The following is a 54,040-nucleotide window of genomic DNA, read 5'->3' as shown; positions in this document are numbered from 1 at the left end:
CACCCGCACGAAGCCATGGGCGGCCAGCACGGCGTCCACCGCGGCGTGGTTCACGATGGCCTTGTGGCGTTCGGGGCGGCGGGCCAGGTACAGACGCTCGATACCGGTCGGGCGATCCAGCGCCTGCCGGGCCCGCGGGCCGATGGTCTGGATCAGCGTGGCCATGCGCAGCGGGGCGGTCAACAGGCGCGCAGCCGCGTCATCGCTGGCCAGCAAAGGGCAGAAGCCGGGGTAGCTGACATTGGGGGCGCACCACAGCCGCCGGACATGCAGGCGCTCCAGCGCAGACATGAGCCGCAGCGGCGTGTCCGCGGGCAGCAGGGCGGTCAGGGCGGTGCGCACCGTGGCCGGGGCGCTGGCGTCCACCAGCACCGGCATGCCACCCGACCAGCCGGCCCGCAGGGCGGTGGCCAGCTTGGGCAGGTACTCGGTCAGCCAATGACCGAAGTCGTGGGCGTGGTGCCCCCCCAGCCAGAAGGCCTCCTCGATCACCGGCGCGGGCTCGGCGCTGTCCATCACCCACCAGTGGTCGGCTTCGGCATGCAGCACCTGGGGGTCGAAGATGAACTGGTCCCGCACCCGCTGGGCTTCGTCGCCTTCGACGTCATGCAGCACCTGGTCGCGCCAGAGCAGCAGCTCGGAGCGCCCGCGCACGTCCACCTCGTCCAGGCAGGTGAGATAGCCGGCGCGGTCGATGACCTCCAGGGGCTGGTCGTCGTGCGGGCCCACCACCTGCAGGCGGGGCAGGGCGTGGACCTGCCCCCCCGGCCAGAGCGGGTGCCAGTGGCGCCCATGGGCCTGGGCCACCTCGCGCAGGGGCCGCACAGGCAGGCGGCGCAGCCGCTCCATGCCGGGCAGCTGGAGCGGCGCTTGCACCGCCGGGTGGGCCGTGGCCACCCCGAGGCGCTCCACCAGGGCTTGCTTGAAGCCGATGGCGGCGGTGAGGTGGCCGTACAGCGGGATGTCCCGCTGCAGCTGGTCGAGCAGATCGTCGATCGGGGTCATGTGCAGAGCCTGGACTCTACACGCGACCCCGGGGTCGGCTGTCAGTCGATCAGACCGAGCTGGCGGATGCGGGCGATCACCTTGTCCGCTGCTTCTTCCGGCGTGCAGTTGCTCGTGTTCACGCGGATCTCGGGCAGCTCCGGCGCCTCGTAGGGCGAGCTGATGCCGGTGAAGTTGGCGATCTCGCCGCGGCGGGCCTTCTTGTACAGACCCTTCACGTCGCGGTCCTCGGCCACGTTCAGCGGGGTGTCCACATAGACCTCGATGAACTCGCCTTCGCCCATCAGGCTGCGGGCCATCGCGCGCTCGGAGCGGAAGGGCGAGATGAAGGCGGTCATCACGATCAGGCCGGCATCCACCATCAGCTTGGACACCTCGGCCACGCGGCGGATGTTCTCCACCCGGTCGGCCTCGGTGAAGCCCAGGTCCTTGTTCAGACCGTGGCGGATGTTGTCGCCGTCCAGCAGGTAGGTGTGGCGGCCCATCGCGAAGAGCTTCTTCTCGACGATGTTGGCGATGGTCGACTTGCCGGCACCGGACAGACCGGTGAACCACAGCACCGCCGGACGCTGGCCCTTGGCGCTGGCGCGCGCGGCCTTGTCCACGTCCACCGGCTGCATGTGGATGTTGTGCGAGCGGCGCAGCGCGAAGTGCATCATCCCGGCGCCGACCGTGTTGTTGGTCATGCGGTTGATCAGGATGAAGCCGCCGGTGTCGCGGTTGTCGGTGTAGGGGTCGAAGGCGATCGGACGGTCCAGCGCCAGGTTGACCACGCCGATCTCGTTCATTTCGAGCTGCTTGGCCGCCAGGTGCTCCATCGTGTTGACGTTCACCTTGTACTTGGGCTCGGTGATCGTCGCGGTGACCAGCTGGGTGCCGATCTTCAGCAGGTAGGGACGGCCCGGCAGCAGGGCTTCTTCGGTCATCCAGACGACGGTGGCCTCGAACTGGTCGGCCACCTCGGCGGGCGACTCGGCGATCGAGATCACGTCGCCGCGGGAGATGTCGATCTCGTCTTCCAGCGTCAGCGTGATGCTCTGACCGGCCACGGCCTGGGGCAGGTCACCGTCCAGCGAGACGATGCGGGCCACCTTGCTTTCGCGGCCCGAAGGCTGGGCGCGCACCCGGTCGCCGGGCTTGACGACGCCGCTGGCGACGAAGCCGCAGAAGCCGCGGAAGTCCAGGTTGGGGCGGTTGACCCACTGCACCGGCATGCGGAAGGGCTGCTTCTGCAGGCGGGCCTCGTCGATCTCGCAGGTCTCGAGGAAGCCCATCAGCGTCGGCCCGCGATACCAGGTCGTGTGCAGGCTGCGCTCGGTCATGTTGTCGCCCTTCAGACCGGACAGCGGGATGCTGGTGATGTCGTTCAGGCCGATCTGCTTGGCGAACTCACGGTATTCCTCGTCGATCTTGCGGAAGATGTCTTCCGAGAAGTCCACCAGGTCCATCTTGTTGATGGCCAGCACCACCTTGCGGATGCCGATCAGGCTCACCAGGTAGCTGTGGCGGCGGGTCTGGGTCAGCACGCCCTTGCGCGCGTCGATCAGGATCACCGCCACATCGGCGGTCGAGGCGCCGGTGATCATGTTGCGGGTGTACTGCTCGTGGCCCGGAGTGTCGGCGACGATGAACTTGCGGCGGTCGGTCGAGAAGAAGCGGTAGGCCACGTCGATCGTGATGCCCTGCTCGCGCTCGGCAGCCAGGCCGTCGACCAGCAGCGCGAAGTCGATGTCACCGCCCTGGGTGCCCCACTTCTTGGAGTCGCTCTCCATCGCGGCCAACTGGTCCTCGAAGAGCATCTTCGATTCGTAGAGCAGGCGTCCGATGACGGTCGACTTGCCGTCGTCGACGGAGCCGCAGGTGATGAAGCGCAGCAGGCTCTTGTTCTCGTGCTGCTTGAGGTACTTCTCGATGTCGGTGGAGATCAGGTCCGAAACGTGGGCCATGGTCAATTCCTTCGAAACTGGTGTGGGGTGTGTAACCCAGTGGCGTGCGCGGATCCGGCTCTGCCGGTCCGCCGCGCGAGCCCCCTCGGGGGCAGCGACCGGCAGGGAGCGTGGGGGCTTAGAAATAGCCCTCTTGCTTCTTCTTCTCCATCGACGCCGAGGTGTCGTGGTCGATCATGCGGCCCTGGCGCTCGGAGGTGCGGGCCAGCAGCATCTCCTGGATGATGTCCGGCAGGGTGGCCGCGGTGGACTCGACCGCGCCGGTCAGCGGGTAGCAGCCCAGGGTGCGGAAGCGCACGCTCTTCATCATCGGCACCTCGTCCGGACGCAGCGGGAAGCGTTCGTCGTCCACCATGATCAGGGTGCCGTCGCGTTCCACCACCGGCCGCTCGGCCGCGTAGTACAGCGGCACGATGGGGATGTTCTCTAGGTAGATGTACTGCCAGATGTCCAGCTCGGTCCAGTTGGAGATCGGGAAGCAGCGGATCGACTCGCCCTTCTGCTTGCGGCCGTTGTAGAGGTGCCAGAGCTCCGGGCGCTGGCTCTTCGGGTCCCAACGGTGCTGCGCGCTGCGGAACGAGAAGATGCGCTCCTTGGCGCGGCTCTTCTCCTCGTCGCGGCGGGCGCCGCCGAAGGCGACGTCGAAGCCGTACTTGTCCAGCGCCTGCTTCAGGCCCTGGGTCTTCCACATGTCGGTGTGGATCTGCGAGCCGTGCTCGAAGGGGTTGATGCCCAGCGACACCGCTTCGGGGTTCTGGTAGACCAACAGGGTCATGCCCAGTTCCTTGGCCATGCGCTCGCGCATCTCGTACATGGCCCGGAACTTCCAGGTCGTGTCCACGTGCAGCAGGGGGAAGGGGGGCGGCGCAGGATAGAAGGCCTTCTTGGCCAGGTGCAGCATGACCGCCGAATCCTTGCCGATCGAATAGAGCATCACGGGGTTGTCGGCTTCGGCGACAACCTCGCGCATGATGTGGATGCTTTCAGCTTCCAGTCGCTGCAGGTGGGTCAGGCTCATGGTGGGTTCCGTGGTGGGCTGTGCAGTGAAGGTGGAGACAGGGGAACGGGGACGGGCCGGGGCGGCGGGTGCCGTGGCCGGAACGGGAGGCGAGGCCCGGGGGGTGATCGCCCCCGCGGCAGGAACCGGGGCCGGCCCCGGCAGGGATTCGGGCTGGGTGCGCGGCAGCGGCGCCACCGGGCAGGTTTGCAGGGACAGCCGGGGTTGGGTGTCGAGCCAGGCACGCATGGCCGGGGCCCGATCCAGGGCCGGGCCGTGCAGCCAGACCCGCCAGGCACCGCTGCGGCAGCGCAGCAGCCGTGCCAGAAAATCGACATAGGTGTCGGCGCTGGCCAGGCGCTCGACCGGCAGCCAGCGCAGGCTGCCCCGGGGCGAGACGGCCAGCACCAGCCCGCCCGGGGCCGGGCGGTCGGGGTGGGTCAGCGTGCCGGCCCAGACCTGCTGGCCCGTGCTCATGCGCACGCCCGGGTCCCATTGGCTGTCCAGCCATTGGGCGCCCTCGGGGTGCTCGGTCGCCAGCTCGCGCAGCGGCTGCAGGGCCAGGCCCCAGCGCTCCAGCAGGCGGGACAGGCCGCGCGGCTGCAGGGCCAGGCCAAAGCGGGTTTGGGCCAGCTTCTGCAGGGCTTGGGCGTCCCACAGCGGCACGCTCAGCCCGGCCTGCTCGGGAGCCAGCGTCAGGGCGGCGTGGCGCAGCTCGGTTTCCTGGGCGAGACTCAGCACCCGGCCCGTGCCGCGTGGCCGGCCGCGCTCGCCCACATCAATGGCGGCCCAGCCGCCCCGCTCGAAGGCCTGGCAGGCCTTGATGATGGTGGGCACACTCAGGCCGGTCTCGTCGCGGATGCGGGCGAGACTCAGACCGTCCACCCGCAACTGGACCGCGCGCCGGCGGCGCGTGTTCAGCTCGTCGAGTTCGGGGGCGGTCTTGGGCACGAAGTGCAGTCATTAAATGTTTTAGGGAGTTTCATTCTGCCACCCGGTCTGCACAATGCCATATCCCTCATATGAAAGTGACGACCATGCAAGAGACCTCCGCCGCTGTCGCCCTGCTGGAGCGCCTGGTGCCCCTGATCCGGGACGCCGGCCGCGTCATCATGGACATTTATGCGACCGACTTTGATGTGACCCAGAAAGGCGATGCCTCGCCCGTCACCCAGGCCGACCAGAAGGCCGAGGAGGTCATCCTGGCCGGTCTGGCCGAGATTGCCCCCGACGTCCCGGTGGTGGCCGAGGAGTCGGTGGCTGCTGGCCGCATTCCGGACGTGAAAGATCGCTTCTTCCTGGTCGACCCGCTGGACGGCACCAAGGAATTCATCAGCCGCAACGGCGAGTTCACCGTCAACATCGCGCTGATCGAGAACGGCAGCCCGGTGCTGGGCCTGGTCTATGCACCGGCCATTGGCCGCCTGTTCGGTGGTGCCCAGGGCGCGGGCGCCTGGCTCGAGGACGAGCATGGCCGCCGCTCCATCGCCTGCCGCCCGGTGCCGGCCGAGGGCCTGACCGTGGTGGCCAGTCGCTCGCACGGTGACGAAACCGCGCTGGACGCCTTCCTGGCCGGCCGCAAGGTGGCTTCGCGCACCAACGCGGGCTCTTCGCTGAAGCTCTGCCTGGTGGCCGCCGGCGAGGCGGACCTGTACCCGCGCCTGGGCCGGACCATGGAATGGGACATCGCTGCGGGCGACGCCGTGCTGCGGGCCGCCGGTGGCAAGGTCACCGTCGTGGCCGATGGCCAGCTGCTGCGCTACGGCAAGCCCGGCTTCGACAACCCCCATTTCGCGGCCGCGGGGCTCTGAACCTTCGCACCCCCATGCCCACGGCGCCAGCGCCCGAAGACCGGCTGAGCCGGCTGTCCTGCGTGGCCTGGCATGGCCGCGGCGTGGGGCGCATCGCCACCCTGCCGGCCCTGCTGGATGGCTGGCGCCTGGTGCCGGCCGCACGCGCCCGGGCCGAAGGCGCCCAGGCGGTGCTGGCCTGGGGGCGCAAGCCCAGCGCCCGGCGCGCCGAGGCCTGGGCGGCCCGCCTGGGCCTGCCGGTGCTGTGGCTCGAGGATGGCTTTCTGCGCTCGGTGGGCCTGGGGGCGGACGAGCCACCACTCTCGGTTGTGCTGGACGATCAGGGCATCTATTACGACGCCCACGGGCCCTCGCGCCTGGAGGCGCTGGTGCGCCTGCCGCTGACCGAGGCGCGGCGCTCGCGCGCGGACGACCTGTGCCGCGCCTGGCGTGGGGCCCACGCTTCCAAGTACAACCAGTCCCGCGAATGGACCGGGACCATGGCCGCTGGCGACGTGCTGGTGGTGGACCAGACCGCCGGCGACGCGTCGATTGCCGGGGCGATGGCTGACACCCGCAGCTTCCAGCGCATGCTGGAGGCCGCACTCGACGAGCACCCGTCCGCCCGCATCTGGCTCAAGGTTCACCCGGACGTGGTGGCGGGCCGCAAGCGTGGGCACTTCGATCGCCTGACCCCCGGGCAGCAGGCCCGGGTGACGGTGCTGGGCGAGCCGGTTCATCCGGCCGGGCTGCTGGCGCAGGCGACGGCGGTCTATGTGGTCAGTTCCCAGATGGGCTTCGAGGCCCTGCTGTGGGGGCGCCCCGTGCGCTGCTTTGGCATGCCCTTCTACGCGGGCTGGGGACTCACCCGGGATGAACTGGTGGCGCCGGCACGGCGCTTGGCGGCGGAGCTGCCGGCCCTGGTGCATGCCGCGCTGGCCGACTATCCCCGCTACGCCGACCCGGAAACGGGCGAGCCCACATCGCCGGAGCGGCTGCTGGACTGGATCGGCCTGCAGCGCCGCCAGCGCGAGCGTTTTCCGGCCGAACTGATGGCCGTTGGGTTTTCGGGCTGGAAGCGTGCCAGCCTGCAGCGCTTCATGGCGGGCAGCCGGATCCGGTCCGGTGCCCCGGCCGAAGCCCGGCGTTTTGCCAGGCCGGTGGTGCTGTGGGGCCGGCAGGCCTGGCCCGAGGCCGCCTCCGGACGGGTGCTGCGGGTGGAGGATGGTTTCCTGCGCTCGGTGGGCCTCGGGGCCGACCTGGTGCAGCCGCTTTCATGGGCGATCGATGGCCGCGGGCTGCATTACGACGCCCGCCGCCCCTCGGATCTGGAGCATCTGCTGGCCGAGGGCCACCTCGACGAAGGGCTGCTCCAGCGGGCGCGCGCCCTGCGGGAGCGGCTCGTGGCTTCGGACCTGACCAAGTACAACGTGGGCCAAGGCGATTGGCGGCGACCCGCCACGGACCGGCCCGTGGTGCTGGTGGTGGGGCAGGTGGAGTCGGATGCCTCGCTGGCCCTGGGGGCGCCCGGTCTGCACACCAACCTCGGCCTGTTGCAGGCCGTGCGGCGCGAACGGCCCGAGGCCTGGATCGTGTATCGCCCGCACCCGGATGTGTCGGCGCGCCTGCGCGCGCCCGGGCAGGACGAGGACACGGCGTCCCGCTGGTGCGACGAGGTGGTCGCGGCGCCGCCCATCACGGCCTTGCTGGCGCAGGTCGATGAGGTGCACGTGCTCACGTCCCTTGCCGGCTTTGAGGCGCTGTTGCGCGGCGTCCGGGTGGTGTGCTGGGGTGTGCCCTTCTATGCCGGCTGGGGGTTGACCGTGGACCGTGTGCCCACGCCGCGGCGGGGACGGCTGCGGTCGCTCGATGAGCTCGTGGCTGCCGCGCTGTTCTGCTACCCCACCTACGTCAGCCGGCGCACGGGGCACTTCACCAGCCCCGAAGGCGCGCTGGCCGAATTGCTGGGCTGGCGCGAGCAGGCCGCGATGGCGCCCGCGCCCGGCCCATGGGCGCGGGGCTGGCAGACGCTGCGCCGTGCGGTGTTGCGTGAATGGGTGGCCTGGCGCCGTCGTCGCGTCGCCAATGAGTGCGAAATTTCACGTTTCGAGTCGAAACCTGGCAGCGACGGCTTACAAGCAGGGGATGGCAAGCCACCGGTCGATCCCTGACACTCCCCCACGTTCTTCGATCCGAACCCTGGTCATGGGCACGGTGATTGCATTTGACGGTGTTCCGTCGCCCGGCCCCGCTCGCCATGGTTCCTTCCTCCCTCCAACAGCTGCTGTCCTGTCATCGCACCCTGCTTCTGCAGGGGCCGATGGGGCCGTTCTTCGCGCGGTTGGCAAGTCTGTTGCGCGAACAGGGCCAGCAGGTCTGGAAGGTGAATTTCAATGGCGGGGATGAACACTTCTTCCCGCCCGGCGATGGGGTGATCCGTTTCGATCGGGCACTGTCGGAGTGGCCAACCCGCCTGCGCGGCCTGCTGAGCGACCTGGCGATCGATGCGATCGTGCTGTTCGGCCAGTCGCGCCGGATGCACGAGATGGCACTGCAGCTTGGCAGGGAGCTGGGGCTGCGGGTGTTCGTCTTCGAGGAAGGCTATATGCGGCCGGACTACGTCACCCTCGAAGTCGGCGGCGTGAACGCCGAGTCTGGGCTGCCCCGTCACACCGGGTTCTATACCGCGCTGGTGCCCGAGCCTCAGCCCACTCCCCGCCCCACGGGTCAGAGCTTCCGTGGCGTGGCCGACCTCGCGATGCGCTACGGCTGGGAAATGTGGCGTGCGCGCCAGCGCTTCCCCCACTACGAACATCACCGCTGCCTGCACCCGGTGCGCGAAGGCAGCCGCTGGCTGCGGGGGGGCTGGCGCAAGTGGCGCAACCGCTGGGCCGAGCGCCACATGCAGGATTTCCTGGCCGCCCGCGAGCAGCACAAGCGCTACTTCCTGGTGCCGCTGCAGGTCCACAACGATGCCCAGGTGACCTGCCATTCCCGCTTCGGCTCGGTGGCCGAGTTCATTGCCGAGGTGATGGCGTCTTTTGCGCAGCATGCGCCGCAGGACAAGCTGCTGGTGTTCAAGCACCATCCGCTGGACCGGCCCTACAACGATTACCGCGGCCTCATCGCCGAGCAGGCACGGCAGCTGGGTCTGACCTCACGGGTGCATTACATCCACGACCAGCACCTGCCCACGCTGTTGCAGCATGCCCGCGGCGTGGTCACGATCAACAGCACGACCGGCCTGCAGTCGCTCTACCACGGCACCCCGGTGGTGACGCTGGGCGACTGCTTCTACGCGGTGAAGGGCATGGTCCACGCCGGGCCGCTGGCCGCCTTCTGGCGGCAGCCGGGGCGGGTGGATCGGGCGCTGTTTCGCAAGTTCCGCGAGCACGTGATCCGCGAAACCCAGCTCAACGCGAGTTTCTACGCCGAGGCCCCCGGCTTGCCGGCCGCGGTTGAGGCATTCAACACCGGCGACAGGCGCCGCCGTGCCTTGGCTTCGTCCACACCCAGCGCGGCGGACCAGGCGGCCAGCTGGTCCTCGCCCACCGCACCCACGTTGAAGTAGGTCGCCTGCGGGTGGGCCAGGTAGAAGCCACTGACACTGGCCGCCGGCGTCATCGCCATGCTCTCGGTCAGGCCCATGTCGATGGCCTCGGCCTGCAGCACCCGGAACATGTCGGCCTTCACGCCATGGTCCGGACAGGCCGGGTAGCCCGGCGCCGGGCGGATGCCCTGGTATTCCTCGGCGATCAGATCGGGGTTGCTCAGCGCCTCCTGCGGCGCGTAGCCCCACAGCTCGGTGCGCACCCGCTGGTGCAGGCGCTCGGCAAAGGCCTCGGCCAGGCGGTCGGCCAGGGCCTTGAGCAGGATGGCGTTGTAGTCGTCATGGGCGGCCTCGAACTCGGCGGCCTTCTTGTCGGCGCCCAGGCCGGCCGTCACCGCGAACAGGCCGATGTGGTCGGCGCCCTGGCCCTTGGGGGCGATGAAGTCGGCCAGTGAACGGTTGGGACGCGGCACGCCGTCGATCACCGGGCGTTCCTGCTGCTGGCGCAGCGGCGCCCAGCGCATCAGCACCTCCTGGCGGGTCTCGTCGCGGTAGATCTCGATCACGTCGTCGTCCACCGTGTTGGCCGGGTAGAAGGCCAGCACGCCGTTGGCCTGCAGCCAGCGGCCATCGATCAGGCGCTTGAGCATGGCCTGGCCATCGGCGAAGACCTTGCGGGCGGTGTCGCCCACCACCGCATCGTCCAGGATGGCGGGGTAGGGGCCGGCCAGGTCCCAGGTCTGGAAGAAGGGTCCCCAGTCGATGCAGTGGGCCAACTCGGCCAGGTCGTAGTGGCGGAATTCGCGCCGACCCAGGAACTTGGGCGCGGACGGCAACAGCGTCCAGTCCACCGGCGTCTTGTTGGCGCGGGCCTGGGCCAGCGTCACCAGCGGGGTCTGCTTCTTGTTGGCGTGTTGCCGGCGCACCCGCTCGTAGTCGGCCTCCAGCTCGGCGATGTAGGCCGCGGCGCGCTCGTCGCTCAGCAGGTCCGAGCAGACACCCACCGCGCGCGAGGCGTCCGGCACATAGACCACCGGGCCTGCGTAGTTCGGCGCGATCTTGACCGCGGTGTGCACCCGGCTGGTGGTGGCGCCGCCGATCAGCAGCGGCATCTGCCGCTCCGCGAACCAGGGGTCGCGCGCCATCTCGGCGGCCACATGCTGCATCTCCTCCAGGCTGGGCGTGATCAGACCGGACAGGCCGATGATGTCGGCCCCTTCGGCCTTGGCCCTGGCCAGGATGTCCTGGCAGGGGACCATCACCCCCATGTTCACGACCTCGAAGTTGTTGCACTGCAGAACCACCGTGACGATGTTCTTGCCGATGTCGTGCACGTCGCCCTTGACGGTGGCGATGACGATCTTGCCCTTGGGCTTCACGTCGCCGCCGGCGTCGGCCAGGGCCTGCTTCTCGGCCTCGATGTAGGGCAGCAGATGGGCCACAGCCTGCTTCATCACGCGGGCGCTCTTGACCACCTGGGGCAGGAACATCTTGCCGGCGCCGAACAGGTCGCCCACCACGTTCATGCCGGCCATCAGCGGACCTTCGATCACGTGCAGCGGGCGCCCGCCGCTGGCATGGATGGCCTGCCAGGCTTCCTCGGTGTCGGTCTCAATGAAGTCGGTGATGCCGTGCACCAGGGCGTGCGAGAGGCGCTCGTTGACCGGCGCGGCGCGCCAGGCCAGCTTGGCGCTGTCGTCCTTGGCGGCACCCTTGACCTGCTCGGCGATCTCCAGCAGGCGCTCGGTGGGGGTCTTGGCCGCCTCGCCCGGCTGCAAGACCGGCGTGCGGTTCAGCACCACGTCCTCGACGCGCTCGCGCAGCACCGGGTCCAGGTCGTCGTAGACGCCGATCATCCCGGCGTTGACGATGCCCATGTCCATGCCCGCCTGGATGGCGTGGTAGAGGAACACGGTGTGGATGGCCTCGCGCACCGGCTCGTTGCCGCGGAAGCTGAAGCTCACATTGGACACGCCGCCCGAGACCTTGGCGCCAGGCAGGTGGGCCTTGATCCAGCGGGTGGCCTCGATGAAGTCCACCGCGTAGTTGTCATGCTCCTCGATGCCGGTGGCGATCGCGAAGATGTTGGGGTCGAAGATGATGTCCTCGGGCGGGAAGCCCACCTGCTCGACCAGGATGCGGTAGGCCCGCTCGCAGATCGAGGTCTTGCGCTGGTAGGTGTCGGCCTGGCCCTGTTCGTCGAAGGCCATCACCACGGTGGCGGCGCCGTAGCGGCGGATCAGCCGGGCCTGGCGGATGAACTCGGCCTCGCCTTCCTTCAGGCTGATCGAGTTGACGATGCCCTTGCCCTGGATGCACTTGAGGCCTGCCTCGATCACGCTCCACTTGGAGCTGTCGATCATGATGGGCACGCGGGCGATCTCGGGCTCGCTGGCGATCAGGTTCAGGAAGCGCACCATCGCCGCCTGGCTGTCCAGCATCGCCTCGTCCATGTTGATGTCGATGATCTGGGCGCCGTTCTCCACCTGCTGGCGGGCCACGGCCAGAGCCTTCTCGTATTCGCCGGCCAGGATCATGCGGGCGAACACCTTGGAGCCGGTGACATTGGTGCGCTCGCCGATGTTGACGAACAGGCTCTGTGCGTCGATCAAGACCGGCTCGAGACCGGACAGGCGCATGGGCGGGGGGGCAAGGAGGTCGGCAGGCATGGCGGCAGCGGCAGAAGAAAGGCGCGGACAACACCCTGGCGGGGGCGGCAGCAGACGCAACTCACCCACGGCACAGGGGTGAGCGTCGTTGAATTCTTCACCAAGCCTGACGCGAAGGCGTGGATCTCACGCTCGCGCTGCAACGCTCCTTGGCAGATGAGGCGAGATTCTACCGGCAGCGCCCCGGGGTGCCCGGGCGCAGGCGGCGGGCTGCCCCGGCGCGGCGGGGGATCCTCAAACATGGGGATGGGGCCACAGCCATTCACCATTTCACACGGAATGCGTGGCGCAAGGGAGGAGGATCCTTCTCCCAGAGAAGTGATGGCGCTAGGCTTCAACTTCCCTTACGCTGCATCCGATTGTTTGTCGTCGTTCCATGGCCTTCCAATTCCTGTCCGCCGATGAGCCCTGGATGATCCAGGCCGCCGAGTTGCTGTGCCGGCCATCGGTGCTGTCCGATCTGCGCAAGTCCGATGCCCGCTGCATCGTGTCTTACATGCGGCCCTGCCGTTTCGAAGACGGGGACGTGCTGCTGCAGGAGGGCGAGCAGGGCGAAAACGCCCACATGCTGCTGGTGCTGCATGGCGATGTGAGCGTGGAGACCTCGGTGATGAGCCGGGAGCAGCCGGTGGTCGTGACCGTGCTGGGCGAGGGGGGACTGATCGGCGAGATGGCGCTGCTCGATGGCTCGCCCCGGGTGGCGACCTGCGTGGCGCAGTCCACCGTCATCTGTGCCAGCCTGACCCGGCGCGACCTGCGGCGGATGATGGACGACGAGCCGGTGGTGGCGGCCCGCCTGCTGGCCAGCATCGGCGAGCGCCTGGCCGAGCGGCTGCGCGAGGCCAACCGCCAGCAGCGTCTGTACCACCAGCTGATGCGGGCCATGCAGGACGAGATCGACGAACTGGGGCGCCAGCTCCAGTGCGTGATCGGAGGCTCGGTGCAGCGGGGCCAGGCCGAAGCCGCCGCCGAGCGAGGCGCTCAGCCGGCCAGCAGCTGGCCGAACAGCGGATCCTGAGGGTGGCGTGGCCGGTAGGGCCGCACCTTCTTTGCAATGGCGGCAATGTGTTCCGGCGTCGTGCCGCAGCAGCCCCCCACGATGTTCAGGAAGCCGGCCTTCGCGAAATCGGCCATCAGGCCGCCGGTGATCTCCGGGGTCTCGTCGAAGCCGGTTTCGCTCATCGGGTTGGGCAGGCCGGCGTTGGGGTAGCAGCTGATGCAGGTGTCCGGGGCGATGCGGCCCAGTTCCTCGATGTAGGGGCGCATCAGCGCGGCGCCCAGCGCGCAGTTCAGGCCCACGGCGATCGGCTTGGCGTGCCGCACCGAATGCCAGAACGCCGCCACCGTCTGACCGGACAGGATGCGGCCTGAGGCATCGGTCACCGTGCCGGAGATGATCACCGGCAGGCGCTCGCCGCTGCGCTCCATCACCTCGTCCAGCGCGAAGATGGCCGCCTTGGCGTTCAGGGTATCGAAGATGGTCTCCACCAGAAACAGGTCCACCCCGCCGTCCAGCAGGGCCTGGGCCTGTTCGGCGTAGGCCGTGCGCAGTTCGTCGAAGCTGATGTTGCGCGCCCCCGGGTCGTTCACGTCCGGGCTGATGCTGGCGGTGCGCGGCGTCGGACCCAGGGCGCCGGCCACGAAGCGCGGCTGCTCGGGCGTGCTGAACTTGTCAGCCGCCTGGCGGGCGACGCGGGCGGCGGCCAGATTCATCTCGCGGGCCAGCGGCGCCAGGTCGTAGTCCGCCTGGGCCACCGAGGTGGCGCCGAAGGTGTTGGTCTCGATGATGTCCGCGCCGGCGGCCAGGTACTGCTCGTGGATCTCGCGGATCACGTCCGGGCGGGTCAACACCAGCAGGTCGTTGTTGCCCTTGAGGTCCTTGGGGTGGTTCTGCAGGGCGGCGTTGCGGAAATCGGCCTCCTGCAGCTTGTAGCGCTGGATCATGGTGCCCATCGCTCCGTCGATGATGACGATGCGCTGGCGCAGCAGGGCCGGCAGGGCGGCGCCACGCGTGTAAGGATGCGGTGCGGGGGAGGTCATGCCGCCATTTTAGGGAGTACGCTCTGCCCCGGCCCGCAGGGGCCTGGATGGCGTCGGGTGGACTGGCTCAAGTTTTCCCGCCGGGTGGCCGAAACAGATCCTGAAGAGGTCGCCATCGGCGTGCGACTTCCTGGGAGGCACAGAATGTCAGCAACGGCGATGGTGGCGGTCGAGGATTTGCGGGTGGGCATGTTCGTCCACCTGGATGTGGGCTGGATGTCCCATCCCTTCCCGCTGTCGAGCTTCAAGATCAGTTCGATGGAGCAGATCGAGGTGATCCGCGGACTGGGCATGAAGCAGCTGCGCTGGAGCCCGGAGCGCAGCGACCCCGAGCCGGTCGCGGGCGACCCCTCCGAGGCGGTGGCGCCCATGGCCGACACGCCCGCCGAGCGCCCCATCGATCCGGCCGAAGCCGCCCGCCGTGCCGAGGCCGCCTGGGTCGAGCACCAGCAGTCCTCCCTGCGCGTCTGCGAGCGCCAGTACATGGAAGCCTGTCGCGACCTGCGCAAGATCACCGACCGCCTGGGCGCCGAGCCGCAGCAGGCCCGGGAGGCCGCCGAGCAGCTCTCGCGCGCCATGCTGGACAAAATGCTGGTGGAGGGTGACCTGTGCGTGCGCCTGCTGGGCGAGCCGCTGAGCGACCGCGCCACCGCCCATGCGATGAACGTCACCGTGGTCTCGCTGCTGCTGGCGCGCTCGCTGCAGATGGCCGAGGCCGACCTGCTGGACCTGGGCACCGGCGCCCTGCTGCACGACATCGGCAAGCTGGCCCTGCCCGAGCGGGTGCGCCTGCCGCGGGATGACTTCAGCACCGCCGAGCATGCGCTGTACCGAGACCACGTGGCCCAGGGCGTCGTCCAGGGGCAGCGCATGGGGCTCAAGCCCGCAGCCCTGCTGGTGCTCGCCCAGCACCATGAATTCGCCGACGGCACCGGTTTCCCGCGCGCCTCCAAGCTGGAGAGCCAGTCGGTGCTGGCGCGGGTGGTGTCCATGGTCAACCTCTACGACAACCTCTGCAACGCGGCCATGCCCTCGCAGTCGCTGACGCCGCACGAGGCCCTCTCGCGCATGTTCGCCCAGTCGCGCAACAAGTTCGACGTGACCATCCTGAGCGGCTTCATTCGCCTGATGGGCATCTACCCGCCGGGCTCGGTGGTGCAGCTCAGCGACGACCGCTATGCCACGGTCATGTCCATCAATGCTGCGCGGCCCCTGAAGCCGCGGGTGCAGGTCTACGACCCCAGCCGCTCCAGCAGCCGCGCGCTGCACCTGGACCTGGAACAGACGCCGGACCTGGGCATTCGCCGCAGCCTGCGGGCCGACCAGTTGCCGGCCGCTGCGGCCGACTGCCTGGCCCCGCGTCTGCGGGTGGCCTATTTCTTCGACGTGGAACCGGTGGCCGCTCCTGCGGATGCGCCGGCCCTGGTGTGATTCCGCACGAACCCGGCCTGCTGGCGGCCCCCGGGTTGCTGCTGGGCGCCGACCAATGGCTGGAGGGCCTGGAGGGTCCGGCCTGGCTGGTCGATGCCAGCGACTGGACGGTCCGCCTGGTGAACCGGCCGGCCCTGGCCTGGCTGGGGTTGGGGCTGGCGCAGTGCCTGGGCCAGCCGGCCGAAGCCCTGCTGCCGGGCCTGGAGGACCAGGTCTTCTGGTCCGAGCTGCGTGCCGGGCACCCGGGCCAGCTGGCGTCGGACACCGAGGTGCTGCGCCCGCAGGGCCTGGCCCAGGTGCACCGCCGCATCGTGCCGCTGGGCGTGCCGGCCCGTGCCTATCTGGTGACCGTGCAGGATCGCAGCCAGGAGGCCCGCGCCGCCAGCGAGCGCGAAACCTTGCTGGCTGAACTGCGCGCCACGCTGGAATCCACCGCCGACGGCATCCTGGTGCTGGACACCGCCGGCCGCATCCGGGCCTTCAACCGGCGCTTCGCCCAGCTCTGGGACCTGCCGGAGGAGGCCCTGGCCGAGCCGGCCGATGCCGCCGTGCTGGACTGGATGCGGCGCTCGGTGCTGCAGCCCGAGGCCTACCAGCAGCGGGTCGACGAGATCAACGCCCAGTTGCTGGTCAGTGGCACCGATGCGGTGGCCCTGCTCAACGGCCGCCTGCTGGAGCGCTACACCCAACCGCAGTGGAGCCAGGGCCGGCCGATCGGCCGGGTCTACTCCTTCCGCGAGCTGGCTCGCAGCCGCGCCACGGCGCCGGTGTCTGCCGGCGCCAGCGGGCTGGATGGCAGCACCGGCTGGCCCAACCGCCACCGCTTCCTGGAGGAGCTGGACGAGGCGGTGCTCCAGGCCCGCGACGACGGCCAGCCGCTGGCCGTGCTGGTGGTGGAGTTCGACCGCCATGCCCTGTTCGCTGCCGACGGCTCGGCCCGGGCCCGTGGCATGGACGAACTGGTGGAGGCCCTGCGCGCCACGGTGCGTGAGCCGGCCCAGGTGGGCCGCCTGGGCGCCGCGCGCTTTGCCGTGCTGCTGCGCCCGGCCGGTGAATCGGCCGCCGAGGCCCTGGCGCGCCGCCTGGTGCAGCTGGCCACCCGTCCGGGGCCGGCCCTGCTGGCCACCGCCGGGCTCAAGGTGCATGTGGGCGGTGCCGTCTATCCGCAGGCCGGCTGGTGCGGCGAGGAGCTGCTGCAGCACGCCGAGAAGGCCTTGCAGCGGGCCCGCGGCGCCGGCGTGGCCGGCTGGGAGCTGCACCGCGGCAGCACCGAGCAGGTGCACGAGGGGCGGCGCCAGCAGCGGCTGGAGCAGGCCGTGCGCGAGGGCCTGTCCAGCACCGCCTTCCGCCTGCAGTTCCAGGCCCGTTTTGCCAGCGCCAGCGGCGAGATCCAGGCCATGGAGGCCCTGCTGCGCTGGCAGGATCCGCAGGAAGGCCTGATGCTGCCGCCGCGCTTCATGCCGCTGGCCGAGCGGGCCGGGCTGATGCGGGCCCTGGACGACTGGGCGCTGGAGCAGGCGGTGCAACAGGCCGTGGCCTGGGCGCACAAGGGCTGGCACCAGGCGCTCACAGTCAACGTCAGTGGCGAGACCCTGGCCGAGCCGGCCTATGCCCGCCGGGTGGCGGCCGTGCTGGCCCATGCCGGCTGGCCGGCGCGCCAGCTCGAATTGGACGTCACCGAGACCGCCCTGCGGCGTGACCCGGAGGCCGCTCTGAGCAACCTCGACGCCCTGCACCGCCTGGGCGTGCGACTGGTGCTGGACGATTGGGGCCTGGACGATTGCGCCCTGAACTGGCTGCGGCGGGTGCCCTTCACCGCGGTCAAGATCGACCGCCGGCTGCTGCGTGCGGTGCCCGACCATGGGGCCGAGGCCGATCTGGTGCGGGGCCTGACCCAGGTGGCCCGCGCGATGGGCCTGCAGGTGTTGGCCGAAGGGGTCGAGCACGAGGCCCAGCGGGCCTTCGTCACCGACACCCTGGGCTGCCAGGGTTGGCAGGGCCTGCTGGGTTCGGCCGCGCTGGATCCCCGCGCCTGCGAGCGGGTGCTGGCCCGCCAGGTCCGGCCCACCGTGGCCCTGGCGCTGCGCTGATCTGTCCGGCGGGCCCCGGGTGGGCACAATGGCGGCTATGCCGCCCGGCTTCGCGGGCGCGCGCCAGCCAGGATCGTCCGCCATGTACAAATTCCGCAGCCAGGCCGCCGCCGACCTGATCATGCTCACCCCCGCCGGCGACCGCGTGCTGGCGCTGCTGGGCCGCGAGCCCGCGCCCAAGGGCATCATCGAGGTCGCCGACATGGCCCAGGCCATCGAGCGTCTGAGCGCGGCGGTGGCCGCCGACGAGGCCGCGCGCCAGCAGGCTCCCACCGACGAGGACGAGGGCGAAGGCCGCCGGCCGGCCGAGGCCGTCTCGCTGCGCCAGCGGGTCTGGCCCCTGGTCCAGATGCTGCGCACCTGCCAGGCGGCCGACGAGCCCGTCGTCTGGGGAGTCTGAACGGTGAGCATGCCCGAGCCCACCCGCCTGATCGCCATTCGCCACGGCGAGACCGAATGGAACGTCGGCACCCGGCTGCAAGGGCAGATGGACGTGCCGCTGAACGCCCGGGGCCAGCAGCAGGCCCGCCGCGTGGGCCAGGCCCTGCAGCACGATGCCCCGCAGGTGCTGGTCAGCAGCGATCTCTCCCGCGCCCGCCAGACGGCCGAGGCCGTGGCCGCCGCCACCGGCCTGCCGCTGCAGCTGGACGCGGGTCTGCGTGAGCGGCATTTCGGCATCTGGCAGGGCCACACCTACCAGGAGGTCGAGACCGGCTGGCCCGAGCAGAGCGAGCGCTGGCGCCGCCGCGAACCCGATTTCGGCCCCGAAGGCGGCGAGACCCTGCAGCAGTTCTTCGACCGCGTGGTGGCCAGCGCCACCCGGCTGGCCCAGGCCCACGCCGGCCAGACCCTGGTGCTGGTGGCCCATGGTGGCGTGCTGGACTGCCTGTACCGCGCCGCCTCGCGCATCGCGCTGAATGCGCCCCGCACCTGGGAACTGCCCAACACCGGCATCAACCGCCTGCTGTGGACGGGCGAGGGCTTCACCCTGGTGGGCTGGGCCGATGTGCAGCACCTGGACGACGAGGCCCGGGACGAGTCGTCCGACCGCGTGGGCCATGCGGCCTGAGCATCCCGCCCGGCCTCAGCCCAGGCGCAGCAGCATCACCCCGCCGACGATCACCCCGGTCCCCATGGCCCGCTGCCAGCCGAAAGGCTCGCGCAGCAGCCAGGTGCCCAGCAGGGCGGCGAACAACACCGAGGTTTCGCGCAGCGCCGCCACCATGGCCACCGGCGCATGGGTCATGGCCCACAGCGCAATGCCGTAGCTGCCCAGCGAGGCGGTGGTGCCCAGCAGCGCCACCGGCCAGCGCCGGGCCGCGTAGGCCCGCACCGGGGCCAGGTCGGCGCGGCGTTGCCACAACACCAGGCTCAGGTAGGGCAGGCCGTCGAAGAGGAAGAGGGCGGCGATGTAGGCGGGCGCGTTGCCGCTCACCCGCACCCCGATGCCATCCACCAGCGTGTAGGCGGCGATGAACAGCGCATTGGTCAGGGCATAGCGCAGCGCGGTGCGCCGCCGGGCCTCGTCGCCCTGGCCGCGCAGGGCGCTGCGCGACAGGCCCAGGATCAGCACCCCCGCGCAGAGGGTGAACACCCCCAGCCAGGCCAGCGGCGAGAGGCCCTCACCGATCAGCGCATGGCTGGCCAGCGCCACCAGCAGCGGCGCGCTGCCGCGCATCAGCGGATAGGTCAGACCCAGGTCGCCATGCCGGTAGGCCCCGGCCAGCGAGGTGTAGTAGCCGATGTGGATCAGCGTGGAGCCCAACACATAGGGCCAGGCGGCGACCGGCGGTGGGCCGAACATCGCCAGCAGCGGCAGGGCCGTCACCGTGCCCAGGCCGTGGATCAGGGCCGTGTCCAGGGCCTTGTCCTGCGAGGATTTGATCAGGGCATTCCAGCTGGCATGCAGGGCTGCGCCCAGCAGCACGGCCAGCAGCACCCCACCGCTGATGTCGAGGCTCATGGGGTCAGGCTGCAGCGGCGCGCGATGGCCAGGTAATGGGCCAGGGACGGCGTGTCCAGGTGGGGCTGCTTGGCCAGGTCGTCCCACAGGCGCAGGCGCAGCGCCTCGGCGGCGTGGGGGCGGGCCTGGAAGGCAGCGGCTTGCGCGGCGTCGAACACGCCGCCTTGCAGTGCCAGGCTGCGCTGCGAGTCGGCCGACAGGGCTTCCAGGTAACCCGGCCGGGTGGCGCACAGGCAGCGCTTGGCGTCCACGTGCAGCGAGATGGCGTCCAGCACCCGGTCGGGGAACACCCCGCGCAGAAAGGGCAGGGCCACGAACTGGTGCAGGTCGTCGATGCCGCGCAGCGTCGGGGTCTCGCCCTGGTCGTTGAGCAGGTGGCCCAGGTCGTGCAGCAGGGCCGCGGTGACGAGTTCATCGTCCGCGCCCTCCTGTTCGGCCAGCCAGGCCGACTGCAGGGCGTGCTCACGCTGGGTCACGGGCTCACCGCTGTACTGGGCGTCGCCCTTGTGCAGCAGGAGCCATTCAATGTCGGCAAGGCTGAGAGACATGGTGGGTGGGTTCCGGGTTCAGGCGCTGCGGCGTGCTGTGCTACGGGGGCGTGCCGGGCGGGGCGCGGTCGCCATGGCTTGCACGGCGCTGGCGCCTTCGGGTGTCAGGCCGTGCTTGACGCGGGTGCGCTCGCGGCTGGCCATCACATGGTCGAACATGGCGCGGCCGGCGGCGTCGACATCGCCGGCGGCAATGGCCTTGACGATCTGCCGGTGCTCTTTGGCGTAGACGGCCATGCTCTCGGGCGTGAGGTTCTGGCGCCGGAACAGCATCAGCTCCTTGGTCAGCTTGCGGTAGACGGCCGTGAGCTTGGCGTTGCCAGCCAGCGTCAGCATGAGGTCGTGGAAGGCCAGGTTGGCCTCGTGGAAGGCGGGCGCGTCGTGGGCCTTGGCGGCGGCCTCCATGGTCTCGACGGCGCGGCGCAACTCGCGCACCTGCGCCACGGCCAGGGTCTGCGCCAGCTTGCGGCCGACGTGGGCGTCCATCAGCGCGCGCACCTCGAAGATCTCCAGGGCCTCCTCGACCGGGATCTCGCGCACGAAGACGCCGCGGTTCTTCTCGGTGCGCACCAGGCCGGCTTCCTCCAGCATGCGGAAGGCCTCGCGCACCGGACCACGCGAAACCCCCAGCTCCTCGGCCAGCGCGGCTTCGGTCAGCTTGTCGCCGGCCTGCAACGTGCCTTCGAGGATCTTGCGCTCGATGGCGGCCTGCACCAGGTTGGCCAGTGAGTTGCACTGAAGCTGTGCGATGGTGGGCGGGGCGGGGGGCTTCGAGCTCATGGTGGAGAAAGTGTAGACGAGCCTCGATGACAGATTGTCAACAATCTGCAATCAAGCCTCTTCAGAATGAACTGGTCCCGAACTTGCTCAAGCGCTGTCACGCGCTTGTCATGTCCGCAGGCCACAAGTCCGTGGTCACTCACACCCTGGAGATAGCGATGAAATTCTGGAAGTCGATCCTGGCCGGCCTGATGGGCGCGGCGCTCTCCGCTGGCGCGCTGGCCGAGAAGACCACGCTGACTGTCTACACCGCCCTGGAGACCGACCAGCTCAAGGCCTACCAGGCTGCCTTCAACGAGGCCAACCCCGACATCGAGATCAAGTGGGTGCGCGACTCCACCGGCGTGATCACCGCCAAGCTGCTGGCCGAGAAGGCCAACCCGCAGGCCGACGTGGTCTGGGGCGTGGCCGCCTCCAGCCTGGCCCTGCTGGACATCAACGGCATGCTGGAGCCCTACGCCCCGCTCAACCTCGACGCCATCATGTCGCAGTACCGTGACAAGAAGACGCCGCCGGCCTGGTTCGGCATGGACGTCTTCGGCGCCACCATCTGCTTCAACACCGTCGAGGCCAAGAAGCGCGGCATCCCGGCGCCCACCAGCTGGAAGGATCTGACCAAGCCCATCTACAAGGGCCAGATCGTGATGCCCAACCCGGCCTCCTCGGGCACCGGCTACTTCGACGTCAACGCCTGGCTCAAGCTCTGGGGCGACGACAACGGCAAGGGCGGCGGCTGGAAGTACATGGACGCGCTGCACGAGAACATCGCCCAGTACACCCACTCCGGCTCCAAGCCCTGCAACATGGCGGCCTCGGGCGAGTACGTGGCCGGCATCTCCTTCGAGTACCGCGGCTACAGCAACAAGGCCAAGGGCGCCCCCATCGACCTGATCTTCCCCAAGGAAGGCCTGGGCTGGGACCTGGAGGCCTTTGCCATCCACAAGGGCACCAAGCACCTGGCCGCGGCCAAGAAGCTGGCCGACTGGGCCTCGAGCAAGGACGCGATGTTCCTGTACGGCAAGAACTTCGCGATCACGGCGCAGCCGGGCGTGGCGCCCAAGCTCAAGGGCATCCCGGACGACTATGAGCAGCGCCTGGTGAAGCTGGACTTCGCCGAGTCCGCGGCCAACCGCGCCCGCGTGCTGGCCGAGTGGACCCAGCGCTACGACGGCAAGAGCGAGAAGAAGAAGTAATTCCGAAGGTGGCATCCATGACGCAGTCCCCGGCCTACCTGACCCTGCAGGGGGTCAGCAAGCGCTTTGGCGGCTTCACCGCGCTGGAGGACATCGACCTGTCCATCCAGCGGGGCGAGTTCGTCTGCTTTCTCGGGCCGTCGGGCTGCGGCAAGACCACCTTGCTGCGCATCGTGGCGGGACTGGAACCCCACAGCGGTGGCACGCTGGTGCAGGACGGGCGGGACATCTCCCGCCTGCCGCCGGCCCAGCGTGACTACGGCATCGTGTTCCAGTCCTACGCCCTGTTTCCCAACCTGAGCGTGGCCGACAACGTGGCCTACGGCCTGGTCAACCGCCGCCAGCCCCGCGCGCGCATCGACGCCCGCGTGGCGGAGCTGCTGGCGCTGGTGGGCCTGCCCGGCAGCGGGTCCAAGTTCCCGGCCCAGATGTCCGGCGGCCAGCAGCAGCGGGTCGCGCTGGCCCGCGCCCTGGCCACCTCACCGGGCCTGCTGCTGCTGGACGAGCCGCTGTCCGCACTGGACGCCATCGTGCGGGTGCGGCTGCGCGAGGAACTGCGCGCGCTGCAGCGCCGCCTGGGCGTGACCACCATCATGGTCACGCACGACCAGGAGGAGGCCCTCTCGGTGGCCGACCGCATCGTGGTGATGAACCAGGGCCGCATCGAGCAGGTCGGCACGCCGATGCAGATCTACCGCGAACCAGCCTCGGCCTTCGTGGCCGACTTCGTCGGCAAGGTCAACCGCCTGCCGGCCATCGCCGAAGGCGATCGCTGGTTCCGCAGCGGTGACTTCCGCTGGCAGTGCCCGCCGGGGCAGGGGGCCGATTTCCGCAGCGGCGCCTCGGTCTGGCTCTACCTGCGGCCTGAAGATCGGGTGCTCGACGGCCTGCCCGCCGACCACCCCGAGGCCTGCGAAGGCCAGGTGCGGCAGGTCGAGTTCCTGGGCGGCAACTGCCTGGCCGAGGTGGACCTGCCCGGCCTGCCCACGCCGCTGCAACTGCAGTTCTCGCTCAACCAGATGGACGAGTACCAGGTGCGCGAAGGCGGCACGCTGCGCTTTGCCCTGCGCAGCGACCGCCTGCGCGTGTTCCCGGCGGTGGCATGAGCGTTCGTTCCCTGTCTGCCGAGGCGGGCGCCGTGGTGTTGCCCGCCGCCCCGGCCCTGCGGCTGCACTGGACAGACTGGCTGGCCCGTGCCGGCCTGCTGGCCCTGGCCGGCCTGCTGGGTGTGGGCCTGATGGGGCCGCTGCTGGCCCTGCTGGGCCAGGCCTTCGAGCCCGGCGTGGTGGACGGCCAGCGCCAAAGCGCCTGGCAGCACTTTGCCGCCTACCTGGGCTCGCCGGCCCTGCTGGACAGCCTGTGGCACAGCCTCTGGGTGTCGGTGCTGGTCACGCTGATCGTGCTGCCCCTGGCCTTCACCTTCGCCTATGCGCTCACCCGCAGCGCCATGCCGGCCAAGGGCCTGTTCCGCACGCTCAGCCTGGTGCCGCTGCTGGCGCCCTCGCTGCTGTCGGCGCTGTCGCTGATCTACTGGTTCGGCAACCAGGGTCTGGCCAAGGAGGTCTGGCTGGCGCTGGGTTTCGACGGCATCTATGGCGCCCCGGGCATCGTGCTGGCCGAGTGCTTCGCCGTCTTCCCGCACACCCTGATGATCCTGGTCACCGCGCTGACCCTGGCCGACGCGCGGCTGTACGAGGCCGCCACCGCCCTGGGCACCTCGCGCTGGCGGGTCTTCTTCACCATCACATTGCCGGGGGCCAAGTACGGCCTCATCTCGGCCGCGCTGGTCACCTTCACCCTGGTCGTCACCGACTTCGGCGTGCCCAAGGTGGTGGGGGGCGATTTCAACGTGCTGGCCACCGATGTGTTCAAGCTGGTCATCGGCCAGCAGGACTTCCAGCGCGGTGCGGTGGTGGCCCTGCTGCTGCTGGCCCCGGCCCTGCTGACCTTCGGCGTGGACCACTGGGTGCAGCGCCGCCAGACCGCCCAGGTCGGCGCCCGCGCGGTGCCGCTGGTGCCGCGCCGCTCGGCCGGCTTCGACGCCCTGATGACCGCCTACTGCAGCCTCATCGCCCTGCTGATGCTGGCGATGGCGGGCATGGCGGTCTTTGCTTCCCTGGTGCGCTTCTGGCCCTACAACCTCGCGCTCAGCCTGGACCACTACACCATGGGTCTGGTGGACGCCGAACTGGGCGACGCGCTCATCAACAGCCTGAAACTGGCCGCGGCCACCGCGCTGATCGGGCCGGTGGTGGTCTTCCTGGGCGCCTACCTGCTGGAGAAGACCCGCGGCTGGCCCGCGCTGCGCCCGCTGCTGCGCCTGATGGCCATGCTGCCCATGGCCGTGCCGGGGCTGGTGCTGGGCCTGGGCTCCATCTTCTTCTTCAACGCGCCGGCCAACCCGCTGCACGGCCTCTACCAAACGAGCGCGCTGCTGGTGCTGTGCACCGTGGTGCACTTCTACACCACCGGCCACCTGACGCTGGTGACCGCGCTGAAGGCGCTGGACCCGGAGTTCGAGGCGGTGTCGGCCTCGCTGAAGGTGCCCTTCACCACCACGCTGAGGCGGGTCACGCTGCCCATCTGCCTGCCGGCGCTCATCGACGTCTCGCGCTACTTCTTCGTCAACGCGATGACGACGATCTCGGCCGTGGTCTTCCTCTACACCCCGGACACCAAGTTGGCCTCGGTGGCCATCCTGAACCTGGATGAGGCCGGCGAGATCGGCCCGGCCGCCGCGATGGCGGTGCTGATCATGGCCACCTCCCTCACCGTCAACGGGCTCTACCTGGCGCTGGGCACCTGGGCCCAGCGCCGCACCCAAGCCTGGCGCCAGCCGGCGCGCTGACGCCGTGCTCCCTTTGTCTTCCCCGCTCCCGCCGCTCACCATGGACCGCGACAACATCCTCCTCACCCCCGGCCCGCTGACCACCAGCCTGCGTACCAAGCTGGCCATGCTCAAGGACTGGGGCTCCTGGGACACCGATTTCAACGCCCTGACCGCGCGGGTGCGCAGCGGTCTGCTGGACATCCTGCACGCCAGCGACAGCCATGTCGTCGTGCCCCTGCAGGGCAGTGGCACCTACAGCGTGGAGGCCGCGGTGGCCACCGTGGTGCCGCGCGACGGTCACCTGCTGGTGCTGGACAACGGCGCCTACTGCAAGCGCATGGCCAAGCTCGCCACCCTGATGGGCCGGCGCACCACCGTGCTGTCCTTCGCCGAGCACGGGCCGGTCGATCCAGTCCAGCTGGCCCAACACCTGGCCGCCGACCCCAGCATCACCCACGTCGGCCTGATCCACTGCGAGACCGGCACCGGCGTGGTCAACCCGCTGGCCGAGGTGGCCGCCGTCTGCGAGGCCGCCGGCCGCGGGCTGATCGTCGATGCGATGAGCTCCTTCGCCGCCCTGCCCATCAATGCCCGGAGCCTGCGCTTCGACGCCCTGGTGGCCGCCAGCGGCAAGTGCCTGGAAGGCGTGCCCGGCATGGGCTTCGTGTTCCTGCGCCGGGCCATCCTGGACGGCTGTGCCGGCCGCAGCCACTCGCTGGCCATGGACCTGCACGACCAGCACAGCTACATGGAACGCACCGGCCAGTGGCGTTTCACCCCGCCCACCCATGTGGTGGCCGCGCTGGCCTGCGCGCTGGACCAGTACGAGGAGGAGGGCGGCCAGCCGGCCCGCCTGGCCCGCTACACCGCCAACTTCGACACCCTGATGGCCGGCATGGCGGCCCTGGGCTTCGACACCTTCCTGGCCCCCGAGCACCTGTCGCCCATCATCGTCACCTTCCATGCGCCGAAAGACCCGCGCTACGGCTTCCCGGCCTTCTACGCCGGGGCCAAGGCCCATGGCTTCATGCTGTATCCGGGCAAGCTGACCGAGGTCGAGACCTTCCGCGTCGGCTGCATCGGGGCCATCGGCCCCAGGGAGATGCAGCAAGCCGTGGACGCGGTGGCCCACACCCTGGCCGGCATGGGCCTGAGCCGGGCGGACTGAAAGCCATGGGCGACACCCTGGCCCTGTTCGACCTGGACCACACCCTGCTGACGGGCGACAGCGACACGCTGTGGTGCGACTTCCTGGTGGCCCGCGGCCTGCTGGGGCCGGACTTCGCCGAGCGCAATGCCGCGCTGGCCGCCGGCTACCGGGCCGGCACCGTGGGGGTGGAGGCCTTCTGCCGCTTCTATGCCGGCACGCTGGCCGGCCGTGCGCCGGCCGACTGGGCACCGCTGCTGCAGGACTTCCTGGGCGAGGTGCTGCGTCCCCGCATCCCGGCTTCGGCCCAGGCCCTGGTGCATCAGCACCGGGCGCAGGGCCACCGCCTGCTGCTGACCAGCGCGACCAACCGCGTGCTGGCCGCGCCCAGCGCGGCCGAGCTGGGCTTTGCCGAGCTGCTGGCCACCGAGCTGGCGCTGGACGGTGCGGGCTGCTTCACCGGCGAGCTGCTGGGCACCCCCAACATGCGCGAAGGCAAAGTGGCCCGGCTGCAGGCCTGGCTGGCCGGGCAGGGCCTGGCGCCGGACGAGGCCGAGCAGGCCCTGGCCCGGGCCTGGTTCTACAGCGACTCGATCAACGACCTGCCGCTGCTGCTGGCCGTGGGCCACCCGGTGGCGGTGGACCCCGACCCCCGCCTGGCCCAGGAGGCGGGCCAGCGCGGCTGGCCGGTGCTGACCCTGGCGCGGGATGCCCACGCCCCCTGAAGAACACACCAGGAACACACCATGCACACCCCCCCCCACACCCTGACTGCCGTGGTCTTCGACTGGGCCGGCACCATCCTCGATTTCGGCTCCCGGGCCCCGATGGGCGCCTTCGTGCGCCTGTTCGAGCAGTTCGGCATCACGCTGACCATTGCCGAGGCGCGCGGCCCCATGGGCATGGCCAAGTGGGACCACATCCGCACCCTGGGCGATCTGCCCTCCGTGGCCGCCCAGTGGCAGGCCCGCCACGGCCGGCCGCTGAGCGACGCCGACGTGGACCGCCTCTACGAGGTCTTCACGCCGATGAACGCGGCCGTCATCCCGGACTTCGCCGACTTCATCCCCGGTGCGCTGGAGACGGTGGCCGCCCTGCGCGCCCGAGGCCTGAAGATCGGCTCCACCACCGGCTACAACCGGCCCATCATGGAGGTGGTGACCCGCCTGGCCAGTGCCGCCGGCTACACGCCGGACAACCTCGTCTGCGCCGGCGACCTGGCCGCAGGCCGGCCCACGCCGCTGATGATGTACCGCTGTTTCGCCGACCTGGGCGTCTGGCCGCCGCACACCGTGGTCAAGGTGGACGACACCGGCGTCGGCCTGGCCGAGGGCCTGAACGCCGGCTGCTGGACCGTGGGCGTGGCCGTCAGCGGCAATGCGGTGGGCCTGTCTCGCCCGGAATGGGAGGCCCTGCCGGCCGAGGCCCAGCAGGCCCTGCGCGAGAAGGCCACGGCGCAGCTGCGGGCCGAAGGGGCGCACTATGTCGTCGACAGCGTGGCCGATCTGCTGCCGGTGCTGGACGACATCCAGGCCCGATTGGCGCGCGGCGAAAAGCCCTGAGCGCCCAGGCGCGCCGGAGGGCCGGCTTGGACTAAGCTCGCGGCCATGGATTTCGATCGCTTGCTGCAGCAGCTGCGCACCCTGGACCCCTCGGTGCTGGACATGCCGCCCAGCCCCCGGCAGCTGCAGCTGGTGCGGGCGGTGCTCCAGGTGGTGCACGATGCCGCCGAGCAGGCCGCGCCGGGCAAGCCACAGCACCTGCCCGGGCTGGGGGCGTTTCGTCACCGTCCGCCGCCGCCGGAAGGCGAGGGCGGCGGCAAGCCCCGGCGCCGGATGATGTTCGTGCCCGATGACGTGGCCCCCCTGCAGGAGGACACCGCCCGGCGCTGGCGTGAAGTGCTGTGCCAGCCCGAGCCGCCGCTGCTGGACCCCCAGGGGCGCTTCGTGGTGCTGTTCTCGCCCAAGTCGGCCTGCTCCAGCGTGGTGATCTGGTTCTTCCATCTGCTGGGGCTGTATGACGAAGCCCGGGCCTACGATGAATGGCCCCACCAGTACCGGCTGCTCCGCTTCTATGCGCGAGAGGACTATCTGGCCGCCCGCGCCACCGTGGGTCCGCAGCAGGTGCAGGTGCTCAAGGTCGTGCGCGACCCGCTGCGCCGGGCTGTGTCGAGCTTTCGCCATGCCGTGGGCCTGGGCTATGCCAACGACGCCATCCGCCGGGCCATCGGTGTCGATGTCCCGACCCAGGGCCTGTCCTTCCGCCAGTTCATCGACTTCCTCGAGACCGAGGACCTGGCCCATTGCGATGTGCACCACCGCGAGCAGTGGCATCCGCTGGAGGCGGTGAAGGCACCGGACATGGTGATCAACATCGACCGCGGGGATCTCTTCTCCGGGCTCAATGCCTTCGAGGCCCGGCTGAGCCTGCCGACCACCGACTTCACCCGGCTGTCCTGGGTGCACGAGCTGCAGGCCACCCGGGTGCCCGAGGCCATCACCGGCGAGCTCGACACGCTCTACCAGCGGCCCCTGACGGTGTCGCAGGCCCGACATGGCCCCTGGCCTTCGCAGCTGCTCTCGGCCGATGCGCGTCAGCGCCTGCAGCGCCTGTACGGCCGCGACGTGATGCTCTACGCCTGAGGGGCGCCTGGGTGCTTCGGTGGGGCTGCGCTCAGTGGCCCAGCCGGAAGACCGAGATCGCCTGCTGCAGCTGCTCGGCCTGGCTCTGCAGGCTGTCGGCCGCCGCGGCCGTCTGCTCCACCAGGGCCGCGTTCTGCTGCGTGGCCTGGTCCATCTCCCGCATGGCCTGGCCCGCGTCGCTCACGCCCGCGCTCTGCTGCTGGCTGGCTTCGCTGATCTCGCCGACGATGTCGTTGACCCGCCGGATCGAATCGACCACGCCCTGCATGGTCTGACCGGCCTCGCCCGCCAGGGCATTGCCTTGCCCGACCCGCTGCACGCTGGCGTCGATCAGGCCTTTGATCTCGCGCGCCGCCTCGGCGCTGCGCTGGGCCAGGGTGCGCACCTCGCCGGCCACCACGGCAAAGCCACGACCCTGTTCGCCGGCGCGGGCGGCTTCCACGGCGGCGTTCAAGGCCAGGATGTTGGTCTGGAAGGCGATGCCATCGATCACGCCGATGATGTCGGCCATCTTCTGGCTGGCCTGGTGGATGTCGCGCATCGTCGCCACCACGTTCTCCACCACGCCGCCGCCCTGCTGGGCCACCGCGCTGGCGGCCTGGGCCAGCTGGCTGGCCTGGGCGGCGTTGGCGGCGCTGTGGCGCACGGTCTCGGTGATCTGCGCCATCGTCGAGGCGGTGCGCTGCAGGTGGGCCGCCGTGGTCTCGGTGCGCTGCGACAGGTCGCTGTTGCCGCCGGCAATCTCGCGGCTGGCGGTGGCGATGGCGTCGCTGGCCTGGCGCACATCGTGCAGCCGCGCGGCCACCCGGGTGCGCACGGTCTCCAGGCTGTGGGCCAGTTGGCCCACCTCGTCCTGGCGGCCCTCATGCACCGTTTGGCTGAAGTCGCCTTCGGCCAGCCGGCCCAGGTCGGCCTGCAGGGCGGCCAGGGGCTGGCTGATGAAGTGGCGTGCGGCCCAGCCCATGGCCACGGCAGCCAGCACCATGCCGCCCCCCAGCACGCCCCACAGCGTGATCAGGTCGCTGCGGGTGCCGGCCATCATCGCGGCCTCGGGGATTTCGGTGACCACGGCCCACTGCCACTTGGGTTGCCAGACCCAGGCCAGGTGGCGCCGCGCCCCGGCCTGGCCCAGGCCCGTGGCCCCGGTCCAGCCGGGCAGGTCGCCAGCGGTCTGCCCGGCGGCCACCGCGCTGCGGATGGCGGCCACCACCGGGGCGTCGGCGCCCAGCCGCTCGCCGGCCTGGGTCAGGCCGAACGCGGCGCCCAGCGTGGGGCCCTCACGCAGGTCCAGGGCATAGGCGCGGCTGTCGCCACGGCCGGCGCGCTGGAAGGCCTCGGCCAGCATCTTCTGCTGCACGGCCATCTCCGAGCCGATGAACAGCGAGCCGATCACCTTGCCGGCCTGCACGACCGGCTCGTAGCGGGTCATGTAGGTGTGGCCGAACAGCACGGCCCGGCCGGTGTAGGGTTGGCCGGCGTTGAGCAGGGCCCAGGCCGGGTGCTTGCGGTCCAGCAGCGTACCCACGGCGCGGCTGCCGTCCTCCTTCTTCAGGCTGGTCACCAGGCGCCGATAGTCGTCGCCTTCGCGCACGAAGACGGTGGCCACCCCGCCGGTCGATTGGGCAAAGGCATCGACGGCGCCGAAATCGTCGTCCAGCGGGATGCCACCCATCATCAACGTGGTCTTGCCCTCGGCCTCACCCGTGGTGAGGAGCTCGGGCGGCAGCTTCTCCTTGAGCAGCGAGAAGCCCTTCCTGGCGGCTTCGCCGCCGCTGGCGTCGACCTCTTCGATGGTGTGGGTCAGGGCCTCGGCGTCGTGGTGCAGGGCCGCCACCTGGTCCTCGTGTTCGCGGGACCACATGTGCGCCGAGAAGGCGCCCAGCAGGACCAGCAGGACCGAGCAGGCCAGGCCGGCGCTCAGCAGGATCTTGGTGCTGACACGCCACTGGGCATGGGCGAACGGGGGCATCTTCATCGCACGTCTCCGTCGAAGGCGGGTGCCCATCGGCGCCATTGCCGACGGGAAAGCCTGTGTTATCGGTGGAAACCCCGAGCGATGAAGTCGGGAAAAGGGCACCGTTCGTCCGGAAATTGCCCCGGCGTGACGTTTTGCCTTATGTCAAGACTGGAAGAGCTCGCCGTCGCGCCCGGGCGGGGTGAGCCCCAGGTGGCGCCAGGCCAGCAGCGTGGCCACCCGGCCGCGCGGGGTGCGCTGCAGAAAGCCCTGCTGAATCAGGTAGGGCTCGATCACGTCCTCGATGGTGTCAGGCTCTTCGCCGATGGCGGCGGCCACGTTGTCCAGGCCCACCGGGCCGCCGTCGAAGCGGTGCACCACCGCCTCCAGCAGCTTGCGGTCCATCAGGTCGAAGCCCACCGGGTCCACGTCCAGCATCTTCAGCGCGCTGTCGGCCATGGCCCGGGTGATGCGGCCATTGCCTTTCACGTCGGCGTAGTCGCGCACCCGGCGCAGCAGGCGGTTGGCGATGCGGGGCGTGCCGCGGCTGCGGCGGGCCACCTCCATGGCGCCCTCCGGGTCGATCGGCGCGTTGAGCAGGCCGGCCGAGCGGGTGACGATGCGGGCCAACTCCTCGGCGGTGTAGAACTCCAGCCGCGCGACGATGCCAAAGCGGTCGCGCAGCGGGTTGGTCAGCATGCCGGCGCGGGTGGTGGCACCCACCAGGGTGAAGGGCTGCAGGTCCAGTTTGATCGAGCGGGCCGCCGGGCCCTCGCCGATCATGATGTCGATCTGGTAGTCCTCCAGCGCCGGGTAAAGGATTTCCTCGACCACCGGGGAGAGCCGGTGGATCTCATCGATGAAGAGCACGTCGTTCTTCTCGAGGTTGGTCAGGATGGCGGCCAGGTCCTTGGGCTTCTCCAGCACCGGGCCGCTGGTCTGGCGCAGGTTCACGCCCAATTCGCCGGCGATGATGTGCGAGAGCGTGGTCTTGCCCAGCCCCGGCGGGCCGAACAGCAGCACATGGTCCAGGGCCTCGCTGCGCTTCTTGGCTGCGCCGATGAAGATCTCCAGCTGTTCGCGGGCCTTGGCCTGGCCGACGTACTCCTCCATGGCCTTGGGCCGCAGCGCCCGCTCCAGGGCTTCCTCCTGCGGGGTGGCGGTGTCGGCCGTCACGACCCGGGCGCTGCGCGCGGGCGGAGGCGGGTGGGCACCGAAGTCGTCGGTCTGGATGGACATACAGTCATTATCGCTGTCGTCCCCGGGACTGACCAAGCGCAATGTGCCCCGGGGGACCGCATGACTAGAATCAAGCCACGATGCTGAGCCTGCTGCGCCATCGCTGCCTTCGCCTGTCCTGGGTCGCCTTCCTGGCGATCTTCGGGCTGGTGTTCGCGCCGACGATCTCGCATGCCGTGGCCCTGGCCACCACCGGTGGCGCCTGGACGGACATCTGCTCGGCCCAGGCCGACGGCGCTCGGGGCGACACCCCGGTCCCCGCCGGCACCCGCCTGCCGGGCGTGGCAGACCACTTCCAGCATTGCCCCTTGTGCGGACTGGGGGCCGCGCCGCTCTTGCCGCCAGGCCCGGCCACCCTCGCCCTGCCGCAGGGCCTGCGGGAAGGCCCGCCCGGGCTGGCCTGGCAGGCACCGCAACCCCTGTTCGTCTGGGCCTCGGCCCAGCCCCGCGCGCCACCGGCTTTCCTCTGACCCGGTCCGGGCATGGCCCGGCCCCTGCGGCGCGCCGCTTCCCGGCGCGTCCCTCATCCGTCAGATGAAAGCTCACCATGGAATCCATCCTGATCACCGCCGCGGGGGCCTCGTCGCCCTGCGCTTCCCCTGACCTGCCTGTGGCGCTGAGCCTGCCCGCCGGCGATACCCTGGCTTCGCCTGACGACGGCTGGCGCCTGTGGCGCCTGACCGAAGGGGCACTGCGCCTGGACCGTTTGGACCGCCTGGATGCGACCGGCGCGACGGGAGGCACCTTCATCCAGTTGCTGCTGCCGGGCGATCTGGTGGGGTTGGAGCACCTGACCGGCGCGGTGGCCTGCTACCGGGCGCGCGCGCTGGTGGCCAGCCGATTGCAGCCGGTGCCCCAGCCGGCCACGCTGGGTGGGTGGCCGACGCTGGCCGAAGCGCTGCGCCAGCAGCAGTGCCGGGGCGAGGATCTGGTGCGGCTGCGCAGCGGCACGGCACAGGAGCGCTTCAAGCACCTCTTGCTGCTGCTGGTGCCCGAGGCCTCGCGCCTGGAGGGCGATGTGTCGGTGTGGCCATTGCCCACGCTCAAGGACATGGCCGCCATCATCGACACCGCGCCCGAGACCGTCTCGCGCATCCTGGGTCACCTGCGCCGCCAGCACCTGCTCGACGACCGCCAGCGCCAGGTCGCCAGCTTCAGCCCCACGCGGCTGCGCGAGGTCGAATGGCCGACCGGCATGACCCGCACCGATCGCAACCCCCGGCAGCGCCGCGCGGCCGATGCCTGGGCGGCCTGAGCCCTTTCCCTTTTTTCACCCCGAGGACCTGACCATGACCCCTGTTCGCACTTCCCCTCGCGCCACCGTTCGCACCTCCCGCTGGATGAGGGCCGCCACCCTGGCCGCCCTGAACCTGGGCTTCGCCACCCTGGCCCTGGCCCAGACCACCGTCGCCGAACCCTGGGTGCGCGGCACCGTGGCCACGCAGAAGAGCACCGGTGCCTTCATGCGCATCACCTCCGCCCAGGGCGGCAGCCTGGTGGGCGTGAGCTCGCCGGTGGCCGGCGTGGTGCAGGTGCACGAGATGAAGATGGACGGCGGCGTGATGAAGATGGGCGCGGTCGACGCGCTGGCGCTGCCGGCCGGCCAGGCCGTCGAACTGAAGCCGGGTGGCTACCACGTGATGCTGATGGACCTGAAGCAGCCGCTGCAGGCCGGCGACACCGTGCCGCTGACCCTGACCGTCAAGAACAAGGACGGCAAGACCGAGACGGTGGAGGTGAAGGCCCCGGTGCGGGCGCTGGGCGCGCCGGCGGGGATGCCGATGGGCGGTGCCTCGGGCGCCATGCCCATGCACGACCACATGCACATGCAGGGGCAGTGAGCGGAGCGGGGTGGCCGGGTCGCGGCCGCCCGCTCAGCCCAAGGCCTTGAGCGCGAGCCGGATGCCCTCGGACACGCCGACGTCGGCCGGCAGCTTCTTGAGCGCCAGGCCGGCGTCCTTCTCGCTGTAGCCCAGCGCCACCAGGGCCTGGACGATGTCGGCCTGGGCGTCGCTGGCGACGCTGGCGCCCGCGGGGGCGCCCAGGTCCGGGCCCAGCTTGCCCTTCAACTCCAGCAGCAGGCGCTCGGCCGTCTTCTTGCCGATGCCGGGCACCTTCTGCAGCCGCACGCCTTCCTGGCGCGAGACGGCGCCGGCCAGGTCGGTCACCGACATGCCCGAGAGCACCGACAGCGCGGTGCGCGGCCCGATGCCGCTGATCTTCACCAGCTCGCGGAAGGTCTGGCGCTCCTCGGTGCTGAGGAAGCCGTAGAGCAGCTGGGCATCCTCGCGCACGACGAAATGGGTGAGCAGCGTGACCTTCTCGCCCAGCCCGGGCAGGTTGAAAAACGTGCTCATCGGGACGTCGACCTCGTAGCCCACGCCGCCGACGTCGATGAGTACCTGGGGCGGGGCCTTTTCCGCCACGATGCCAGTGAGGCGTCCGATCATGGCGTGGGATTATCGTTTGCCGGACAATCCCGGCCCGACTCCTGATTGCGCCCATGCTGCTGCGACACACCTTTTCCCCGCTGGACAACACCCGCCTGTCGCACCTGTGCGGCCCGCTGGACGAGCATCTGCGCCTGCTGGAGGCGGTGCTGCCGGTGACCATCACCCGACGCCAGGGTGCCTTCCGCATCGAGGGCAGCAAGCGCGACGGCGAAAAGGTCCTGGGCCTGCTGACCTCGCTCTACGAGCGGGCCAAGAAGCCCATCAGCGCCGAGACCTTCCAGCTGGCGCTGGACGACGTGCGCCGGGGCGATCTGCCGGCCCATGCGCCCTCGGCGGCGGAAGGCGACATCGTGCTGCACACCCGGCGCGCCGACCTGACCGGCCGCACGCCCAACCAGCTCCAGTACCTGCAGCACATCCTGGCGCACGACATCAGCTTCGGCATCGGCCCGGCCGGCACCGGCAAGACCTTTCTGGCGGTGGCCTGCGCGGTGGATGCGCTGGAGCGCAGCGCGGTGCAGCGCATCATCCTGACCCGACCGGCGGTGGAAGCCGGCGAGCGCCTGGGCTTTCTGCCGGGCGACCTGACGCAGAAGGTGGACCCTTACCTGCGTCCGCTCTACGACGCGCTGTACGACCTGATGGGCTTCGACCGTGTGAGCAAGGCCTTCGAGCGCGGCACGCTGGAGATCGCCCCGCTGGCTTTTATGCGCGGGCGCACGCTCAACCACGCCTTCGTCATCCTGGACGAGGCGCAGAACACCACGCCCGAGCAGATGAAGATGTTCCTCACCCGCATCGGCTTCGGCGCCAAGGCGGTGATCACCGGCGACATCAGCCAGATCGACCTGCCGCGCGGCATGCCCAGCGGCCTGGTAGATGCGGCCCAGGTGCTCAGGAACGTCAAGGGCATCGCGATGACCCGCTTCACCGCGGCCGACGTGGTGCGCCACCCGCTGGTGGCCCGCATCGTCGAAGCCTACGACGCGCAACAGGCCCAGCGCGAACTGCTGGACAAGGCCGAGCGCCGCTGATCTCCCTTCTTCCGACCTGAGCCTGCCATGTCCGCTGCCCTGCCCACGCTGAGCCTGTCCCTGCAGTTCGCCGATGCGCGCCACCGCGACCAGCTGCCGCGCCACACCGTCATCCGCTGCATCCGCCATGCGCTGGCGGCACCGGCCGAGATGACCGTGCGCATCGTCGATGCCGAGGAGGGCCAGGCCCTGAACCGCGAGTACCGCGGCAAGGACTACGCCACCAATGTGCTGACCTTCGATTACGCGCAGGAACCGGTGGTGATGGCCGACCTGGTGCTGTGCGCGCCGGTGGTGGCGAAAGAGGCGCGCGAGCTGCGCATTCCGGTGGCCGAGCACTACGCCCATCTGCTGGTGCACGGCACCCTGCACGCCCAGGGCTGGGACCACGAGACCAGCGAGGAAGACGCCGAGGCCATGGAGGCCTACGAGACCGAGATCATGCTGGGCCTGGGCCTGAAGGACCCGTACCGCAAGCGCCGCGGCGCCTGAGGACGTTTCAGTCTGGCGACTGGCGCGTGCCCAGGTAGCGCTTGCGCCAGAACAGGCCGCCCAGCCCCAGGCCGGTGGCGGCCATCACGCCCACCGCGATCCAGAAGCCGTCCTGCTTGTGGATCAGCGGCAGCCACTCGAAGTTCATGCCGAAGATGCCGGTGATCAGGTTCAGCGGCAGGAAGATGGCCGTCAGCACGGTCAGCGTGCGCATGATGTCGTTGGTGCGCTGACCCACGGCCGAGAAGTGCATCTGCACCGCGGCCTCGGAGGCCTGCTCCAGCCGCCGCACATGGGTCAGCACCCGCTCGATGTGCTCCAGCACGTCCTTGGAGCGCACCCGCAGCAGTTCGCGCTCGCGCTGCCCCGCCGCGTTCTCGGCCGCGGGCCATTCGTCCAGCGCGTCGATCCATTCCTGGATAGCGCTGCGCTGGTCCTCGCTGGTGTCTTCCAGCCGGTGCAGGGCCTCGCGCGACTGCAGGATGATGTGCCAGCCCGCGAATCGGCTGCGCGGGCGCAGCAGCTCGGCCTGCAGGGCGGCGAAGTGCCGGGTCAGCACCCGGCGCAGCTCCAGGTAGCTGTCCACCATGTGGTTGACCATGCGCAGCATCTGCTCGGCCGGGCTGGTGGGCAGGCGGCCGCTGCCGCGCAGGTCCGTCTCGCGCGATTGCTGCGACAGGCGCTGGGCGAAGTATTCGCGCACCAGGCAGTCCTCCGGGTGCACCGTCACCAGCACCCGGTCGAACACCGCGAAGCCCACCGGGCTGGTGTCGATGGCCGAGGCCGGCAGCGGGCCCGCCGGCGGTGGCTTGTCTTCCTCGGGCTGGGCCGGGCGGCTGCCGTTCTGGCCGTTGCCGCCGCCCGCCGCCAGGCGGCGGAACACCAGCAGGTCGTACCAGGAGGTGTCCTCGTAGTGCGAGGGCAGCTGGGGGTTGAGCAGATCGCTCAGGTGCAGGTCCACCAGGCCGGCGCCGGCCCAGCGCTGCAGCTGGCGCTGCAGCATCGGGATGGCGTCCTCGAAGGCCCGGCGGCTGAAGCTCAGCCACAGGTAGCCGGACGGCGGCAGCGCCTCAGGCGGCTCGGACAGGGCGTCCGAGCGCTCGGGCGTGATGTGGAAGACCCGCATCGGCGGCAGGTCAGCCGTGCTGGTGCAGGAGGCGGGCGGCATCCAGGGCGAAGTAGGTGAGCACGCCATCGGCCCCGGCGCGCTTGAAGGCGATCAGCGATTCCATCATCACCTTGTCGTGATCCAGCCAGCCGTTCTGGGCGGCGGCCTTGATCATCGCGTACTCGCCGCTGACCTGGTAGGCGAAGGTGGGCAGGCGGAACTCCTGCTTCACGCGCCAGAGCACGTCCAGGTAGGGCAGGCCGGGCTTGACCATCACCATGTCGGCACCTTCGGCGATGTCCAGCGCCACCTCGCGCAGGGCCTCGTCGCCGTTGGCCGGGTCCATCTGGTAGTTGAACTTGTCGGACTTGCCCAGGTTGCCGGCGCTGCCCAGCGCATCGCGGAAGGGGCCATAGAAGGCCGAGGCGTACTTGGCCGAGTAAGCCATGATGCGGGTGTGGATGTGGCCGGCGGCCTCCAGCGCGTTGCGGATGGCACCGACCCGGCCGTCCATCATGTCCGAGGGCGAGACGATGTCCACGCCGGCCTCGGCATGCGAGAGCGACTGCTTGACCAGGATCTCGCTGGTGATGTCGTTCTGCACGTAACCGTGCTCGTCAATGATGCCGTCCTGGCCATGCACGGTGTACGGGTCCAGCGCCACGTCGGTCATCACGCCCAGCTCGGGCAGGCGGGCCTTGAGCGCGCGCACCGCCCGCTGGGCCAGGCCGTCGGGGTTGAAGGCTTCGGCGGCATCCAGGCTCTTGGCGGCCGGGTGGATGACCGGGAAGATGTCCAGCGCCGGCACGCCCAGTTCCAGGGCCTGCTCGCCCACCTTCAGCAGCTCGTCGATGGACAGGCGCTCCACGCCCGGCATGGAGGGAATGGGCGCGCGACCGGGGACGTCGTGCACGAAGACCGGCAGGATGAAGTCGGCCGGGCTCAGGCGGTGCTCGCGCACCATGGCGCGGCTGAAGGCGTCGCGACGCAGGCGGCGGGGGCGGTTGGCGGGAAACAGAGGGAGGTTCACGGTGATCCTTCGGCGCGCGGGGCACGCGCGGCGCGCGCATTCGTGATGTTTTGCTGACAGCGTTGTATGGTACAGACCCCGACAGGGTGTTACGATCTGTAGTGAGTCGGGCCTCCGGGCCGGGCTCCCTGCTTTTCCTCCCTGAGCAGGTGCCTTCACGTGATGACAGCGTCAAGGCTTTTCAGCCCCGGTCTCCGACCGGGGCTCTTTCTTTGTGGGCTCGGGTTTCAGGTTTTGGTTTCGGTCCCGTCACGGGGCGCGGCTCATAATCCCCGCATGAGCAACCTCTACCTCTGGGTCAAGGCCTTCCACATCATTTTCGTGGCGAGCTGGTTTGCCGGCCTGTTCTACCTGCCGCGCATCCTGGTCAACCTGGCCATGGTGCCGCAGGAGAGCCATGCCGAGCGTGAGCGTCTGCTGCTGATGGGCCACAAGCTCTACCGCTTTGCCACCTTGCTGGCTGTGCCGGCCGTGCTGCTGGGCCTGTGGCTGTGGCTGGGTTTCGGCATCGGCAAGGGCCAGGGCTGGATCCACGCCAAGCTGTTGCTGGTGCTGGGTGTGATCGGCTACCACGTGCATTGCCGCAAGTTCCTGCGCCAGTTCGAGCAGTTTGCCAACCGGCATGACCACCGCTGGTTCCGCTGGTTCAACGAGACCTCGGTGCTGCTGTTCGCCGCCATCGTCATCTTGGTGGTGGTCAAGCCCTTCTGAGGGCCCGGGCCGTGGCGCGACCTGAAGCGGCGCGGGAGACCCTGCCGCAGCGCGGCAGCGGCCAGTTGAGCACCGCGATTCCGTTGGCCCTGCTGTTCGCCGGGCTGATCGTCTACGCCAGCCTCTTCCCCTTCAGCGACTGGAGCTGGCCCAGCCACCTGGGTTGGCTCGAGATCGTTCGGCTGCCCATGCCGCCCTGGCGGGACCGTTTCGACATGGTGGCCAACCTCCTGGGCTATGCACCGCTGGGCATGCTGGTCTACCTGGCCGGGGTGCGCAGTCACCTGCGCTGGCCCCTGGCCTGGATCCTGGCGGCCGGCAGCGCCTCGGCCCTGTCCTACACGATGGAGGTGACCCAGCAGTTCCTGCCCGGGCGCTTTCCGTCGCTGCTGGACTGGTTGCTGAACACGGCCGGGGCGGTGGCGGGTGCGTCCCTGGGCGGTGCCCTGCAGGCCTTGCGCCTGATCGACCGCTGGCAGGCCACGCGGGAGCGCTGGTTCTGGCGCCGCAGCCGGGGGGCCCTGGTGCTGCTGCCCTTGTGGCCGGTGGGCCTGCTGTTTCCGCTGCCGTTGCCGCTGGGGCTGGGCCCGAGTTGGTCGCGCATGCAGGATCAGCTGGTGGACTGGCTGCTCGATGTCTCCTGGGCCCAGGGCCTGCTGGAGTGGGTGAGCGACATCCCGGTGCCGGAGGATCGTCTGCCCGAACCGGTGGAGGCGCTGGGCATGGCCCTGGGCCTGCTGGTGCCCTGCCTGCTGGCCTATTCCATCACCCGGCCGGGCTGGCGCCGCGTCGTCGCCGGCCTGTGCCTGGCGGGCCTCGGTCTGGCCACCACCACCTTGTCGGCCGCACTCAACTTCGGGCCAGTGCATGCCCTGTCCTGGGTGACGCCCGGCGTCGTGCCGGCCCTGCAGCTGGGCGGGGCGTTGGCGGTGCTGGCGCTGCCGGTGTCACAGCGCCTGGCCGCCGCCCTGGGCATGGTGGCGCTGGCCCTGCAGCTGGTGATCGTGGTGCAGGCACCGTCCGACCCCTATTTCGCCATGAGCCTGCAGGCCTGGGAGCAGGGCCGCTTCATCCGCTTTCACGGCCTGGCCAAGTGGGTGGGCTGGCTCTGGCCGCTGGCCACGCTGGCCTGGCTGGGCCTGCGCGTGGCGTCCTCCGAGCGCATGCCGCCCCTGGCCCGGCGCTGACCCTTGCTCACCGTCCGGCCAGACCGGCTGCCTACAATCACGCCATGAGCAGCTACTACCAGCGCCACATCTTCTTCTGTCTCAACCAGCGTCCCAACGGCGAGGACTGCTGTGCCCTGCATGGCGCCCAGGCCGGCTTCGACCGCTGCAAGCAGCAGGTCAAGGCCGCCGGCCTGGCCGGCCCGGGCGGGGTGCGGGTCAACAAGGCCGGCTGCCTGGACCGCTGTGCCGGTGGCCCCGTGGCCGTGGTCTATCCCGAGGCCGTCTGGTACACCTTCGTGGACGAGGCCGACATCGACGAGATCGTCCAGTCGCACCTGCGCGACGGCCAGCCGGTCGAGCGCCTGATGCTGCCGCCCACGGTGGGGCGCTGAAGGATGGCGGGCCTCAATCCGCAGTCGCAGCTCCTGTCCGTGGCCGGACCCGCCGGCCCGCTGGAGGTGGCGGTCGATGCGCCGCAGGACACCGCCCCGCGCGGCGTCGTGGTGGTCTGCCACCCCCACCCCCTGCACGGCGGCACCATGGACAACAAGGTGGTCCAGACCCTGGCGCGGGCCTTCCTGCAGCTGGGCTACCGGGTGGTGCGCTTCAACTTCCGCGGCGTGGGGGCTTCGGCCGGCCAGTACGACGAGGGCCGCGGTGAGGTCGACGACGCGCTGGCCGTGGTCGCGGCCGTGCGCGACCCGGCCCTGCCGCTGGCCTTGGCGGGTTTTTCCTTCGGCGCCTACGTGGCCGCTGCGGCGGCGGCCCGGCTGCCGGCCGACCAGGCCGCCGAGCGCCTGGCCCTGGTCGGGCCGGCCACGTCCCGTTTCCCTGTGCCGCCGGTGCCGGCCGACACCCTCGTCATCCACGGCGAGGCCGACGACGTGGTGCCACTGCAGGCCACGCTGGACTGGGCGCGGCCCCAGGTCCTGCCGGTGGTCGTCGTGCCCGGTGTGGGGCACTTTTTCCACGGACAGCTGTCTGTCCTGAAGTCCCTGGTGACCGGGGCCTGGCACCGCTGAGTGCACAGGGCCCGGCTGGCGGGCGCTTTTCCTTCTCTGTGACCGGAAATTCCATGATCTCTCTTCGCTCCCCCTTGTTCGGTGCCGTGCTGGCGCTGGGCGCCGTGCTGCCGGCCGCTGCGCAGCTGCCGCAACCGCCGGAAATCGCCGCCCACGGCTACCTGCTGCTGGACATGACGACCAACCAGGTGCTGGCCGAGCGCGACGCCGACACCCGCTTCGAGCCGGCCTCGCTGACCAAGCTGATGACCGCCTACGAGGTGTTCCAGGCCCTGCGCGACAAAAAGGTGTCGCTGGACCAGCACCTGTCGGTGTCGCAGCGGGCCTGGGCCGAGCGCAAGGGCGGCGGCTCGCTGATGTTCATCGACACCACCATGCAGCCCTCGGTGGACGATCTGCTCAAGGGCATGATCGTGGTGTCGGGCAACGACGCCGCGGTGGCCCTGGCCGAAGGCACGGCCGGCAGCCTGGACGGCTTCGTCGGCGTGATGAACCGCCAGGCCCAGGCCTGGGGCCTGAAGAACACCGCTTTCAAGAACGTGACCGGGCTGACCGAGGCGGGGCACTACTCCAGCGCCCGCGACATTTCGGTGATCGCCTCGCACATCATCCGCGACTTCCCCGAGCGCTATCCGTATTACTCCATGAAGGAGTACACCTACAACAAGATCCGCCAGGACAACCGCAACCTGCTGCTGCGCCGCGATCCTTCGGTGGACGGCATGAAGACCGGCTACACCGATGGCGCCGGCTACTGCCTGGTGGCCTCGGCCCAGCGCGATTTCCCCAACGGCAAGCGCCGTCTGCTGTCGGTGGTGCTGGGGGCTGACTCCAAGGATGGCCGGGCCACCGAGAGCCAGAAGCTGCTGAACTGGGGCTTCACCCAGTTCGACGCGGTCCGCCTCTTTGACGCCAGCAAGCCGGTGGCCACGGTCAAGGTGTGGAAGGGCGCCAAGCCTGAGGTGGCTCTGGTCGGCCCGCAGGGTGCGGTCTATGTGTCGGTGCCCAAGGGCGAGGGCGACAAGCTCAAGACCAGCATCGAGCGCACCGACCCGCTGGTGGCCCCGCTGACCAAGGGCCAGCGCGTGGGCACGCTCAAGGTGACCGACGCGGCCGGCGCCACCGTGGTCACCGTGCCCCTGGTGGTGGCCGAGGATGTGCCGCTGGCCGGACTCTTTGGCCGCGCCTGGGATGCCATCCGCCTCTGGATCAAGTAATCTGTGGCCCTCTGAGGAGGGCCCATCATGAGTGCACCGCTGCCGGATTTCGTCTGCGATCTCGACGGTGAACTGCTGCCCCTGTCCCAGGCCCGCGTGTCGGTTCTGGACCGGGGCTTTTTGCTGGGCGACGGCGTCTACGAGGCCCTGCCGGTCTATGGCCGGCGCCTGTTCCGCTTTGCCGATCACATGGCCCGGCTGGCCCGCAACCTGGACCGGCTGCGCCTCCCGGCCCCGCACGACGTGGCGGGCTGGGAGGCCCGGGTGCGGCGCCTGGTGGCGGCCCAGCCCTTCGACGACCAGCTGATCTACCTGCAGGTCACCCGCGGCGTGGCCCTGCGCGAGCACGCCATGCTGCCCGACCTGACGCCCACCGTCTTTCTGATGAGTACCCCGCTCAAGCCGGTGCCGGCCGAGTGGCGCCACCATGGCGCGGCCTGCGTCACCGCGCCAGACCTGCGCTGGTCGCATGGCGACATCAAGAGCATCTCGCTGCTGGGCAATGTGATGGCCCGCCAGGTGTCCGTGGACGCCGGTGCGGCCGAGACCCTGCTGCTGCGCGAGGGCGAACCTGGCGGCCCCTGGCTGACCGAGGGCGCCAGCAGCAATGTGTGGATCGTGCAGGAGGGGGCGCTGCTGGGGCCGCCAATGGGGCCGCATGTGCTGCCCGGCATCCGGGTGGGCCTGCTGCGCGAGCTGTGCGAGGAGGCAGGCATCGCTTTCAACCTGCGGCCGATCTGCGAGGCCGACCTGCGGGCGGCTGACGAGGTGCTGCTCAGCTCCACCGGCAAGGAGGTGCTGGCCGTGACCCGGCTGGACGGCGAACCGGTGGGCCACGGCGCGCTGCGTGGCAAGCCCGGCCCGGTCTATGGCCGGCTGTACGAGGCCTACCAGCGGGCCAAGGCGGAACAGGCGGCCTGACGGGCCTCTTGATATTCCACGCGGCACCCCCAACTCAGCCCGCATGATGAACCGCCCCATTCCGCCCGAAGAGTCGCTGATCGAGTACCCGAGTGCCTTTCCCATCAAGGTGATGGGTGCGCATGTCGAGGGTTTCGAGGCCGCCATCGTGGCGGTGGCGCTGCAGTTCGACCCCGAGTTCGACCCGGACAGCGTCGAGCGCCGGCCCAGTGCTGCCGGCAACTACCTGGGTCTGACCATCACGGTCACCGCCACCAGCCGCGACCAGCTCGATGAGCTCTACCGCGCCCTGACTTCGCACCCGATGGTGAAAGTGGTGTTCTGACGCCCCGTGCCCAGCCCGTCAGGGGCTGGGCGGTTCCGCATCGGTCAGCTCCTTGACCTTGTAGGGCGCCGCGTCGTCGCCTGCATCGGCGGCCGCCGCGTACCAGTAGAGCGCCAGCCGGCGGTTGGCGTCCACCCCTTCACCTTTCTCGTACATCGAGGCCAGGATGTACATCGCCCCCAGGTCGCCGGCCAGCGCGGCCTGGCGGTACCACTGGGCGGCCTGGGCCAGGTCCTGTGGCGTGCCCCGGCCCAGGAAGCAGGCCGTGCCCATCTCCAGCTGCGCCTGCGGGCTGCCGGCCTCGGCCGCGCGGCGGTACCAGGCCACCGCCTGCGGCAGGTCCTTCCAGCCCAGGCGGCCACTTTCATACAACTCCCCCAGCGCCTGCTGCGAGGTGACGAAGCCTGCATCGGCCGCCTGCAGCAGCCAGTGCAGGGCGGTGGCCACGCTGGCCTGCGGCACCTCGCCGCGCAGGTGCATGGCGGCCAGGTCGTGCTGGGCCACCGGCTGGCCCTGGCGGGCCAGGACTTCGAAGGACCGGGCGGCCTCGGCCCAGCGGCCCTGGGCGTAGGCGTCCAGCGCCTGCTGCAGCGCGGGGTCGGCCTGGGGCGGCGCCTCGGCCAGATCCTGCGCCGGTGCGGCGCCGCACAGCGCCAGGCACAACAGCGGCACGGCCCAGGGCCATCGCAGGGCGGGGCGGAGGAACATGACCTCTCCTGAAGCAAGCTCAAGCCCGACGATAAGCCTGCCACGGCAAGCCCTCTGCCGCTCGGGGACAATCGGGGGCATGAACCACCGCACCGTGCCCGTGGCCTCCGCGCTGTCCGGCGGGGCCTTTGTGCGCGCCTGGGGCCTGGTGCCCTATGACGAGACCTTCGCTGCGATGCAGGCCTTCACGGCCGCGCGCGGGCCCGACACCCCCGACGAGTTCTGGTGGGTGGCGCATCCGCCCGTCTTCACCCAGGGCGTGGCCGGCAAGGCCGAGCATGTGCTGGGCGCGGGCGACATCCCGGTGGTGCAGAGCAACCGCGGCGGGCAGGTGACTTACCACGGCCCGGGTCAGGTGGTGGTCTACCCGCTGGTGGACCTGCGGCGCCTGGGCATCTACGTCAAGGAATACGTCTTCCGCCTGGAAGCCGCCGTGATCCAGACGCTGGAGCGCTTCGGTGTGATCGGCTTCCGGGTGGAAAGCGCCCCGGGCATCTACGTGAACCTGGCCGACCCGCTGAACGCCGGTTTGCCCGCCGGGCCGCGCCAGGACCCGTTCGCCGGCCTGGGCAAGATCTCCGCGCTGGGCATCAAGGTGAGCAACCACTGCACGTACCACGGCGTGTCGCTCAACGTGGCGATGGACCTCGAGCCCTTCCACCGCATCAACCCCTGCGGCTATGCCGGGCTGGCCACGGTGGACCTCGCTACACTGGGCGTCCACGTCACGCCCGAGGCCGTGGCGGCCGTGCTGATCGAGCGTCTGGCCGCCCACCTGAGCCCGCCCGCGACCGCCTAGCGGCACCTTTCTTCTTCCCGATCCTCACGCAACGCCGCCACCGCGGCAAGGCACTGACGACATGGCCACCGAGAACACCACGCACGAACACAAGACCGGCGCCGCCTACGACGCCTCGGCCAAGCAGAAGGCCGAGGCCAAGACCGCCCGCATCCCGATCAAGATCGTGCCGGCCGAGACGCTGAAGAAGCCCGACTGGATCCGCGTGAAGGCCGGCAGCCCCACGACCCGCTTTTACGAGATCAAGCAGATCCTGCGCGAGCACAAGCTGCACACCGTCTGCGAGGAAGCCTCCTGCCCCAACATCGGCGAGTGCTTCGGCCACGGCACGGCCACCTTCATGATCATGGGTGACAAGTGCACCCGCCGCTGCCCCTTCTGCGACGTGGGCCACGGCCGCCCGGACCCGCTGGACACCGAGGAGCCCGGCAACCTGGCCAAGACCATTGCCGCGCTCAAGCTCAAGTACGTGGTCATCACCAGCGTGGACCGCGACGACCTGCGCGACGGTGGCGCGGGCCACTACGTCGAATGCATCCGCCAGGTGCGTGAGCAGTCGCCCCAGACCCAGATCGAGGTGCTGGTGCCCGACTTTCGTGGCCGCCTGGACAAGGCGCTGGACATCCTCAAGGCCAGCCCGCCGGACGTGATGAACCACAACCTGGAGACGGTGCCGCGCCTGTACAAGGAAGCCCGACCCGGCGCCGACTACCAGTTCAGCCTGACCCTGCTGCAGCGCTTCAAGCAGGAAGTGCCGGGCGTGCCGACCAAGAGCGGGCTGATGGTGGGGCTGGGCGAGACCGACGAGGAAATCCTCGACGTCATGCGCGACATGCGGGCCCACGGCATCGACATGCTGACCATCGGCCAGTACCTGGCCCCCTCGGGCCACCACCTGCCGGTGCGCCGCTACGTGCACCCGGACACCTTCAAGATGTTCGAGACCGAGGCCTACAAGATGGGCTTCACCCACGCGGCGGTGGGCGCGATGGTCCGTTCGTCGTACCACGCGGACCAGCAGGCTGCCCAGGCCGGCGTGATCTGAATGGCCTGAGCGCGTGGGAAGGCGGCGCGACGGCGAAGCCGCCGCCACGCCGCGTTGGCCTCAGAACGCGAAGCGCGCGCCCAGCGAGGCGGTGGCCTTGGGCGCCAGCTGCACACCGTTGACCCGCTGGTAGACCGGCAGCTGGACGAAGCCGTAGAGGCTGGCGTCGGTGCGGAAGTGCCAGCTCAGGCCCGGGCTCAGGTAGGCCAGGGTGCCGCCGGTGCTCACCGGCTCGGCCGCCTCGCCACTGTCGCGGTTGCTTCGGCGCAGATTGAGCTGCAGCTGCGGCGTCCAGGCGCCCCAGCCGTCGTAGTGCACGCCGAGGTTCAGGTTCACGCCGCTGCCGGGACGGTATTGCTCGCGTTCACCCAGCGCAGCCTGGAAGCTGGCCTGGGCGAAGTAACCCCAGTCCGGCGCAGCCTCGCCCAGGTAGAAGGCCCCCAGCAGCAGATCGGTGGTGCCGGTGCCGGGCTGCAGGCCACGGTCGATGTCGGCGGGGCCGGGTTCGGTCGGGTCGGTGGAGTTGCCCGTCTTGTGGAAGCGCCCGGTGGGCAGTTTCAGGCCCAGCGTCAGGCCCAGATTGTGTTCGGGCAGCAGCCCCTGGTAGCGGGCCACCAGGCGGGCATCACCCAGGCTGGACGTGGTGGAGGTGTACTGTTCGCCGCCCGGCCCCGGGGTGACCCCGTCGGAGGCGGTGCCCAGCGTGCTGTGGTGGCGGTGGATGTAGGGCAGTTGCAGGTTCAGGCCCCAGATCCCGTCGGGGCTGTAGTCCAGACCGAGCGTGGCGTACTGGTTGTCGGTGTAGCGCTCGACTTCCATCGGTTCGCCGTCGTGCTGCATCGCTGCGGCATTGGGCCCGGAGATCGTGCCGGTGCCGCTGCGCAGCTGGTTTTGGTTGAGCACGTCGTAGCGCAGGTCGGCGTGCCAGCCGCTGCCGGTGGACAGGCCCAGGGTGTCGATGTCGCTGCTGAGTGTGCAGCCGCAGGCGGCGCAGGCGAGGGCCTGCGGGCTGAGGCCCAGGTTCAGCAGGACGAAGGTGCTCAGGGCCAGCGCGGTGCGTGCCAGGGTGGGGGTGTGCATGTCGGTTCTCGATGCGGTGTGCGCGGCCTCGCCTGTCGCGGACAGGCGGCTGCGCGAACTGGGGCGTACCGCCACCGGAGGAGCGGTGGCGGCGGTCAGAGGCGGGGAAAGACGGGGCGACCCGGAGGGCGCCCGCTCAGGCCACGGGCGGTGGCGCGCGGGCCTGCGCGGCGGGCCAGACGGGCTCGCGGTGCCAGGTTCGCGGCGGGGCCGCCAGGCGGTGGGCCGGGCCAGACGGCGGGGCCAGGGCCAGCAGGCCGGCCGATGGCGGCGATGCCAGTGGCGGCAGCAGCACGCAGGCCAGGCAGTGGTGGTCCTCGTCGGGCAGGTGGCCGGGGACCGGCGTGTCCGAAGGCCCGGCATGGCTGGCCGAACAGATGGTTGCCAGGGCCGCGTCCACATCGGCCCCGGCCTGCGCCAGAGCATGGGTCACCAGCGGGGCCAGCAGGCCCAGCAGGAAGCCCAGGCTGGCAAGCCAGGTGCTCAGGCGCTGGTGGCGGGACGGACGTGGCATGGCGATGGCGGCAGGCGCCGCGATTCTTCCATGGCTGGCCCGGGCCGGCCAGCGTGCGCTGGCCTCAGCCCGTCGCGCGGACGACCGCGTACATCAGGGCGGCGCCCAGGGCGGTCAGGCTGATCAGGCGCAGCGAGGCGCCCGGCCCGGCCTGGGAGTGGGCCTGGGGCAGGATGTCGGCCACGCCGATGTAGAGCAGCACGCCGGCAAAGCCGCCCAGGTAGAGCACCAGCAGGTCCGGCGGCAAGGTGAAGACCAGCGTGGTGGCCGCGCCCAGCACCGGCGCCAGAGCATCCAGGACCAGCATCACCACGGAATGCGAGGTCTTGTTCCGGTGCAGCAGCATCAGGCCCACGGTATTGAGACCATCGCAGAAATCGTGCGCGATCACCGCCAGCGCCACGGTGATGCCCGCGGCGTCGGATACCTGGAAGGCCAGGCCGATGCCGGCGCCATCCAGGAAGCTGTGGCTGATCAGCGCCAGAGCGGAGACCACGCCGACATGGGGATGGGCGTGATGGGCGTATTCCTCTTCGTGCGCGGTGTGCACCAGCACGAATTTCTCCAGGGCATGGAACAGCAGGAAGCCGGCCACGAGGGCGACCATGGGTTTCAGGCCGTTCTCGCCACGCGAGCTGGAGAGTTCAAAGACCTCGGGCAGCAGGTCGAAGGCGACCACCCCGAGCATCACGCCGGCAGTGAAGCCCAGCAGGTGGTGCAGCCGGTCCCGGAACTTCAGGGCCAGCAGGCCGCCCAGCGCTGTCGAGACAAAGGTGAGGAACGACAGGGCAAGCGCGGTCATGGGCAGGGGGCGGGCAATCGGCCATTGTCGCCGAGTGCGAACCGCCATGCCGGCCGGCAGGTCGGCGGCAAAAGGGGCGTTGGGTGTTCAGGCTTCGGCCAGAAGTTGGCCGATCAGCTGGTGCAAGGCGGTGAAATCGGGCTCGCCGACGTATTTCTTGACGATGTTGCCGCGCTTGTCCAGCAGGAAGCTGGTGGGCGTGAGTCTGACCTCGCCGAAGCCTTTGGCGGCTTCGCCGCTCTTGTCCAGTGCCACGAGGAAGGGCAGGTCACGGGTTTTGGCGAAGCCGGCCACATAGTCGGGCTGGTCGTAGCTCATCGCCACGGCCAGGGTCTCATAACCCTGACCTTGGAACTTCTGGTGGGTGCTGACGATCTGCGGCATCTCGTGCACGCAGGTCGTGCAACTGGTGGCCCAGAAGTTCACCAGCACGACTTTGCCGCGCAGGGCCGACAGGGCCTGCTGGCGACCATCGAGCAGCGACACCTTCACATCGGGGGCGGCTTCACGGCTGGAGCAGCCCGCCAGAAGCAAGGGGGCAGCGGCGGTGGAGGCCAGGAGGCCGGCGACAAGGCGGAGGTGCTGACGGCGACGCATACGCTATCCGAGACGATCCAGCGGACGATGCCGCAGTGTAGCCCCGCCGATGCCCCTCAGAGATGGCGGGTGTATTCCGATTCCAGCAGGGCGGTGAGCCGTTCGGACAATGCGTCGCGACCGACGCGGGCGGGGCGCCCCTGGCCAGGCTCGGCAGGTTGCGCGTACAGACCTTCGGCGGCGATCTCGACCCAGACCAGTTGGGGGGCTCGTGCGCTCAGGCGGTGGCGCAGCCGCTCGACCCGCTCTTCACCCAGGATGGCCTCGAACAGGATGCCGTGGGGCATGCTGTCCCGACAGAAGTCCTCGGCTTCCTGAAGGTTGCCCACAAAGTCCACCAGCATGCCGCTGGCACGCAGGGCCTCGCGCACCTCTGCGCGCACATCGCGCTGACCCGCAATCACCAGCCAGTGGCTACCGGCCAGGGGGCGCGAGGCCTGGGAGAGGGCGAAGGCGGACGACAGGTGTTCCGCGTCGTCGTCGCCCACGCCGAAGGCCGTGTCCGGGCTCAGGGTCTGGGGAAAGCCGATCACCACCTGGGTGACGTCTGGCCGCTCCACCCGCTCCAGCCGCAAGTGTTGCGTGCGGGCCATCTGTTCGATCAGGCACCAGGCCAGCAGTTGGTCGCTGGCCTGGGGTTCGTCCCAGGGCTGGGGGTGGCTGGCCGTGAGTTGCAGGCGCGCCTGGGGCGGCCAGTCGCGCATCTCCAGCCGGATGTCCAGCCGATCCTGGGACTGTGCGAGCGCCCAGTCTGTCAGTTGCTGGACGAAACCATGGAGCAGGCTCGGGTCCAGCAGCACGGTGGCTGGGTGCATGGCGCGGTGCAGTTCTACACCCCGCAAGGCGGCCCTGGCCTTTTGCTGGGCCAGCACTTCACGCAAGACGTTGGTGAGCGACACCTCTTCCGGCACCTGATGCACTTCGCCAGCCGCCATGCGGGCCAGTTGCTGGCCCAGCATCCCGATCTGTCGCACCCGCGCCAACCGGGTCTGCAGCTTCTGCAGCTCGGGGGCTGGCGGCAGGCTTGGGCCGAGCTGCTCCAGCTGAGTCTGGACTGCGGAGAGGTGCATGGCCACATCTCCACCCATCTGGCTGATGATCTGCAGCCAGTAGCGTTCGGCGGCGGCGGGGGCCTGGGGTGTCATGGGGACTCTCCGGGTGGGCAAAGGGGGACCGTTGGTGTGGCTTTGATTGTGACAAAGTGCAACTTTCGGCGCAGCGGAGTTTTTGTGGGGTCGCGCGGGGCGACGCCAAGACGAACTTTGTGCCACAGCGCGATGCTGCGCGCTACGCTTCTTGGGGGGACATGCCGGATGCCGGATCGCGATAATGCCGGGCCGATGACGGCCAATCGCTCGTCAATCCCCTTGTTGATGGTCCGGAAACGCACATGCCAGGTTTGCTGATCGTTGCGCACACGCCTTTGGCTTCTGCCCTGCGGGCAGTGGCCGGCCATGTCTTTCCGGAGCGTCTGGACCGGGTGAGCGCGCTGGACGTGGCACCGGACGAGCCCGTCGAGCAGGTGGAGGTGCGGGTCCGCGAGAGCCTGGCCGGCATGTCCGGGCACCCGGTGCTGGTGCTGACCGATGTCTTTGGTGCCACCCCCAGCAATGTGGTTCAGAGGCTGACCGACGGGGTGGAGGTGCGGTTGGTGACAGGCGTCAACGTGCCGATGCTGTGGCGCCTGCTGAGTCACCTGGACGAGTCCTTGGAGTCGTTGGTGGGCCGGGCCGTGGCGGGGGGCAGCCAGGGGGTGATGCAGATCGCTTCGCAGCGACCACAGAACCAGGCCTTAAACTTGCTGACCCATGATCAAAGCCACGCTCACCATCAGCAATAAGCTGGGCCTGCATGCCCGGGCCTCGGCCAAGCTCACCAAGCTGGCCACCAGTTTCAAGTCCGAGGTGTTCATGAGCCGCGGCGAGCGTCGGGTCAATGCCAAGAGCATCATGGGCGTGATGATGCTGGCGGCCGGGCTGGGCTCCCAGGTCGAGCTGGAGGTCGACGGTCCCGATGAGCAGGCTGCTTTCGAGTCGCTCAAGGCGCTCATCGACGACAAGTTCGGCGAAGGGCAGTGAGCGCTGCGCGACCGCGAGAGGTCGCGCGCGCTCAACGCTTCACAATCCGCCCAGGAAGTGGCGGCGGTAGCGGCTGGGCAGATCGCCCAGGCGCATCAGCATCGGCAGATCGGCCGTGTTGAAGTCCGGATCCCAGGCCGGGGCGCCCAGCACCTTTGCGCCGACGCGCAGGTAACCCTTGATCAGGGCGGGCGGTTCCACTGGCAAAGCCTGGTTGAGCTCATCCACAGGCAGCGGGTGCCTGGGACGAACCTGATGCTCCACCGGGGCCAGATGGCTTTGGCTCAGGCGTTGCCAGATGCTGGCAGCAGCATGCCCGCCATCGCGCATGCTGATGCTGGCACAGCCCACCATGGCGTCCAGGCCGTTCTGGTCCATGAACGAGGCCAGGGCCCCCCACAGTGCCAGGATGACGCCACCAGAGCGATGGTCCGGGTCCACACAGGAGCGACCCAGTTCCGCCAGGCGCTCCCGCAGGGGGCGCAGCCGCGTCAGGTCGAATTCGGTGTCGCTGTAGTACCCCCCGGCGCGCCGCGCGGCCCCCGGCGTGAGCACCCGGTAGGTGCCGATGACTTGGGCGGGGCGGTCGTCCTGGGGAAGGCTGCGCACGATCAGGTGCTCGCAGAAGTCGTCGAAGAGATCCACGTCCAGGCCCTCCGGTGTGCCCGGCGGCGGACGCAGGCTGGCCCCCATTTCCTGGGCGAACACCCGGTACCGCAGGGCCTGGGCCTCCCGGACCTCGTCCTGGTGCCGGGCCCACAGCACCTCGAAAGCACCATCGCCTGCCATCGGGGCGGCCATGTTGACCGGTGCCCTGCGCACAGGCACCTGACGCGGGGCGCGGAAGTCCAGCATCCCGATCAGCGGCAGGGTGGGGGTGGGCAGTTCTTTCATGGGCGGGGTATCCTGATCCATGGGAGAGATGCTCTCCAGGGCCGGTGACCGCGGCATGACACGGGATTGACGCTTTGGTGACGAGGTGTTCCGGGCACCAGGGTGATTGAGGCAGGCTGCTACATTGCTGGGCATGAGCATCCAGGTCTTCGGTTTGCCTGTGTCCCGGGGCGTGGCGATCGGCCGGGCGGTCCTGCTGGCCTCCAGCCGCTTCGATGTGACGCACCACTTTGTTGATCCCGCGGACGTGGGGCATGAGGTGGCGCGCCTGCGCCAGGCACGCGATGAGGTGTCGGCCGAATTGATGGCCCTGAAGCGGGAGGTGCCTGAGGAAGCGCACGCCGAGCTGGTGGCCTTGCTGGATGTGCATCTGATGATGCTGCATGACCCGATGCTGACGGACGCCATCGTCAACTGGATCATCCAGCGCCACTACAACGCCGAATGGGCCGTGGCGTCCCAGTTGGAGGTGCTGTCCAGGCAGTTCGACGACATGGGCGATGAGTATTTGCGCGAGCGCAAGGCGGATGTCGAGCAGGTGGCTGAGCGGCTGATCAAGGTGCTGGTCCGTCACCGCAAGGGATTGATGGCGCCGGATGCCCCAGTGGCGGCGCCTCCGCGCGATCAGGCGGGCGAGGAGCCCCTGGTGCTGGTGGCCAATGACATCGCACCGGCGGACATGCTTCAGTTCAAGCACAGCCTCTTCACCGGGTTCGTCACCGATGTGGGCGGGCGGACCTCCCACACTGCCATCGTGGCGCGCAGCATGGACATCCCTGCGGTGGTCGGTGCGCGCGAGGCGAGTCGACTGGTGCGGCAGGACGATTGGGTGGTGATCGACGGCGACGCGGGGATCCTGATCGTCAATCCACCGCCCATGGTGTTGGAGGAGTACCGCTTTCGCCAGCAGCAGTCTGAGTTGGAGCGGGCTCGGCTCAAGCGGCTTCGCAACACGCCGTCGGTCACTTTGGATGGGCAGGCCGTTGAGTTGCTGGCCAACATTGAACTGCCCAGTGACGCGCCGGCGGTGCTGGAAGCCGGCGCCGTGGGGGTGGGGCTGTTCCGCAGCGAGTTTCTGTTCATGAACCGCGGCGGCCACCTGCCTGATGAGCAGGAACAGTACGAGGCCTACCGTGCTGTGGTGACGGCGCTGAATGGGTTGCCGGTGACGATTCGCACGGTCGATGTCGGGGCTGACAAGCCGCTGGACCGGCTCTCGGTTCAGGAACTGAGGCACGAGCACAGTCTGAATCCCGCCTTGGGGCTGCGGGCCATCCGCTGGAGCTTGTCCGAGCCGGACATGTTCCTGCAGCAGTTGCGGGCCATTCTGCGGGCGGCCGCCCATGGCCGGGTGCGCATCCTCGTTCCCATGGTGGCCCATTTGCAGGAGGCGCGGCAGGTGCTGGCGTTGATCGAGCGCGCTCGCGCCAGCCTGGTGGAGGATGGACTGGCCTATGGGGCTGTGGAACTGGGCGTGATGATCGAGATTCCAGCCGCCGTGCTGATCCTGCCCAGTCTGTTGCGCCATTTCGACTTCATCTCCATTGGCACGAATGACCTGATCCAGTACGCGCTCGCCATCGATCGGGCCGATGAGGCGGTGTCGCATCTCTATGACCCCTGGCATCCCGCGGTGCTGAGGCTGATCGCCCAGGCCATTGAGCAGGCCAACATCATGGGGCGCGGGGTGAGCGTCTGCGGCGAGATGGCGGGGGATTCCGCCTTCACCGAGCTCCTCCTGGCCATGGGCCTGCGCAGCTTTTCGATGCACCCGGCCCAGATCGGGTCGATCAAGCAGCGGATCCTGCGCGCTGATGCCCGCGCATTGGGCGCCGCCCTTCCTGCTGTGCTGGAGGCGGACAACCCACAGGAGGTGGGCGGGGCACTGCTGCGGTCCGGCGGAAGCCGTCCGATTCGAGCAGGGCTTGCGTAGATCGCAAAACGTTTGCTACACTGCAAGGCTTCGCTGATCACAGCCGCTTGCGGTTGCAGCGGGGTGAGTCAAGCGAAGCGCGAAGCGAAATCTTCAAAAAGCGCTTGACAAGCAAAAGAGAGCGAATCAAAATTCACCCTCTTCGCTGATGACAAGTCAGCGCGATCGCAAGATCGAACCGGTTGCAAGACCGAGCTCTTTAACAAGTAACAGCCGATAAGCGTGGGCGTTTGAAGGCGAGTGCCAAGAGTCTTAGGACTCGAGGTCTACGGACTTTAAATGCTCATGGAAGTG

General features: G+C 69.7%; 51 protein-coding genes, 2 pseudogenes and 1 riboswitch (1 of these 54 only partly in view). Of the genes and pseudogenes, 32 read left to right on the top strand and 21 right to left on the bottom strand.

Features of this window, described 5'->3' with window-relative positions; genetic code table 11:
• The 4 genes and pseudogenes from M0L44_RS12560 to M0L44_RS22195 form a co-directional block, all read right to left on the bottom strand.
• Positions 1–1,005, bottom strand: partial view of a glycosyltransferase family 61 protein gene (locus M0L44_RS12560; protein WP_252770022.1) — the 5' portion only. It extends 348 nt beyond the left edge of the window; only the first 1,005 of its 1,353 coding nucleotides appear in the window; it begins with the start codon at positions 1,003–1,005; the stop codon falls past the left edge of the window.
• A 41-nt stretch (positions 1,006–1,046) separates the two neighbouring features.
• A complete protein-coding gene (gene cysN / locus M0L44_RS12555) occupies positions 1,047–2,951 on the bottom strand; it encodes a sulfate adenylyltransferase subunit CysN (RefSeq protein ID WP_252770021.1) in 1,905 nt (634 codons plus the stop codon).
• A 118-nt stretch (positions 2,952–3,069) separates the two neighbouring features.
• Positions 3,070–3,969, bottom strand: a complete 900-nt coding sequence (cysD, locus tag M0L44_RS12550) for a sulfate adenylyltransferase subunit CysD (RefSeq protein ID WP_252770056.1) — start codon at positions 3,967–3,969, stop codon at positions 3,070–3,072.
• Between the two features lie 543 nt (positions 3,970–4,512).
• Positions 4,513–4,614: pseudogene (locus tag M0L44_RS22195) on the bottom strand (winged helix-turn-helix domain-containing protein); the annotation flags it as partial.
• A 371-nt stretch (positions 4,615–4,985) separates the two neighbouring features.
• On the opposite strand from M0L44_RS22195, the gene cysQ reads away from it, so the two are divergent.
• The 3 genes and pseudogenes from cysQ to M0L44_RS12530 form a co-directional block, all read left to right on the top strand.
• Positions 4,986–5,759, top strand: a complete 774-nt coding sequence (cysQ, locus tag M0L44_RS12540; protein ID WP_252770020.1) for a 3'(2'),5'-bisphosphate nucleotidase CysQ — start codon at positions 4,986–4,988, stop codon at positions 5,757–5,759.
• A 14-nt stretch (positions 5,760–5,773) separates the two neighbouring features.
• Positions 5,774–7,909 (top strand): capsule polysaccharide biogenesis protein, encoded by a 2,136-nt coding sequence (locus M0L44_RS12535; protein ID WP_252770019.1) that lies wholly within the window; start codon positions 5,774–5,776, stop codon positions 7,907–7,909.
• A gap of 86 nt (positions 7,910–7,995) precedes the next feature.
• Positions 7,996–9,108, top strand: a pseudogene (locus tag M0L44_RS12530) (capsule polysaccharide biogenesis protein); the annotation flags it as partial.
• Between the two features lie 56 nt (positions 9,109–9,164).
• Here the strand turns inward: M0L44_RS12530 and metH are convergent.
• Positions 9,165–11,957, bottom strand: coding sequence for a methionine synthase (metH, locus tag M0L44_RS12525; protein ID WP_252770018.1), 2,793 nt, complete (start codon positions 11,955–11,957; stop codon positions 9,165–9,167).
• A 73-nt stretch (positions 11,958–12,030) separates the two neighbouring features.
• A riboswitch (S-adenosyl-L-homocysteine riboswitch) is annotated at positions 12,031–12,114 on the bottom strand.
• 219 nt (positions 12,115–12,333) lie between these two features.
• Between metH and M0L44_RS12520 the strand changes: the two genes are divergently transcribed.
• On the top strand, positions 12,334–12,975 hold the full coding sequence (locus M0L44_RS12520) for a cyclic nucleotide-binding domain-containing protein (RefSeq protein ID WP_252770017.1): 642 nt from the start codon (positions 12,334–12,336) through the stop codon (positions 12,973–12,975).
• Here the strand turns inward: M0L44_RS12520 and M0L44_RS12515 are convergent.
• The gene (locus M0L44_RS12515) at positions 12,939–13,997 is read right to left on the bottom strand and encodes a homocysteine S-methyltransferase family protein (RefSeq protein WP_252770016.1); all 1,059 of its coding nucleotides are present in this window, start codon (positions 13,995–13,997) and stop codon (positions 12,939–12,941) included. The two genes, M0L44_RS12520 and M0L44_RS12515, sit on opposite strands and share 37 nt — an antisense overlap.
• A 144-nt stretch (positions 13,998–14,141) precedes the next feature.
• Between M0L44_RS12515 and M0L44_RS12510 the strand changes: the two genes are divergently transcribed.
• From M0L44_RS12510 to M0L44_RS12495, 4 genes are all read left to right on the top strand, one after another.
• On the top strand, positions 14,142–15,428 hold the full coding sequence (locus M0L44_RS12510; protein WP_252770015.1) for a cyclic di-GMP phosphodiesterase: 1,287 nt from the start codon (positions 14,142–14,144) through the stop codon (positions 15,426–15,428).
• Complete coding sequence (locus tag M0L44_RS12505) at positions 15,425–17,518, top strand: EAL domain-containing protein (RefSeq protein ID WP_252770014.1); 2,094 nt, start codon at positions 15,425–15,427, stop codon at positions 17,516–17,518. The genes M0L44_RS12510 and M0L44_RS12505 overlap by 4 nt, the downstream gene beginning before the upstream one ends.
• Before the next feature lie 82 nt (positions 17,519–17,600).
• Entirely contained in the window at positions 17,601–17,918 is a 318-nt protein-coding gene (locus M0L44_RS12500) for a DUF1840 domain-containing protein (protein WP_252770013.1), read from the top strand.
• Between the two features lie 9 nt (positions 17,919–17,927).
• A complete protein-coding gene (locus tag M0L44_RS12495) occupies positions 17,928–18,587 on the top strand; it encodes a histidine phosphatase family protein (protein ID WP_252770055.1) in 660 nt (219 codons plus the stop codon).
• Positions 18,588–18,602: 15 nt separating this feature from the next.
• Here M0L44_RS12495 and M0L44_RS12490 read toward each other — a convergent pair whose 3' ends face one another.
• The 3 genes from M0L44_RS12490 to M0L44_RS12480 are packed head-to-tail and all read right to left on the bottom strand — an operon-like array spanning position 18,603 to position 20,809.
• Positions 18,603–19,481, bottom strand: a complete 879-nt coding sequence (locus M0L44_RS12490; RefSeq protein WP_252770012.1) for an EamA family transporter — start codon at positions 19,479–19,481, stop codon at positions 18,603–18,605.
• Positions 19,478–20,029 (bottom strand): phosphonate degradation HD-domain oxygenase, encoded by a 552-nt coding sequence (locus M0L44_RS12485; protein WP_252770011.1) that lies wholly within the window; start codon positions 20,027–20,029, stop codon positions 19,478–19,480. Before M0L44_RS12485 ends, M0L44_RS12490 begins: the two co-directional genes overlap by 4 nt.
• An 18-nt stretch (positions 20,030–20,047) precedes the next feature.
• Entirely contained in the window at positions 20,048–20,809 is a 762-nt protein-coding gene (locus tag M0L44_RS12480; protein WP_252770010.1) for a phosphonate utilization associated transcriptional regulator, read from the bottom strand.
• Positions 20,810–20,967: 158 nt separating this feature from the next.
• Here M0L44_RS12480 and M0L44_RS12475 point away from each other — a divergent pair, with 158 nt between their 5' ends.
• The 7 genes from M0L44_RS12475 to M0L44_RS12445 are packed head-to-tail and all read left to right on the top strand — an operon-like array spanning position 20,968 to position 28,621.
• Positions 20,968–22,002 carry a putative 2-aminoethylphosphonate ABC transporter substrate-binding protein gene (locus M0L44_RS12475; RefSeq protein ID WP_252770009.1) on the top strand — a complete coding sequence of 345 codons (1,035 nt, stop codon included), beginning with the start codon at positions 20,968–20,970 and terminating at the stop codon, positions 22,000–22,002.
• 17 nt (positions 22,003–22,019) lie between these two features.
• Positions 22,020–23,108: a putative 2-aminoethylphosphonate ABC transporter ATP-binding protein gene (locus M0L44_RS12470; RefSeq protein WP_252770008.1), complete on the top strand. Its 1,089-nt coding sequence runs from the start codon at positions 22,020–22,022 to the stop codon at positions 23,106–23,108.
• Positions 23,105–24,850, top strand: a complete 1,746-nt coding sequence (locus M0L44_RS12465) for a putative 2-aminoethylphosphonate ABC transporter permease subunit (RefSeq protein WP_252770007.1) — start codon at positions 23,105–23,107, stop codon at positions 24,848–24,850. The genes M0L44_RS12470 and M0L44_RS12465 overlap by 4 nt, the downstream gene beginning before the upstream one ends.
• A gap of 40 nt (positions 24,851–24,890) precedes the next feature.
• Positions 24,891–26,000 (top strand): 2-aminoethylphosphonate--pyruvate transaminase, encoded by a 1,110-nt coding sequence (locus tag M0L44_RS12460; protein ID WP_252770006.1) that lies wholly within the window; start codon positions 24,891–24,893, stop codon positions 25,998–26,000.
• Positions 26,001–26,005: 5 nt separating this feature from the next.
• The gene (locus M0L44_RS12455) at positions 26,006–26,704 is read left to right on the top strand and encodes an HAD family hydrolase (protein WP_252770005.1); all 699 of its coding nucleotides are present in this window, start codon (positions 26,006–26,008) and stop codon (positions 26,702–26,704) included.
• Between the two features lie 21 nt (positions 26,705–26,725).
• Positions 26,726–27,541, top strand: coding sequence for a phosphonoacetaldehyde hydrolase (gene phnX, locus M0L44_RS12450; RefSeq protein WP_252770004.1), 816 nt, complete (start codon positions 26,726–26,728; stop codon positions 27,539–27,541).
• A 45-nt stretch (positions 27,542–27,586) separates the two neighbouring features.
• The gene (locus M0L44_RS12445) at positions 27,587–28,621 is read left to right on the top strand and encodes a sulfotransferase family 2 domain-containing protein (protein ID WP_252770003.1); all 1,035 of its coding nucleotides are present in this window, start codon (positions 27,587–27,589) and stop codon (positions 28,619–28,621) included.
• Positions 28,622–28,652: 31 nt separating this feature from the next.
• Here M0L44_RS12445 and M0L44_RS22120 read toward each other — a convergent pair whose 3' ends face one another.
• Together M0L44_RS22120 and ruvB are read right to left on the bottom strand one after the other, a co-directional pair.
• Entirely contained in the window at positions 28,653–30,596 is a 1,944-nt protein-coding gene (locus M0L44_RS22120; RefSeq protein WP_290429056.1) for a methyl-accepting chemotaxis protein, read from the bottom strand.
• Between the two features lie 144 nt (positions 30,597–30,740).
• Entirely contained in the window at positions 30,741–31,814 is a 1,074-nt protein-coding gene (gene ruvB / locus M0L44_RS12430; protein WP_252770002.1) for a Holliday junction branch migration DNA helicase RuvB, read from the bottom strand.
• 80 nt (positions 31,815–31,894) lie between these two features.
• Here ruvB and M0L44_RS12425 point away from each other — a divergent pair, with 80 nt between their 5' ends.
• From M0L44_RS12425 to M0L44_RS12415, 3 genes are all read left to right on the top strand, one after another.
• Complete coding sequence (locus M0L44_RS12425) at positions 31,895–32,284, top strand: DUF2946 domain-containing protein (protein ID WP_252770001.1); 390 nt, start codon at positions 31,895–31,897, stop codon at positions 32,282–32,284.
• Positions 32,285–32,361: 77 nt separating this feature from the next.
• Positions 32,362–33,069, top strand: a complete 708-nt coding sequence (locus M0L44_RS12420) for a Crp/Fnr family transcriptional regulator (RefSeq protein ID WP_252770000.1) — start codon at positions 32,362–32,364, stop codon at positions 33,067–33,069.
• A gap of 85 nt (positions 33,070–33,154) precedes the next feature.
• Entirely contained in the window at positions 33,155–33,655 is a 501-nt protein-coding gene (locus M0L44_RS12415) for a copper chaperone PCu(A)C (RefSeq protein ID WP_252770054.1), read from the top strand.
• Positions 33,656–33,688: 33 nt separating this feature from the next.
• On the opposite strand, the gene ruvA is transcribed toward M0L44_RS12415, so the two are convergent.
• Positions 33,689–34,264, bottom strand: coding sequence for a Holliday junction branch migration protein RuvA (ruvA, locus tag M0L44_RS12410; protein WP_252769999.1), 576 nt, complete (start codon positions 34,262–34,264; stop codon positions 33,689–33,691).
• A gap of 53 nt (positions 34,265–34,317) precedes the next feature.
• On the opposite strand from ruvA, the gene M0L44_RS12405 reads away from it, so the two are divergent.
• Together M0L44_RS12405 and ybeY are read left to right on the top strand one after the other, a co-directional pair.
• Positions 34,318–35,301 (top strand): PhoH family protein, encoded by a 984-nt coding sequence (locus tag M0L44_RS12405; protein ID WP_252769998.1) that lies wholly within the window; start codon positions 34,318–34,320, stop codon positions 35,299–35,301.
• 27 nt (positions 35,302–35,328) lie between these two features.
• Positions 35,329–35,793: an rRNA maturation RNase YbeY gene (gene ybeY, locus M0L44_RS12400; protein ID WP_022980650.1), complete on the top strand. Its 465-nt coding sequence runs from the start codon at positions 35,329–35,331 to the stop codon at positions 35,791–35,793.
• 7 nt (positions 35,794–35,800) lie between these two features.
• Here the strand turns inward: ybeY and M0L44_RS12395 are convergent, their stop codons facing one another.
• Both M0L44_RS12395 and hemB read right to left on the bottom strand, forming a co-directional pair.
• A complete protein-coding gene (locus M0L44_RS12395; RefSeq protein ID WP_252770053.1) occupies positions 35,801–36,919 on the bottom strand; it encodes a magnesium transporter CorA family protein in 1,119 nt (372 codons plus the stop codon).
• Positions 36,920–36,929: 10 nt separating this feature from the next.
• The gene (hemB, locus tag M0L44_RS12390; RefSeq protein WP_256490257.1) at positions 36,930–37,865 is read right to left on the bottom strand and encodes a porphobilinogen synthase; all 936 of its coding nucleotides are present in this window, start codon (positions 37,863–37,865) and stop codon (positions 36,930–36,932) included.
• A gap of 342 nt (positions 37,866–38,207) precedes the next feature.
• Here hemB and M0L44_RS12385 point away from each other — a divergent pair, with 342 nt between their 5' ends.
• Genes M0L44_RS12385 through M0L44_RS12355 form a run of 7 tightly spaced genes read left to right on the top strand, consistent with a single transcriptional unit; the run spans position 38,208 to position 43,296 of the window.
• The gene (locus M0L44_RS12385; protein ID WP_252769996.1) at positions 38,208–38,642 is read left to right on the top strand and encodes a CopD family protein; all 435 of its coding nucleotides are present in this window, start codon (positions 38,208–38,210) and stop codon (positions 38,640–38,642) included.
• Between the two features lie 11 nt (positions 38,643–38,653).
• Entirely contained in the window at positions 38,654–39,829 is a 1,176-nt protein-coding gene (locus M0L44_RS12380; RefSeq protein ID WP_252769995.1) for a VanZ family protein, read from the top strand.
• A 44-nt stretch (positions 39,830–39,873) separates the two neighbouring features.
• The gene (locus tag M0L44_RS12375) at positions 39,874–40,203 is read left to right on the top strand and encodes a (2Fe-2S) ferredoxin domain-containing protein (RefSeq protein WP_022980656.1); all 330 of its coding nucleotides are present in this window, start codon (positions 39,874–39,876) and stop codon (positions 40,201–40,203) included.
• Positions 40,204–40,206: 3 nt separating this feature from the next.
• Positions 40,207–40,833, top strand: a complete 627-nt coding sequence (locus M0L44_RS12370; protein ID WP_252769994.1) for an alpha/beta hydrolase — start codon at positions 40,207–40,209, stop codon at positions 40,831–40,833.
• Between the two features lie 53 nt (positions 40,834–40,886).
• Positions 40,887–42,050: a D-alanyl-D-alanine carboxypeptidase family protein gene (locus tag M0L44_RS12365; protein WP_252769993.1), complete on the top strand. Its 1,164-nt coding sequence runs from the start codon at positions 40,887–40,889 to the stop codon at positions 42,048–42,050.
• 27 nt (positions 42,051–42,077) lie between these two features.
• Positions 42,078–42,971 carry an aminotransferase class IV gene (locus M0L44_RS12360; RefSeq protein WP_252769992.1) on the top strand — a complete coding sequence of 298 codons (894 nt, stop codon included), beginning with the start codon at positions 42,078–42,080 and terminating at the stop codon, positions 42,969–42,971.
• A gap of 46 nt (positions 42,972–43,017) precedes the next feature.
• Positions 43,018–43,296 carry a DUF493 family protein gene (locus M0L44_RS12355; RefSeq protein ID WP_252769991.1) on the top strand — a complete coding sequence of 93 codons (279 nt, stop codon included), beginning with the start codon at positions 43,018–43,020 and terminating at the stop codon, positions 43,294–43,296.
• Positions 43,297–43,314: 18 nt separating this feature from the next.
• Here the strand turns inward: M0L44_RS12355 and M0L44_RS22115 are convergent, their stop codons facing one another.
• A complete protein-coding gene (locus tag M0L44_RS22115) occupies positions 43,315–44,004 on the bottom strand; it encodes a tetratricopeptide repeat protein (protein WP_290429055.1) in 690 nt (229 codons plus the stop codon).
• A gap of 79 nt (positions 44,005–44,083) precedes the next feature.
• On the opposite strand from M0L44_RS22115, the gene lipB reads away from it, so the two are divergent.
• Complete coding sequence (lipB, locus tag M0L44_RS12335) at positions 44,084–44,803, top strand: lipoyl(octanoyl) transferase LipB (RefSeq protein ID WP_256490242.1); 720 nt, start codon at positions 44,084–44,086, stop codon at positions 44,801–44,803.
• 61 nt (positions 44,804–44,864) lie between these two features.
• Entirely contained in the window at positions 44,865–45,848 is a 984-nt protein-coding gene (gene lipA / locus M0L44_RS12330; protein ID WP_252769990.1) for a lipoyl synthase, read from the top strand.
• Positions 45,849–45,908: 60 nt separating this feature from the next.
• Here the strand turns inward: lipA and M0L44_RS12325 are convergent, their stop codons facing one another.
• The 5 genes from M0L44_RS12325 to M0L44_RS12305 all read right to left on the bottom strand — a co-directional run bounded on the left by M0L44_RS12325 (position 45,909) and on the right by M0L44_RS12305 (position 49,986).
• Positions 45,909–46,928 (bottom strand): TonB-dependent receptor, encoded by a 1,020-nt coding sequence (locus M0L44_RS12325; RefSeq protein WP_252769989.1) that lies wholly within the window; start codon positions 46,926–46,928, stop codon positions 45,909–45,911.
• Positions 46,929–47,064: 136 nt separating this feature from the next.
• Positions 47,065–47,442 (bottom strand): DUF2946 family protein, encoded by a 378-nt coding sequence (locus M0L44_RS12320; RefSeq protein WP_252769988.1) that lies wholly within the window; start codon positions 47,440–47,442, stop codon positions 47,065–47,067.
• A gap of 64 nt (positions 47,443–47,506) precedes the next feature.
• Entirely contained in the window at positions 47,507–48,244 is a 738-nt protein-coding gene (locus tag M0L44_RS12315; RefSeq protein WP_252769987.1) for a ZIP family metal transporter, read from the bottom strand.
• Positions 48,245–48,331: 87 nt separating this feature from the next.
• On the bottom strand, positions 48,332–48,841 hold the full coding sequence (locus tag M0L44_RS12310) for a TlpA disulfide reductase family protein (protein ID WP_252769986.1): 510 nt from the start codon (positions 48,839–48,841) through the stop codon (positions 48,332–48,334).
• 56 nt (positions 48,842–48,897) lie between these two features.
• Positions 48,898–49,986 carry an ATP-binding protein gene (locus tag M0L44_RS12305; RefSeq protein WP_252769985.1) on the bottom strand — a complete coding sequence of 363 codons (1,089 nt, stop codon included), beginning with the start codon at positions 49,984–49,986 and terminating at the stop codon, positions 48,898–48,900.
• Between the two features lie 245 nt (positions 49,987–50,231).
• Here M0L44_RS12305 and M0L44_RS12300 point away from each other — a divergent pair, with 245 nt between their 5' ends.
• Entirely contained in the window at positions 50,232–50,681 is a 450-nt protein-coding gene (locus M0L44_RS12300; RefSeq protein WP_252769984.1) for a PTS sugar transporter subunit IIA, read from the top strand.
• Positions 50,650–50,919 (top strand): HPr family phosphocarrier protein, encoded by a 270-nt coding sequence (locus M0L44_RS12295; RefSeq protein ID WP_252769983.1) that lies wholly within the window; start codon positions 50,650–50,652, stop codon positions 50,917–50,919. The genes M0L44_RS12300 and M0L44_RS12295 overlap by 32 nt, the downstream gene beginning before the upstream one ends.
• Before the next feature lie 39 nt (positions 50,920–50,958).
• On the opposite strand, the gene M0L44_RS12290 is transcribed toward M0L44_RS12295, so the two are convergent.
• Positions 50,959–51,813 (bottom strand): GNAT family N-acetyltransferase, encoded by an 855-nt coding sequence (locus tag M0L44_RS12290; protein WP_252769982.1) that lies wholly within the window; start codon positions 51,811–51,813, stop codon positions 50,959–50,961.
• A gap of 133 nt (positions 51,814–51,946) precedes the next feature.
• Between M0L44_RS12290 and ptsP the strand changes: the two genes are divergently transcribed.
• The gene (ptsP, locus tag M0L44_RS12285; RefSeq protein ID WP_252769981.1) at positions 51,947–53,746 is read left to right on the top strand and encodes a phosphoenolpyruvate--protein phosphotransferase; all 1,800 of its coding nucleotides are present in this window, start codon (positions 51,947–51,949) and stop codon (positions 53,744–53,746) included.
• Positions 53,747–54,040 lie beyond the last annotated feature (294 nt).

This window comes from Ideonella oryzae, assembly GCF_024055665.1.
Lineage (GTDB): Bacteria > Pseudomonadota > Gammaproteobacteria > Burkholderiales > Burkholderiaceae_C > Ideonella > Ideonella oryzae.
This window is presented reverse-complemented; position numbering and strand designations above follow the sequence as displayed.

What these genes read in the sequence shown, in the direction of transcription:
- M0L44_RS12365 (WP_252769993.1), top strand. Translation starts at nt 40,887, where the DNA reads ATGATCTCTCTTCGCTCCCCCTTGTTCGGTGCCGTGCTGGCGCTGGGC.
- M0L44_RS12325 (WP_252769989.1), bottom strand. Translation starts at nt 46,928, where the DNA reads ATGCACACCCCCACCCTGGCACGCACCGCGCTGGCCCTGAGCACCTTC.
- cysN (WP_252770021.1), bottom strand. Translation starts at nt 2,951, where the DNA reads ATGGCCCACGTTTCGGACCTGATCTCCACCGACATCGAGAAGTACCTC.
- M0L44_RS12495 (WP_252770055.1), top strand. Translation starts at nt 17,928, where the DNA reads ATGCCCGAGCCCACCCGCCTGATCGCCATTCGCCACGGCGAGACCGAA.
- M0L44_RS12310 (WP_252769986.1), bottom strand. Translation starts at nt 48,841, where the DNA reads ATGCGTCGCCGTCAGCACCTCCGCCTTGTCGCCGGCCTCCTGGCCTCC.
- M0L44_RS12480 (WP_252770010.1), bottom strand. Translation starts at nt 20,809, where the DNA reads ATGAGCTCGAAGCCCCCCGCCCCGCCCACCATCGCACAGCTTCAGTGC.
- M0L44_RS12535 (WP_252770019.1), top strand. Translation starts at nt 5,774, where the DNA reads ATGCCCACGGCGCCAGCGCCCGAAGACCGGCTGAGCCGGCTGTCCTGC.
- lipA (WP_252769990.1), top strand. Translation starts at nt 44,865, where the DNA reads ATGGCCACCGAGAACACCACGCACGAACACAAGACCGGCGCCGCCTAC.
- M0L44_RS12425 (WP_252770001.1), top strand. Translation starts at nt 31,895, where the DNA reads ATGCTGAGCCTGCTGCGCCATCGCTGCCTTCGCCTGTCCTGGGTCGCC.
- M0L44_RS12455 (WP_252770005.1), top strand. Translation starts at nt 26,006, where the DNA reads ATGGGCGACACCCTGGCCCTGTTCGACCTGGACCACACCCTGCTGACG.
- M0L44_RS12370 (WP_252769994.1), top strand. Translation starts at nt 40,207, where the DNA reads ATGGCGGGCCTCAATCCGCAGTCGCAGCTCCTGTCCGTGGCCGGACCC.
- M0L44_RS12520 (WP_252770017.1), top strand. Translation starts at nt 12,334, where the DNA reads ATGGCCTTCCAATTCCTGTCCGCCGATGAGCCCTGGATGATCCAGGCC.
- M0L44_RS22120 (WP_290429056.1), bottom strand. Translation starts at nt 30,596, where the DNA reads ATGAAGATGCCCCCGTTCGCCCATGCCCAGTGGCGTGTCAGCACCAAG.
- M0L44_RS12360 (WP_252769992.1), top strand. Translation starts at nt 42,078, where the DNA reads ATGAGTGCACCGCTGCCGGATTTCGTCTGCGATCTCGACGGTGAACTG.
- lipB (WP_256490242.1), top strand. Translation starts at nt 44,084, where the DNA reads ATGAACCACCGCACCGTGCCCGTGGCCTCCGCGCTGTCCGGCGGGGCC.
- M0L44_RS12385 (WP_252769996.1), top strand. Translation starts at nt 38,208, where the DNA reads ATGAGCAACCTCTACCTCTGGGTCAAGGCCTTCCACATCATTTTCGTG.
- M0L44_RS12470 (WP_252770008.1), top strand. Translation starts at nt 22,020, where the DNA reads ATGACGCAGTCCCCGGCCTACCTGACCCTGCAGGGGGTCAGCAAGCGC.
- cysQ (WP_252770020.1), top strand. Translation starts at nt 4,986, where the DNA reads ATGCAAGAGACCTCCGCCGCTGTCGCCCTGCTGGAGCGCCTGGTGCCC.
- M0L44_RS12475 (WP_252770009.1), top strand. Translation starts at nt 20,968, where the DNA reads ATGAAATTCTGGAAGTCGATCCTGGCCGGCCTGATGGGCGCGGCGCTC.
- M0L44_RS12295 (WP_252769983.1), top strand. Translation starts at nt 50,650, where the DNA reads ATGATCAAAGCCACGCTCACCATCAGCAATAAGCTGGGCCTGCATGCC.
- M0L44_RS12510 (WP_252770015.1), top strand. Translation starts at nt 14,142, where the DNA reads ATGTCAGCAACGGCGATGGTGGCGGTCGAGGATTTGCGGGTGGGCATG.
- ruvB (WP_252770002.1), bottom strand. Translation starts at nt 31,814, where the DNA reads ATGTCCATCCAGACCGACGACTTCGGTGCCCACCCGCCTCCGCCCGCG.
- M0L44_RS12490 (WP_252770012.1), bottom strand. Translation starts at nt 19,481, where the DNA reads ATGAGCCTCGACATCAGCGGTGGGGTGCTGCTGGCCGTGCTGCTGGGC.
- phnX (WP_252770004.1), top strand. Translation starts at nt 26,726, where the DNA reads ATGCACACCCCCCCCCACACCCTGACTGCCGTGGTCTTCGACTGGGCC.
- M0L44_RS12395 (WP_252770053.1), bottom strand. Translation starts at nt 36,919, where the DNA reads ATGCGGGTCTTCCACATCACGCCCGAGCGCTCGGACGCCCTGTCCGAG.
- M0L44_RS12290 (WP_252769982.1), bottom strand. Translation starts at nt 51,813, where the DNA reads ATGAAAGAACTGCCCACCCCCACCCTGCCGCTGATCGGGATGCTGGAC.
- M0L44_RS12405 (WP_252769998.1), top strand. Translation starts at nt 34,318, where the DNA reads ATGCTGCTGCGACACACCTTTTCCCCGCTGGACAACACCCGCCTGTCG.
- M0L44_RS12445 (WP_252770003.1), top strand. Translation starts at nt 27,587, where the DNA reads ATGGATTTCGATCGCTTGCTGCAGCAGCTGCGCACCCTGGACCCCTCG.
- M0L44_RS12300 (WP_252769984.1), top strand. Translation starts at nt 50,232, where the DNA reads ATGCCAGGTTTGCTGATCGTTGCGCACACGCCTTTGGCTTCTGCCCTG.
- cysD (WP_252770056.1), bottom strand. Translation starts at nt 3,969, where the DNA reads ATGAGCCTGACCCACCTGCAGCGACTGGAAGCTGAAAGCATCCACATC.
- M0L44_RS12355 (WP_252769991.1), top strand. Translation starts at nt 43,018, where the DNA reads ATGAACCGCCCCATTCCGCCCGAAGAGTCGCTGATCGAGTACCCGAGT.
- M0L44_RS12465 (WP_252770007.1), top strand. Translation starts at nt 23,105, where the DNA reads ATGAGCGTTCGTTCCCTGTCTGCCGAGGCGGGCGCCGTGGTGTTGCCC.
- M0L44_RS12485 (WP_252770011.1), bottom strand. Translation starts at nt 20,029, where the DNA reads ATGTCTCTCAGCCTTGCCGACATTGAATGGCTCCTGCTGCACAAGGGC.
- M0L44_RS12375 (WP_022980656.1), top strand. Translation starts at nt 39,874, where the DNA reads ATGAGCAGCTACTACCAGCGCCACATCTTCTTCTGTCTCAACCAGCGT.
- M0L44_RS22115 (WP_290429055.1), bottom strand. Translation starts at nt 44,004, where the DNA reads ATGTTCCTCCGCCCCGCCCTGCGATGGCCCTGGGCCGTGCCGCTGTTG.
- M0L44_RS12305 (WP_252769985.1), bottom strand. Translation starts at nt 49,986, where the DNA reads ATGACACCCCAGGCCCCCGCCGCCGCCGAACGCTACTGGCTGCAGATC.
- M0L44_RS12320 (WP_252769988.1), bottom strand. Translation starts at nt 47,442, where the DNA reads ATGCCACGTCCGTCCCGCCACCAGCGCCTGAGCACCTGGCTTGCCAGC.
- M0L44_RS12420 (WP_252770000.1), top strand. Translation starts at nt 32,362, where the DNA reads ATGGAATCCATCCTGATCACCGCCGCGGGGGCCTCGTCGCCCTGCGCT.
- M0L44_RS12460 (WP_252770006.1), top strand. Translation starts at nt 24,891, where the DNA reads ATGGACCGCGACAACATCCTCCTCACCCCCGGCCCGCTGACCACCAGC.
- ruvA (WP_252769999.1), bottom strand. Translation starts at nt 34,264, where the DNA reads ATGATCGGACGCCTCACTGGCATCGTGGCGGAAAAGGCCCCGCCCCAG.
- ybeY (WP_022980650.1), top strand. Translation starts at nt 35,329, where the DNA reads ATGTCCGCTGCCCTGCCCACGCTGAGCCTGTCCCTGCAGTTCGCCGAT.
- ptsP (WP_252769981.1), top strand. Translation starts at nt 51,947, where the DNA reads ATGAGCATCCAGGTCTTCGGTTTGCCTGTGTCCCGGGGCGTGGCGATC.
- hemB (WP_256490257.1), bottom strand. Translation starts at nt 37,865, where the DNA reads ATGGTGCGCGAGCACCGCCTGAGCCCGGCCGACTTCATCCTGCCGGTC.
- metH (WP_252770018.1), bottom strand. Translation starts at nt 11,957, where the DNA reads ATGCCTGCCGACCTCCTTGCCCCCCCGCCCATGCGCCTGTCCGGTCTC.
- M0L44_RS12315 (WP_252769987.1), bottom strand. Translation starts at nt 48,244, where the DNA reads ATGACCGCGCTTGCCCTGTCGTTCCTCACCTTTGTCTCGACAGCGCTG.
- M0L44_RS12415 (WP_252770054.1), top strand. Translation starts at nt 33,155, where the DNA reads ATGAGGGCCGCCACCCTGGCCGCCCTGAACCTGGGCTTCGCCACCCTG.
- M0L44_RS12500 (WP_252770013.1), top strand. Translation starts at nt 17,601, where the DNA reads ATGTACAAATTCCGCAGCCAGGCCGCCGCCGACCTGATCATGCTCACC.
- M0L44_RS12515 (WP_252770016.1), bottom strand. Translation starts at nt 13,997, where the DNA reads ATGACCTCCCCCGCACCGCATCCTTACACGCGTGGCGCCGCCCTGCCG.